We start from the raw sequence: 41,922 nt of genomic DNA, 5'->3' as shown, positions 1-41,922 counted from the left end.
TATAAATTAAAAAGGGCTGAATCTTTACTGATTCAGCCCTTTTTCTATTTTACAAATACTCCTGAAGGAACCCTTCCTATCCAGGATTCATAGGGTGATTCGATCCCAAAAATCTTGGAAATCACTACAGCAGTATTCGTATTTGAATTTGGCATAGTTAGCTTTTTACCTTTTTGGATTTTTGGACCGCGAATCATCCAAGGAACCTCCATCTCCGTAACGGAAGTACCCCCATGACCACTTCCAATTCCTCCATGGTCTGTGAAAAGCAAAATATGGGAATCCTCATAAAGACCTCCTTCTTTCAATTTGCCGACGAACTTTCCGATTTGCACATCCAACTCTTCGATCGCGGTGATATATTCATCTGACATCCATTGAAAACTATGTCCCGCATGGTCCACATGAACAGTATACAGAAAGATTAGACTCGGATCATTTTGATTGGCTTTCAAAAATTCAAAAGCAGCCTGATAGTTCTCTGCATAGCCATCATTCTCAGCAAACTTCACCTCATCCAGATAGTTCTGATTGATCGGCTTAATCAAGTTTGCCCAGTTGTAATAATAGGCCGTCTTCGCACTCGGCATTTCATCCTTTAGAACTTTGAAAATAGAAGGAAAGTATCCCTCCTCGTCCATTTCCTGTGGGTCAAGAGGATGATCATTCTTTTCCCAACCATTAGTGAAAACCCCATGCTGCTCTGGACCCGCACCCGTCAAATGACTGGTCCAATTAGGCATAGTCACGGAAGGAATGACTGTACGGGTATTTAAAGAGATCACTCCATCCGCGAATAAACTATCGATATTCGGATGTTTAGCCTGAAGGTATCCCTCAGTCCCAAAACCGTCAATCCCAATTAGGATAACTCTCTCATTGGTTGGTTCACTTTTCTGACAACTTGTAAAGAGCAATGTCAAGCCGAAAGCTAAAAGAGAAAAGGATAAATATTTCATGGAAGGAGAGTTTTTTTCTTATCAGGAAAATAATTTTCACTAAGATAAAAAAAATCAAAACTCAATCCACTCCTCGCTCTATTATCCTTTTGTTACAAAAACTTGAATTCCAATTAAAATTCTTTTACCCCAAACTCACTATTCACAAACTTGGATCTGTTTTTCCGTCCATTGAGCGTATAGGAAAGATTCAGAATCAACATATCCACTTCTTGGATGTAATTAGTTGTGGTATAAAACTCACCTTCCCTCCAAGTGGTGATCCGCTGCTCATTGGTTTTTAGCAATCCCATATCAATATTCTGCCAGACAAAATTAGCAGTCAAGCGGCCTTCCAACCAGGATTTTTTCACAGTCAAAGAAGGGGTATAGAATCGGCTATCCTCTCCCTGAGCTGTCACTCGGTCTGAAAGGTAATTCAAACTGGCTTGGGCAGACCATTTTGGGGAGATTGTAAAAGTTGAGTTGAAATTGATGGAATGCACCCAAGTCTCGGTATCCACGGGTCTATTGTCAAAGCTTCCCTGAATCGAATAATGATACCAATTCAATCCTGCGAAAAGCTTCAACCATCTCGTTGGATATAATTCCGCCCCAACATCTATCCCTGTTGATCTTCCAGTTCCCACATTAGAGTAAATTCGGTTTAGAATCGTGTCATTGTAAACTGTATTCACCCGGTTGACAAGGTTTTTAACTCTGGAATGATAGACATTCGCATAAATAGAATTATCCTTCCAAGTTTTGATTAAGCCGACTTCCACCTGATTGATAAATTCCGGGGCCAATCTAGGATCTCCCTGCTCCAAAGTCTCGCTATGCTCTCGCTCCGGAAAAGGATTCATTTTGAAAGTAGTGGTTCTCTCCACACGTTGACTAAAATTAGCTTTCAATTGCAATTCTTCCTTGAGCTGATAGGCTAGACTAGCACTTAGAAAAGGTCTTATAAAATCATATTTGTAAAGGGTATCCAAAGTTCCAGCCTTATCTTTTAGACTAAGGTCCCGATCCATGGATTCAACTCTCAGCCCCAATCCATAGGTCCATTTTTGTTTTTCCCCATCCAATTGGACATATCCGGAGTGAATGGTTCGAATCAACTCCACATCACTGGAAAACTCCGGAACTAGCTCCCAAACACCAGTTTCATTGTTTTTTCTTTCATACAAAAAATCTCCCGTGTGATCTAGACTTCGAAATTGATACCCTGTTTGCAACTGGCCAATCGGCAAAGATTTGAATTGATAATCCACATTGATCCGGCTTCCGTGAAGCGGATTATCATTGGTATTGTATTCATCTTGCAAGACTTCCTCCACTTCTGGATATCCCAAATTTCTATTGGTGGTAGGACCTCCCAGCAAAGAGTACTCATACAAAAAGGAGGTCATCAACTTTGATCCATTTTCCATCGAAAATGTATAATCTAGACTCCCCAAAGCAAAATCACCGCGACGGTTTTGATCATTGGCATTGAAGTATTGAAAGGTATCCAATCTTGCTCCGTTTACTTCTCGATGGTTGTCAAAATAGAGAATATCTGCAGTACGCATTTTATCTCTCACTCCTCCAAAAAAGCCTAAACTCACGTTATGTTTTTCATTCGGAGAATAGCCTATCGTGAAGCGACCGGAGTAATTCTTTTCATCGATACTTCTTTCACCAGCTGAAGGAAAATAAGTCGTGGTATCCCCATCAATGGTATACACATTGCCTACTCTTCTTCCAGAAACGTCATTACGCTGATAACTTGCTCCCAAAGAAAGATCCCACTTCCCAGAAACCCAGTTTAGATTGAAATCACCTCCATAGCGCTGCGCTTTATCCTTGTTCCCATAATTCTGAAAAGGCGGTGCTCCCAGTTTTCCATTGAATTGCAGATAGAGGCCATCAGCTGCTCCTCTTTTGGTTGTGATATTGATCAGGCCAGCTTTGCCTTCGGAATCATATTTAGCTGAAGGAGATGAAATCCACTCCACTTTTTCAATGCTATTTGCAGGAAGTTGGGCAAGCAACATCATCGGGTCGGTTTGAACAGGCTTTCCGTTCAGCATAACTACAAAACCTGAACTTCCACGGATAGAAAGTGCACCATCAGCATTTATACTGACTCCAGGCAAATTCTTCAAGACATCGGTAGCCGAACCACCTTGAGCGGCTTCAAAATTGTCTGCAGAATAGCTTTGCTTTTCAGCCCGGAATTCGGAGGTGATTTTCTTTCCCTCAACCTGAACTCCTTCTAACTCTTGCTGATCCGAAAGAATCCTCAACAAGCCTAAGTCTAAAATTTGCCCTTTAGCTAATGAAATATTATTGATCGTTTTGGTATAATACCCAACAAAACTCAGATGCAGGTAATAGCTGCCTGCCATGATAGAGTTTAGCACAAAATTCCCTTCCACATCCGTTATGGTTCCATCTATCAACGCGCTATCCTTTGCAGAATAAAGGGCAACTGATGTAAACTCCATAGGGTAATCGGACCCTTCTTCAAGTACTTTCCCTTTAATTGATTGCGCAAAAGCATTGGGAACAACAACCAGACAAACTATAAAAAATGACAAAAGGGCCTTCATGTTTAAAGAATAAGTTTTGCCAAAAATCTAGCTTATTTGGACTATAACAAAACCACTCTTAAAAAAAGAGAATACTATTGGATCCATTTCTCAGGGACTCAAAGCTTTGAATAACTTTATTAACTGGCTTTTGTTCAAAAAAAACTTCTCTATATTAAAATTTACCTCATAAAACCATTAATGAGCCTTTAAATCAAAAAATCACTCCTCATGTAAAAAGAAAAACCTACCCTATATAGCCCCGTTAGGCTAGGTAGGCTTTTGAAGCGAATTCGGTTAATTACACTTCAAAATCAGAGGTTGCAAATGGTGTCTAGCGAAAGCCATTTGCACCTCTGTTTTTTTTAATACCTCAGCGATTTCAAATAGGCTATACTTTTTGGCAAAGCCTCTATCTCGTGATCACCTTCATCTTCGATAAACATATGCTTGATCCCAATTTTATTGGCGGCTTTTAGGATGGCAGGAAAATCAAGTTCTCCCTGACCTAATGGAACGTCATTTTCGGGACCGGTCAGTCCTGTCATATCTTTTGGAGCTCCTTTTCTGAAATCCTTCAAGTGCAACGAAACCCAACGGTCTCCATATTTTTCTAAAAGTCCTGCTGGATCACCTCCTCCAAAATGAGTCCACATCACATCCATTTGAAGGGAGACATATTCCGGATCGGTATTCTCAACAAGGTAGTCAAATAAGGTTCCTTCTTCATAAGGCTGAAATTCATATCCGTGCACATGGTATTTGAATATGATTCCATTTTCTTTCAGGACTTTCCCTCCTTCATTGAATGCCTTGATTGCTCGATCTGCGTTTTCTTTGGAGAAGGCACCACGGTCATGAGGAATCCATGCACACATGACATAACTCGCCCCCAATGCCTTTGCACGATCAGCCACCGCTTGTGGGTCTGACTCCAATTGCTCAAAACCAGTTCCTGTGGATGGAATACTGATCCCTCGATCATTGAGCATTTTTTTGAATTCCTCTGGACTCACTCCTTGTGGAGCTCCACCTTCAAATTCTTTAAAACCCATTTTCTGAATGATATCCAGCGTCGGTTCTACTCCATTTTCCCAATGGTTCCGGAAAGTGTAAGAAGCTATACCCAAGGGTACTTGAAACAAGGGATCACCTTTCTTTTGTGCCTTACTTTCTTTTGGAAGTAGAAAGAGAAAACTCAGCAAAAAGATCAAACTGAAATATTGCTTGTTCATAGATTCATCTTTTTCAATTCATCAACTGCATAATTAGCTGCTCGAGCAGTCAAGGTCATAAACATTAAAGTAGGGTTTTGGGTACTGGTACTTGTCATGCAGGCTCCATCTGAAACAAAAACATTGGGACAGGCATGCATTTGATTGTACTTATTGAGCAAGGAAGTTTTGGAGTCATGTCCCATTCTAACGCCTCCCATTTCATGAATATCTGATCCTGGAGGGTTTCCGGAATCTCTTACCGAAATATTTTTAAAACCCATTTTCTCAAACATCTCTTGCTGCTGCTCCATGAAATCCTTTGTCATTTTATCATCGTTCTCTTTCCACTCCACAGACATGACAATCTTCGGAATTCCATATTTATCTGTTTCGGTTTCACTAAGCCGCATATGATTATCTTCCTCCAGCACCATCTCACCTTGCATCCAGGCAGACATAGTCCAGACTCCATATTCCTTATTCAGTAAATTGTCTCTTAACTGATGCCCTATCATACTTGTATCAGAACCTAACCTTCGACTTCCAGACATTCCTATCGCATAGCCTCTCAGGAAATCAGTGTCTTGTTTGAAAACATTTCTAAATCTTGGAACATAGGCATGTCCAGGATGCTGTCCCTCCTGTGCCTTGTCGAAAAAACCCTCATAGGTAGCAAATCCACCACCACGATAGTTATGACTTCCTAAATACTTGCCCAAAAGCCCATTGTCATTGCCAAGGCCTGCTGGAAATCTGGTGGATTTAGAGTTTAATAAAATTGCGTTTGAATTGATCGTAGAAGCATTTACAAAAATAATCTTGGAAAAAAACTCCATCGCTTCTTTGGTATGTCTATCAATGATTCGGACTCCAATTGCTTTTCCTTTTTCATCATCATAGATAATGGACTCTACCACAGAATTTGGTCTAATCGTCAGATTCCCTGTTTTCTCAGCCCAAGGTAAAGTAGCTGCATTGGAAGAAAAGTAACCTCCATAAACGCAACCTCTATTGCACATATTTTGATGCTGGCATTGATTTCGACCTTGTTGCTTATGAATATCCTGAGGGTTCGTCAGGTGAGCCATTCTCCCCTGGATCAAATGGCGATTCCCATAATGTATCTTCAATTGGTCGGAGTAATACTTTTCAATACAACTCAATTCAAAGCCAGGCTGAACTACCTGATCTGGAAGTTCTGCCAATCCATCTTGACTTCCACAAAAACCAGCAAAGGTCTCAACATGTCCAAACCAAGGCTCTAAATCTTTGTATCTAATCGGCCAATCTACCGCATAGCCATCTCTTGCAGGACCTTCAAAATCGTAATCGGACCATCTCTGAGTTCCACGGGCCCATAAAAGCGACTTACCTCCGACATGATATCCTCGAAACCAGCGAAACGGTTTTTCTTCAATATAGGGTTGTTCATCATCTGCAATGGCCCAATGCATCGTTTCTTCCCTTCCCCATCTTGCGGCACCGACACCAGATCTTTTTTCAATAGGAACAGTTCCTCTAAACTCAAACTCCCAAGGAGCTTTACTGGCTGTAGGATAATCTTCGATATGCCGAACCATTCGCCCTCTTTCCAGAACAAGTGTTTTCAGCCCCTTTTCACAGAGTTCTTTTGCAGCCCAGCCACCACTTGCACCTGATCCGATCACTATTGCATCATAAGTGGTTTCTTTTTTGGCTTTCAAATTTAGATTTGACATGGTCAGATTGGGTATTATGTTTCAGCAAAGAAAAAATCATATTTGACTGATTTCTACCAGTTAATACCATATAAATGGTAGAAAATCGCTTTGAAATAGATCGAATTAATCTGCTACTTGAGAAATATCCTCATCAAGAAAGAATCTGCAGTCATATACAAAAACCTCTCTTCTGGATCAAAGGCACAGTTGGCAGTTGCTTCCCCGGTTAGTATTGTTCCTAAGTGTTTCCCCTCTGGACTAATCACCAAAACTCCTCCAGGACCTGTGGCAAATATTGTCCCTGAAGAATGAACTGTCAATCCATCAGGCAATCCTTTTTTCTCATCGGATTGAAGATGTGTTACATCTAAAATCATTTTACCGCCAATCACATTCCCATTCCCATCCAGATCAAAGGCATAGTATCTGGCTTTTTCAGTGTCTGATTGCCCTATGTATAGCGTTTTTTGATCAGGACTCAAGCCTATTCCATTGGGACGGGAAAGACTATCAATCAGCAAAATCAACTCTCCGTCTGGATCAACTCTGTAAACACCCTGAAAATCCAACTCCTTTTCATCCCAAGGATCCATTCCGTATGGAGGATCTGTAAAAAACAATTGTCCTTTGGAATTATAAATCAAGTCATTGGGGCTATTGAATTTCTTACCTTCATAGGACTGAGCAATAGGCTCAAACTCAGGTTTAGGATCATTCAATGAGGAAAGCATTTTGGCCACCTGTCTTTCGCCATGCTGACACAAAACCAACTCGCCATTTTCATTTAAAATCAAACCATTTGCTCCAGGCTCATTTTTATCGGTTCTCTCACCCAAATATCCAGATGGCTCCAGAAATAGACTGACCCCATTGAGCTCAGTCCATTTCCAGATTTTGTTTTTGGGAACATCTGTGAAAATCAAAGCTTCTTGATCCGGTAGCCAAAGTGGACCCTCCGCCCAATCAAATCCCGCTGCCAAAACCTCCACTTGAGAGTTTTCAGAAAAAAATGATTCCATTTCTGGATCTAAAATTTCAAGGGAATCATCAGATTCTTTTGGGGAGGCACAGGATAGAAGTATGAGAAAAAAAAGGGATTTTGGGTTAAGTTTCATAGATCAGTTGCTTCTTTCACCCAATTTAACTCAAAGTGAATAAGACCACCACCCTTTCGAATAGAAATTTGATTCTTAGACTTTTAGTCTTTTCCTTATTCTCAACCATCACCTCCTCTTTTGCTCAAAACTCTGACCAACCCAACATCATTTTCATTTTGACCGATGACTTGGGCTATACTGATTTACCAGCTTATGGGAATCCTTTTCAAGAAGCCCCAAACCTTGACTTTTTGGCTGAAAATGGATTAAAATTCACTGACGCCTATTCATCAAGCCCCGTTTGTTCTCCTTCACGCGCAGGAATATTGACAGGAATTCATTCTTCTCGATATCACCTTACCAATTTTATTGCGGGAAATAGAAAAGCTGACAGTTTATCCATCGATCCTGCTAATTGGAACCCATTTCTAGAAGGAAAGCAGGTTACTTTAGCAGAGCTATTCAAAGAGAGAGGCTACCAAACTGCCATGATTGGAAAGTGGCATCTTGGAAACAAAGATGATCAAACTCCCTGGGCTCAAGGATTTGATTTCTCAAGAATGATCGGAAAAAATGGTCTCGATTATTACAACTATGGGATTTTCGAGGACAACTATCAGAATATATTTTTGGACTCTGGCAGTTATTATTTGACTGACAAACTCACTGCATATGCTTTAGATTTTTTGGATAAAAAAGAAAGTCAAAAACCCTTTTTCCTCTACCTGAGTTATTCAGCTCCCCATGTATTTGTCGTTCCGAGAGGAGATAAAGTGAGTAAATACCTTCGGAAATACGAGCAGTTTGAGGGAAAGTACAATCCCTATTATGCCGCAATGATTGAGTCTGTGGATGATGGGATAGGAATGATTCTGGATCAACTTAAATCACAAGGCCTGGACAAGAATACATTGATCATTTTCACCTCTGATAATGGAGGAGTGGGCCTACCGGAACTTGGACCAACCCCTACAAATTTGGACCCGTTAAAAAAATGGAAAGGCCATCCCTATGAGGGCGGAATTCGAGTCCCTTTGATTGCATATTGGCCTGACAAAATAAAGAATGGAGTCACTACTTTCCCTACATCAAATCTGGACTTTGCTCCCACATTTGCTGATTTAGCCAACCTAACCCCGCAAGAAGATTGGGACGGTCAATCCTTGGAATTTATTCTTTTTGGCAGCAGATCTCAGGAAAGAAAGGGAGATTTATTCTGGCATTACCCGCATTTTTCCAATCAATTGGGAATGCCTGCAGCGGCTATCAGATCAGGAGACTGGAAACTGGTTTTACATTATGAAAACCAAAAAACAGAGCTCTACAACTTGAAAAATGACTTATCCGAGGAAATTGATCTGAGCTTAGAAAACCCTGCTAAAGCAAAAGAACTATACAGGAAACTTTATGAATGGCTTGAAGAAACAAAGGCCAACCTACCGATATCCAAATCGACAGGTCAGCCCATTATTTTAAGATCTAGGTTGGATTAAAGCCCTGTTGCTTGGGAATTTTTTCCTCTTTGAGAGATAAGCTTCTCACGAATCTTTTCAGTTCTATAATATTCCAATGGAGATTCTACTCCTCCAGCCTGTATTCTTGCCTCCTTAACCAGCGGCCTCACATCCGTCTGGAATGCATCTTGAAGAATCTCTTGAGCTCCTACTGTATCTCCACCCATTTGACATTGGGTCAATTTGCCTCTGTCCACCAATAATGCTTTCGCATAGGCAATAGCAATAGCTTCCAATGCCTGAATCAAATCTTCCAATGGATCTTTGGTGTTATGACTTGCATCTATCATCCAGGAGATACTTTCCCAAGCTTGAGCTTCATCCTCTGCCCCGCCGATCAATTCACAAAAAATCAAGAATAACTGATAAGGCTTAATGCTTCCTGTGCTTAAGTCGTCATCCCCATATTTGCTATCATTGAAGTGGAAGCCTGCCAACATATCCTGATGCATCAAAGTTGCCACGATCTGCTCAATATTGGTATTGGGAAGATGATGTCCCAAATCCACCAAGACTTTAGCTTGATCTCCCAATTGCTTGCAAAGGAATGAAGAAGTCCCCCAATCAGGGATTACAGTATGATAGAAGTTTGGCTCATAAGGCTTGTACTCCAAAAGCAATTTCCAATCTGATGGTAAATCACTATAAATAGACTGAAGAGATTCGGAAGTCCATTGAAGTGATTTTCTAATACTGGCCTGACCTGGGAAATTACTACCATCAGCCAACCAAACTGTCAGACCTTTGCTTCCCAAGCTTTTTCCTATCTCGATTACTTGCTTATTATGATCTACGGCCTGTTGTCGAATTGCGGAATCAGCATTACTCAAAGAACCCATTTTATAGGTCAAATCCTGCCCATAATCTTGAAATGTATTGGAATTCATCGCATCAAAGCTGATTTCCAAACTCTGAGCTTTTTGTTTTATGGCCTCCACGTCTTCAGGAATATCCCAAGGGATATGAAGCGAAACAGCATCAGTCTTTTTGGTCAACTTGGCAAGTAAGCCAATATCTTCTAGTTTTTCTTCCAGATTTCTTGGCTCTCCTCCAATGGAAAATCTACCGAAACGAGTTCCACCAGCACCTAAGGCCCAGCTAGGAACTGCTATTTGAAAAGCTGAAATATTAGAAAGTATATCTGGAACAGATTTTCCTTTATTTTCCAGAATACTGGAAAGCAATTGAAATTCACTTGAAGGCATAAGAAAGGTATTTTAATCTATTATTAGGCTTTTGAATTTACCCAAAATGGTGCAGAAACAAACCACATGAACATTCCGACTCCCATGTAAACTTTGGCAGAATCTAATTCGACACTACCCAGATAAAACATGATCGAAGGAACGATCGTCAAAGCTAAACCAGCGAAAGAAACGATTTTAGTCAGGATTTTCATGCAATTAATTGTTTCTTAATAGGGTATTGAATTCTGGAAAGCACAACAAATATGGCTACCGCAACAAACCACCCCGGTAGACCTAAAAAGAAGATATCCACTCCATAGGAGAAGTTTAGAAACAAACAGAAAGCCAATGTCAATATCCAGGATAAGAAGGCAGGCATACTAAAATTGGTATGTGAATTCAATGCCTGCTCATCTTGAAAACCGAATTTCTTAGAGAAATAAAAATCTGCAAAAATCACTGCCCCCATAGGCATTAATAGTAAACCATATAGAGCAACAAAATCCAATAATCTCATCACTAGAGCAGGAAAGCAAGCTGCTAAACTTGTGATTCCACCTACAATTGCTGTAATCTTCCAAGATGGAACTTTGGGGAAAATCCCCTGAAGAGCCAGACCGGCTCTATAAATCGTAGGATTGGCAGTGGTCCAACCGGCAACAACAACACAAACCGCACCGGCCAAGCCTAAAGTCTGATAGGCAATGGCTCCGGGAGCAAACTCCTGAGATGCGGCATTTGCTTGAAGGAAAACCGCATATAAAATCCCAGAAGCCAACCAGGCCAGAAAGTGGCCCAAATAAACTCCTGCAAAGGTCAGAAAACCGTACTTCCAAGATTTTGCAAATCTCAATATTGTCAAATCCGACATCCCAATATGCATGGCCATGTTACAAAACCAAGCAAAAAAGATGATATGCCATATAGTGAATTTGGTCATTCCAGTCATTGGAACTCCAGTCCAAATCACCTCATTTGCCGTTGCTATCAAGCTATCAAATGAACCTACACCCAATTGAGCCAGACCGACAATCCCTGCCGCGGCAAATATCAAAATCATCCAAGGAGACATGATGTTTGCAAACTTGGAAACTTGAGAATAGCCTTGAATAGCCACCAAAGTTATAATTGCTCCCATCAACAAAACCGTGATTACCCAACCGGATGTTCTTGGCATCCAATCTGTCAAAGTTGGCATTTCTAGGTTAAAAGGAATCCCCACAGCGGTTGCCGAAACAGCAATCATGGAACCAGCTAAAAAGCAAAACATTAGCGCATTTACCAAATTATACCAATTAACTACACCTTTTCCGGCAATCCGTTCTAATTGATAATAAAGTGTAAATCGTTTTTTAACTGCAATTGGAGCTGTGATCAACCCCCAGCTCAAAACCGCCAGCAGATTGCCCAATAAAAGTCCAATAAACAAGTCTCCTGCAGAAACGCCATGCGCTACAAAGAGAGGCCCGATGACAAACTCGGTTCCTGCTGCATGCTCCCCAGCATACATTCCTAAGAAACCCTTGCTACCCTTTAGTCTGTCACCGGGAACTGAATCTCGTTCAAACTCCTCCCTAGCTACTATCTTTTTAAATAATGTATTCTTCATTGAGTGATTTGCAAACAAGGTCTTAACAAACTCCTAATCAACTATCCTGCTCTGTCTCAATAAAAAGCCGTATTTTCAAGACACCACAGGATACACTTTGGGCATATTTCTTACAAATTCGTATAAGCTAAAATACCAAAATATGACGATGAAAACCCAGAACTTTAAACATGTCTCTTACCTCTGGGACGAAAAAGTTGCCAATGAATTAGAAGGAAAAGAAGTAGATCTTTTGATCTATCGATCCAACATTCTCGGTTCAGATTTACGCATTACAAACTATGGAGGGGGAAATACCTCCTGCAAAACCTATGAAAAGGACCCTTTAACTGGCGAAGAGGTAGAAATCATGTGGGTGAAAGGTTCCGGCGGAGACATAGGAACACTTACAAAGGCAGGATTGGCCGGACTTTATGTAAACAAGCTTCGTTCACTTGAGTCTGTATATAGAGGTTTGGAATTCGAAGATGAAATGGTGGAACTTTTCAACCATTGTATCTACGATTTAAAGTCAAAGGCTCCATCTATTGATACGCCTTTGCACTCATTCTTACCTTTCAAGCATATCGATCACCTTCACCCTGATGCGGCTATCGCAATAGCAGCATCTAAGGATGGCGAAAAGATCACCAAAGATCTTTGGAATGGTAGTATTGCTTGGGTTCCATGGCAAAAGCCGGGATTCGATTTGGGACTTCAGCTTCGAGACGCGCTGAATGCAAATCCTGGAATCCGGGGTATTATGCTTGGAGGACACGGCTTATTCACTTGGGGCGATACTGCCTACGAATGCTATATGAATAGCTTGGATGTAATTGAGACGGCATCTAGATATTTGGAAGATCATTATGGAAAAACCCGTCCAGTTTTCGGCGGAGAGAAAGTTCAATCTTTGGCACCTGAGCAAAGAAAAAGTCAAGCAGCTATTCTTGCTCCGATCCTAAGAGGTTTGGCTTCTTCTGAAAAACTGATGGTTGGAACATTCAATGATTCCGACACAGTATTGCAATTCATCAACAGCCATGATCTCAATAAATTAGCTCCAATGGGCACAAGTTGCCCAGATCACTTTTTGAGAACGAAAATTTCTCCTTTGGTATTGGATTTAGCTCCAGATGCTGATTTATCTGATAGTGTAGCCATCAAACAATCCTTCGAAAAAGCTTTTGAAGATTATCGAGCGATGTATGCTTCCTATTACGAAAATCACAAGCACCCGAACAGCCCAGCAATGAGAGATCCTAATCCGGTCATTATCCTTTGGCCTGGTGTTGGTTTGTTTAGCTACGCAAAAGACAAGCAAACTAGCCGCGTTGCAAGTGAATTTTATATCAATGCAATCAATGTAATGCGTGGAGCAGAGGCCGTTTCTGAGTATGTTTCTCTTCCTCTTCAAGAAGCCTTCAATATTGAATACTGGTTGTTAGAAGAAGCAAAACTTCAAAGAATGCCTAAGGAAAAGCCACTTTCGAGAAAAATCGCTTTGGTGACAGGAAGTGCAGGAGGGATTGGAAAAGGCATCGCCGAAAAATTCGTCCAAGAAGGAGCATGCGTGGTTTTGACAGATATCGATGCAGGTAGGCTCGACTCAGCACTAAACGAGTTCACTGGAAAATATGGAAAAGATATCGTTCACGGAGTTCTTTTGGATGTGACCGACACTGATAGCCTAGCAAAAGCTATCCAATCTACTTGTCTGAAATATGGCGGAGTGGACATCATTGTCAACAATGCGGGAATCAGTATTTCCAGAAAATTTGAAGAGCACAGCGATCAAGATTGGGACAGACTCCACAATATTTTGGTGATGGGTCAATACCATGTATCAAAAGCTGGAGTGGATTTGATGAGAAAACAGGGCACTGGAGGCGATGTAGTGAACATTGTAAGTAAAAACGCTTTGGTAGCCGGTCCAAAAAATGTAGCTTATGGTACAACCAAGGCCGCTCAGCTGCACATGTCAAGACTGATGGCAGCGGAATTGGCAGAAGATAAAATCAAAGTCAATGTTGTCAATCCGGACGCAGTGATTGAAAGCTCCAACATCTGGGAAGGTGGATGGGCAGAAAACCGCGCCAAAGCTTACGGAATTGATGTTAAGGACCTGCCACAATATTATGCCAACAGAACACTTCTTAAAGAAAGTGTCAAGGTAGAGGACATTGCCAACGCGGCATTTGCCTTTGTCGGAGGCCTGCTCTCCAAATCAACTGGAAACATGCTCAATGTGGACGGTGGATTGGCAGCAGCATTTCCGAGATAAAAGTACGAGTACCCAAAAACCCAGAATAACCAATGCTTTTAGACAAATCTGAAATGATACATGTAGATTCCCGTACTCCAAAATATCTACAGGTAGTCAACCTGATTTTGGAGGATATAGAAAAGGGAGAGCTGATGGTCGGGGATAGAATCCCTTCAATTAATGAAACAAGTTTTGATCTTTTATTGTCTAGAGACACCGTAGAAAAAGCCTATAACGAATTGAGAGACAGAGGAATTATCACTTCCGTCCGAGGTAAGGGCTTCTATGTGGCTTCTACCAATATGGCCTCAAAATCAAAGGTACTTTTACTATTCAATAAATTGAGCTCCTATAAAAAGCTTATTTACTATTCGATAGTGGAAAGCCTGGGCGATCAAGCTACAGTAGATTTACAGATTCATCACTATAACAAGCGACTATTCGAGGACTTCTTAGAAAGATATATAGGCAAGTACAATTATTATGTACTTGCCCCTCATTTCTTTGATCAAGAAGGCCATCCTGACACTGCCTACGAATTGATCAAAAGAATACCAAAGGACAAGCTTTTGATCATTGACCGGGCGGTAAAAGATCATGAAAATGAATTCCCAGGAATTTATCAGGATTTCAGCAAGGATATATTTGAAGCACTGGAATCTGGAATTTCACATCTAAAAAAGTATGAGCGATTGATACTGGTTTTCCCCAAAGGGGGAATGTATCCTGAGGAAATCATCGATGGATTCAAAAAATTCTGCTTTTTCCATGACTTCAAAAACCTAGTGATAGATGGAATGGATGATGAAGAACCGCTTGAAAATGGAGAGTGCTACATTGTGCTTTCTGAATCCGATTTGGTAAGTGTAGTCAAAAAATCCCGAGAACAGTCCCTTTGTTTAGGTAAAACCATTGGTTTGATTTCTTACAACGATACTCCTTTAAAAGAGATTTTAGCTGAAGGAATCACTACAGTTTCTACAGACTTTGTCAATATGGGAAAATCAATCGCAGAACAAATCCTAGGAAAAGAAGATAGAATCCCAATCAAAAATCCATTTAGGCTAACCATCCGAAAATCTCTATAGAATTAAGCTTTTACCATGCCCAAAATCCCGGTTACTGCTGTTTTTGACATTGGCAAGACCAACAAAAAATTCTTTCTTTTTGATGAATCATTGAATGAAGTTTGGAACACCTACACTCGTCTGGATTCAATACCTGACGAGGATGGTTTCCCTGCCGAACCGGTACTACCAATGAGGGATTGGATGATTGAGACTTTCAAAAAGGCTCTGGAATCCGACCAATTCGAAATCAAAAAATTAAACTTCTCAGGACATGGTGCCTCCTTTGTTCATGTCAATGAAGAAGGAGAGCCAGTCACTCCTCTGTACGATTACCTGAAGCCTTTCCCAGAGGATTTATTAAAAAGCTTCTATGCCCAAAATGGTGGCAAAATGGATTTCTGCAAGCAGACTTCTTCCCCCCCATTGGCAATGCTAAATTCAGGGCTTCAAATTTATTTCATCAAACACTCCAAGCCGGATCTTTACAAAAAGATCAAATACAGCCTTCATCTGCCTCAATACCTGAGTATGATCTTCACAGGTCAAATGGTCTCTGACTATACCAGTATTGGGTGCCACACAGGTTTGTGGGATTTCGAGAAAATGGACTACCATGCGTGGGTAAAAAATGAAGAAATAGACAAGCTACTTCCTCCTATTTTGCCAGGAAACTCTCTTTTGCAAACCAAGGAGGAGTTTGGAAGCATTCCTTGTGGAATAGGCGTTCATGATTCATCCGGAGCACTTCTTCCCTATTTGAGTCAAGAAAGCAATGAATTCGCATTATTATCAACAGGTACTTGGGCTATCAGCATCAATCCTTTCAACAAATCTAAGTTGACCAAAAAGCAATTGAAGCAGGATTGCCTTCAGTTTTTGAGTATTCAAGGTCAGCCAATCAAGATTTCTAGACTCTTCATCGGAGAGGAACACAAGTATCAGATTGATGAAATGTATAGCTTTTGGGAGCTTCCCCAGGGGACCTATAAAAAATTAAAGTTTGACAATAGCCTTTATGAAAAGGCTAAGAATGAGTCAAATAAACGAATCCATTTTCACTACCTAAAGCCGGAGGATTACGATATTCCACAAGCGGCTTGCTCCGATTGGGCAAGTTTTGAGAATTTTGAGTCTGCATATTATAGTTTTATCCACGAGTTGACAGATCTTCAAGTAGCTTCATTGAGCCTTGTTTTAGAGGAATCCAAGGTCAAAAAACTCTACGTGGATGGAGGATTTAATGCAAATGATATTTTCTTATCCATGCTTCGAATCAAACTACCTGCCCTCGAAATTATCCCAAGTGATTTTCCAAATGGATCCGCATTAGGAGCTGCTATGCTAGTGAATTCGAGTTTTGGAAACTAAATTCGAACCCCATGTCAAATCAAACACCCCATGTTGGCCTTTTTATTCCCTGCTACGTGGATCAATTTTATCCAAACGTAGGGATTGCCAGCTTAGAATTACTTGAGAAATTAGGCTGCAAAGTCAGCTATCCTCAAAGTCAAACCTGTTGCGGTCAGCCACTTGCCAATTCTGGATATGAAAGAGATACCATTGGAAGCAGTGAGCATTTCATCAAGACTTTCGGAGATTTCGATTATGTAGTCGCTCCATCTGGAAGTTGCATCATGCACGTGAAAGAACATTTCCCGCCAGAATTCCATGATCAAAATTCTTACAAAGAGCTTCAGGGAAAAGTATATGAATTGACAGAATTCATTACCGATGTTTTGAAAGCTGAAATCAAGGGGAAATTTCCGCACCGAATCGGATATCATTCTTCCTGCCATGGATTAAGAGGACTTCGATTAGGAGCATCTACCGAGTTGAATATTTCTCCATTTAATAAAGCCAAACAATTACTTCAAGGGTTAGATGGATTAGATTGGGTGGAGCTAACCCGCAAAGATGAGTGCTGTGGTTTTGGTGGAACTTTCGCAGTAAGTGAGGAGGCTCTTTCTGTTCAAATGGGTAAAGACCGATTAGCAGATCATTTGGAAAAGAATGTGGAGATCCTTACCGGGGGAGATATGTCCTGCATCATGCACTTGCAGGGGATTTCCTCAAGAAATAAGCAGCCTCTTAAATTCATGCATATTGCCGAAATTCTAAACCAAGCTATTCAATGAGTCACCCATCGAAAGCAGCGGAATTTTTGAAAGATCAAGCCAAAAGTCATTGGCATGATGAGACACTTTGGTTTGTCAGGGATAAAAGAGATAAAATTTCCAAGTCGATCCCTGAGTGGGAAAACTTGAGAACCTTGGCTTCAGGCTTGAAGGATTATGTCCTCAATAATTTGGACTCACTCCTCTTGGATTTTGAGGCAAATGCCAAAAAGAATGGAATCCATGTTCACTGGGCAGTCGATGCCGAAGAACACAATCAAATCGTCCATTCGATACTCGAGAAACATGATTGCAAAGCAATTGTCAAGAGCAAATCGATCCTAACTGAAGAATGCCACCTCAATCCGTATTTGGAAAAAAGAGGTATTGAGGTAGTAGACACTGATTTAGGAGAGCGGATCGTCCAATTCCTTCAGCAACCCCCAAGTCATATTGTCCTTCCGGCGATTCACTTGAAAAAAGCGGATATCTCGAAGATTTTCCATGAAAAACTCCAAACTGAAAAAGGAAATGAAGACCCAACTTATTTGACCCATGCGGCCAGACTTCATTTGAGGGAGAAATTCCTGAAAGCCAAAGTGGCTATCACTGGTGTCAATTTTGGTGTCGCTGAGACAGGAGAATTTGTAGTCTGTACGAATGAAGGAAATGCAGATATGGGAGTACATCTAGCCGATGTACATATTGCCTGCATGGGGATCGAGAAAATCATTCCTCGAAGAAAAGATTTGGGAGTTTTCCTCCGTCTTTTGGCTAGATCTGCTACCGGTCAACCCATCACCAATTACAACTCACATTTTAGAAGTCCTGAACCTGGAAAAGAAATTCATATTGTCCTACTAGACAATGGAAGAACCCGTCAGCTGGCACGGGATAAATTTAAAAACTCCCTAAAATGTATTCGCTGTGGAGCATGCATGAATACTTGTCCCATCTATAGACGAAGTGGCGGATACAGTTATGGCAGTACCGTCCCAGGCCCAATTGGATCAATTTTGTCACCAGGTATTGATGTCAAAAAGTACAGCACTTTACCTTTCGCATCTACCCTTTGCGGTAGTTGCTCTGATGTTTGCCCTGTGAAAATCAACATTCACGAGCAGCTATATGAATGGCGTCAGGAAATCACCAAAGCCAATCCGGATTTGGCTAAAGGCATGAGTATGAAAATGGCGAGTGGAATTTTCACAAGTCCATTGGCCTATAAAATCTCTGGGAGCTTGATGAGAAAATCCTTGAAAGCACTACCAAAATCCATCATTTACAACCCATTGAACGTTTGGGGCAAAGAGAGAGATCTACCAAATCCTCCGAAAGAATCCTTTAAAGAATGGTATAAAAAGAACAGACCATGAGCAGTAGAGATCAGATCATTCAAGCGATTCAAAAAGTAAAACCGGACAACCAAACTCTTCCTGAAATTCCAGAATTCAGAGTTCCAGAGGACTTACTTGCCACATTTATTTTATCCATTGAAGGCAATAAAGGACAGGTGGTTTCTAAAGAAGATTTCAGCTCTTGGTTGAAAGAAAAAGGTTACTCGAAGATTCTTTCTAATTCAGACAGACTGGAAGTTTCAAATCTTCAAATTCTTCCTTCTGATCCTCATGAATTGGCGGAACTGGAGCTGGCTATTTTGGATGGACAATGGGCGTCAGCAGAAAATGGAGCCATTTGGCTGGATGACACTCAGTTAAGATTGAGAGCTATCCCTTTTATCACGGAGCATTTGGTCATAACTATTCCTGAATCGAATATTCTCGGAAATATGCATCAGGCTTATGATAAAATTGGCGCAGCCCATTCCAGTTTTGGTGTTTTCATCGCAGGCCCATCGAAAACAGCAGATATTGAGCAATCATTAGTCATTGGTGCTCATGGAGCAAAAAGTCTAACCGTGGTAATTGTCTAGTAAGTCTTTCTCTCTAGATAAAACACATTTAGATTATCACCTTGGGTTTCAAATCCCAATTTCATTTCCAGTTTATCAGCAATTTTCTTACAAAGGGGGAGGCCCATGCCTGTCCCTTTTTCTTTATTGGTGCCATAGGATGTCCTCACCTTAAACTCAAAAAGCCCATCCCTCAAACTTAATGGAACGGTCGGCCCTTCATTTATTACTTCCCAGCGAATTGACCCATTATTTGAAATGAAATTCAATTCAATCTGCGCACCGTTAGGCGAAAACTTAATAGCATTATCCAGAAAATTCTTGAGGATTATCTTCACTTCATTTGCTTCTATCAGAGCTTCTTTTATCGCACCATTTTCTTTGGCGACAATTACCTGCCCTTTTTGACTAGCCTGAACTTGCATGGTTTGAACCATTTCCTCATTTAGCTTGGCAAAATCTACCTCTTCCTTTGCTATAACACCTTGATCCAGTTCGGTCAAAACCCAACTTAAAGTATTATTCAAAACATTACTGAGATGAAAACTTTGCTTTTTCAACTCCTGAATTATTGTTTCAAAATCACCTTGCTCCAATCCCCCAAGCTCCACTAATTCGACTGTTTGATTGAGAGTAGATATCGGATTTTTTAAATCATGTGACAACAATGCAATCAGCTCATTTTTCTTAGAATTCAATTCTTCCAGTTCGATATTGGCCTTTTTATTCTCTTCCATCACCTTCGTCAATACTTGGTTTTGGCTTTTATACCCATAGATGAAAAGTTGAATCCCCAAAAAAACGAATAAGCTACACCACAAAATGGTAATCACGTGGTCACCAAAACGGACTGTATTATTTGTGTAATTGGATACGATTCTAACACCTCCCAAAAGGTCGGCATACATCAAAGAGATGAAAAATAAGAATGCAAAAATCAGCCAGAAATACTTATACCAGCCATTAAAAAGGATGGTAATCGTCATGACCAACATAAAAATGGTATATATGGTTGGACCATTAAAACCATCATTGTAATAATAATTGAGCGCGATGATGATCAATGCAAAGACCATCATTCCGCTCAAAACAGTTTGATACCTTCCCCATTTCTTCATTAATAGGTATCCAGTGATAAATGGAATGGCAAAAGCAAATTTGAAAAGTACGATTTCTAATTGAAGTCCCATCAATAGGTCTGAGAAACCTAAAAAAATCATTAATGCACTAGATAAAAGAGCAAAAATACGAGTCGTTTTTTCCTGCAATAATTCCAGGGAAATCAAGGACTCCTCTTTAAATAATCTATTCATTTACTTTAAATATTTCCTTTTTATGCTCTGGAATGGATAGCAATTCGATTCCCTTCCGAATCAAAAAACACTCCCATATATCCAATATCTTCAGCAATTAATCGCTTTGGAATTTGAACTTTCCCACCAGCTGCTTCGACCCTTCCCAACTCAACTTCACAATTTTCTGAAGAGAAATAAATCAAACATCCAGCATGCTCACTGGTGCTATAGAATTGCTCATGATAAACAAGACTACCACCAGCTCCTTTCGAATTTTCATCCATAGGAAACCAAGCCATTTGAAAATCACCCATTACTTGCTTATTCAATTGACAAGCAAATACATTTTCATAAAATCTAATGGCCCGATCCATATCTTTTACTGGGACCTCAAACCATCCAACTGTTACTGAACTCATAATATTTTGGGTTAAAATGTTGAAAAACACTCTGCAAACCCAAATCCTTAGACTCGGGTAAGCTTTATCGGATATGTCTTACCCGCATTCCATTGGCAGACATATATATTTTCATCCTGGTCAATACACACATCATGGCAATGCTTGAAGACAGGCTCATTCTGTACCATCAATTGCAATTCGCCATTTTTATATTCAGGGGCAGTCCCCCCTGGATTTGAAACCACTTTGTTGTTTTTATCCAAAATTGTCACAAAGCCTGAATCCGGCATCTGCTCCAAATATTTCAACCTTGACCAGCAAACTCCTGCATATAGATTTTCTCCGTGAATCACAGGCCGGCATACAAATGCTCCCGGCAAAAACATGGTTTCGATATATTCCCCATCCATGGTAAATCTTTTGAAGGAATTATGTCCACGAGACGTACAAATCAAAGTTGGAGCTGCACCTCCACGCTGATCTACTGTGATTCCATGAGCAGTTTTGAATTGTGTATCACCATGGCCATCTCCTCCGAATTTGCGGATGAAATTGCCATCAGAATCATAATGAAGAAAATATTGGGAGCCATAGCCATCAGCGATATATAAGTCACCATTTGGTGCAACAGTGGTCTCTGTTGGAGTCCACCTCATGTCCTCAGAATAAATCCCAACTTCTTTTGGACTCTTAATTTCAGTAATGATTTTACCATCCAAAGTGGTTTTCAATACTCTTCCTCCATTGTCCACTACCCAAAGGTACTCCGCATCCCCTTCATCCACCAGAGTCAGACCATGAGCAGATTTCAATCCCAAAGTCCAAGTATCCAAAAGCTTTCCTGATTGATCATAGATAATCACATTATTTTTCGCCTCATCCGTCAACATGATCATTCTACCTTTCCGATCCATCACCATTTCATGGCAATTGACAACAGGAACTTTGGTAGGATCCAGATTACCCCACTTCATATCGACTTTGTAAGTAAAGTCGCCATGACCTAGGATTTGATCTTGTTTTTCGAAAAGGCTGAAATCGGGTTTAATGCTCATAGCTAATCCTATTAAGGAGGAATTTTGAATAAATTTTCTTCTAGAGTTCATAAAGATTTTAAGGGTAATCGAATTTTCAGAATAATTCTCAATATGAAAAATAGGAAGAAAAGGAAGAAAAATTATCGTTTTAGCGGTTTATCTTATTGCTGAACACTTCAAATTAATATTGCATTTAAAAAATCGCTAGATTGATTCTTCCCAAAATCAACCTAATCATGAAACTAAAAAGAATCTTTTTTTCACTTCTATTTTGCTTACCATTAAGCTTAACTGCCCAGCAAGTAGCGCTTCAACTTTATTCCTTGAGAAATGAAATGCCAAATGATCCTGCCAAATACCTTCAAGAGGTTTCTTCATGGGGTATTCATGCTTTGGAAGGAGGAGGTGGATATGGACTTTCTGATACCGAATATCTAGAGCTCCTTCAAAAAAACAACTTAAGCATTGTCGGAATAGGTGCTGATTACAATCAATTGACCAAAACACTCCAACCCATCATTGAAGAAGCAAAAAAATATGGCGCCAAATACGTCACTTGCTACTGGATACCGCACGCAGATGGCCCGATTTCATTAGATGAGATCAAGATCTCCACTGCTTTGTTCAACCAAGTTGGTAAGGAATTAAAGGAACATAATCTCACATTTTTATACCACCCTCATGGATATGAATTTGGACCAAATGGCAAAGGTGTAGTGTTGGATTACATGCTGGAGAATGCGGAAGATTTTGCATTCAACATGGATGTTTTTTGGGTCAAAATGGGTGGAGGAGACCCCTTGAAAATCATGAAAAAATACAAGGGCAAATTTCCAATGCTTCATCTCAAAGACAGACTGATTGGTACTCCAGGCTCCAAAAATGGACAAGGAGATGTAGAAACCAATGTGGTTTTGGGTACTGGTGATGTCGAAATCGCCAAGATTATCAAAGAGGCAAAAAAGCAAAAAACCGTCTATTTGGTCATTGAAGATGAAAGCAGCCGCTCAGTAAAACAAATCCCACAATCCGTCGCTTTTATCAAACAGGAATTGAAGAAGTAAAGAATAAAAAAGGCTGAGAAAGTAAATCTCAGCCTTGATTTTTTAAACCCCAAATACTCGAGGCAGCCAAAGTGATATTTCCGGAAATGCCATGATCAAGATCAATGCAACTACCATTGCGAAAAAGAACGGCAACAAAGGCTTGATTACTTTTTGGATACTTGTCTGAGCGACTCCTACCCCAATAAAAAGAATGGATCCAACTGGTGGGGTACACAAGCCAATACAAAGGTTTAAAACCATCATAATCCCAAAGTGTACCGGATCAACTCCCAAAGCTGTCACCACCGGTAAAAAGATTGGGGTAAAGATCAATACTGCAGGAGTCATGTCCATAAACACCCCTACAAACAATAAGATTAAATTGATCATGATCAGAATCACGAAAATATTGTCGCTCAAGGATAACAATGAATTAGAAATGCTTTGAGGAATTTCTTCCGCTGACATCACCCAAGACATCGCCATGGAAGTAGCAATCAATAGCATTACAACCGCTGTAGTCTCAGCAGACTTCAACAAAACAGCTGGTAAGTCTTTTACTTTTAATTCCCTGTATATCAAAGAAAGCCCCAAAGCGTACAAAACAGCAATTGCAGACGCCTCCGTAGCTGTAAACACCCCAGCGATAATACCTCCAATAACAACGATCAAAAGGAATAAACTAGGAATCGCTTTCCAGAATGTGGATAAAACTTGCTTAAATGTCGAGGCTTCTCCTGAAGGAAGCTTTTTGATTTTAACCATTATGGCTGCAGTGATCATGAGCATAACTCCAACCAATAAGCCTGGTAAATAGCCTGCCACAAACAATGCGGCAACTGAAACGCCTCCTGAAGCCAATGAATAGACGATCAAAACATTAGAAGGCGGGATAATCAAGCCTGTTGTAGAGGAAGTAATATTCACTGCGGCTCCCAATTCTTTTGGATAACCTTCTTTCTCCATTCTTTTACCTAAGATCCCTCCCATTGAAGAGGCTGCGGCTACAGCAGATCCAGCAATCGCTCCCATCAGCATAGCTGCAATCACATTCACATGCAATAATCCACCCGGAAGTCTGCCTGTAATTGCTTTTGCAAAGTCTATCAATCGATTGGCTATCCCTCCCCGGTTCATGAGCTCTCCTGCGAGTATGAAAAAGGGAATTGCCAGCAATGAAAAACTATCTAATCCCGTTCCCATACGCTGTGCGATGGTGGTCATTGCAGGTAAAGTCGAAACTGTAACCAACAAAGTCAAAAGACTGGAAAGCCCCAAACTCCAAGCTACGGGAACACCTATTCCCAAAAAGAACAGAAAAGAAATAACTAGAACTAAAATACTTAAGGTCTCCATTTTAACTGTTTTTTAGCTCTTTGTTCAACATAACAATTCTACTGATCTGGTAATAAATCACCAGCAATCCACTGAATGGAATCACCACATACACATAAGCCAAAGGAATCTGCAAGGCAGCGGAATTTTGCCCTAAAATGAATGTGATATACACTAAGTTTATCCCTCCAACTACCATAGCTGCCAAGGCAAACAGCATCACAAAAACATGAATCAGCATTTGAGTTTTGATTCGATTGGTGGGATTCATTTTTGATAAAGCAATATCAATAGCCAAGTGCTCATCTTTGCCAGCTACATAAGCAGCTCCGAGCATCCCTACCCATATCAACATGTACCTAGCAAGCTCATCTGTAAATGAGCTTGGGTCATTCAAAATATACCTTGAGCCTACTTGCCAAGAAACATTGAGCACCATTAATGCCATCAAGAGGATCAAAAACACCTCTATCCAGCGGTCAATTGTATTTTTTATACTGGAAGAAAACATTCCTTTTGGATTTATTATTGTACTTCTCGGATTGCCTGCACGATCTCATAGATTTCAGGCTGCTCAACTTTCAGTTGATCATATACCCCTTCTACAGCCTTTCGGAAAGGTTCTTTGTCCGGATGAGTGATTGTAACACCTGCTTTTTCCAATTCTCGCAAAGATTCCGCAGTGGATTCAGCCCAAAGTTTCTTCTCATGAGCTGCAGACTCATAAGCTGCTTCCTGCACCCATTCTTGCTCCTGTGGGCTCAATAGATTCCAAACCTTCGTGCTAATAATTACCACATCAGGAATTGCTGTATGTTCATCTAGGCTATAAAATTTACATACCTCGTAGTGCTTGGAATTGTAAAAACTAGGTGCATTGTTTTCTGCGGCATCCACTATTCCCTGTTGCAAAGCCGTATAGAGCTCACCATAAGAAACCGGTGTGGGAGAACCTCCCATAGCTTTTACCATGTTGGAAGCAGTCTGGCTTTCCATTACTCGGACTTTCAAGCCTGCCAAATCCGCTGGTGTCTCAACTGGCTTATCCTTGGTATAAAAGCTTCGCTTTCCTGCGTCATAATAACATAAGCCTCTCAACCAATATTCCTCTCCATCCAAAAGGAGTTGTCTTCCAATATCACCGTTGAGAATTTTTTCTTGGTGGTCATCATCTCTAAAAAGATATGGCATTCCAAACACCTGCATGGTAGGAGCAAAACCTTCCAAGGCGGAAGCAGAAACTTTGGTCATTCCCAAACTACCTATCTGAAGAAGTTCCAGAAGTTCTCTTTCTGTTCCTAATTGCTGATTTGGGTAGACCTTGACGATGATTTGTCCATCAGATTTTTTCTCAATTTGCTCCGCCAAATAAAGCATGGCAGCATGCACGGGATGGGAGGTAACTTGGGCATGGCCCATTTTGATAATCTTTTTAGTCTGAGGCCCTTGACAGGCTCCAATCACAACTAAAAGAAAACAAATAAGAAGGTTACGAATTTGGGGTTTATGATGCATAAAAGTTCAACTACTCTTCAACAAGTATAACTTTTTCTGAGCGGAAAAACCCGAAGAATTACGGAAACGATTGTTTTTATTTAATAATAGTCCGAATTGCCTATTGTTGGGTAAAATCAACTGTAGGGAACATCTTTTGATATATTTTTCAAAAATTTCAAAAAAATAAAAGACCTTTAGGGGCTGAACTAAAACCTCAACCCAACCTATTTTGCCAAATATTATATGAGCAAGGAAAGTTTGCAAATACATCCAAGTGACAATGTGTTAGTGGCCCTTAGAGATTTGGACGCAGGGAGTACATTGACTTTTGGAGATTCTCAATTAACATTAAAAGATCACATCGCTGCCAAACATAAACTTTCTCTTCAGGATCTTGAGCCGGGAGATGAAATCATTATGTATGGCATCACAGTAGGCAAAGCTTTGGAAAACATTGAAGCTGGAAGTGCCTTGACTATTGAAAATATCGCCCATAAAACCACTGCCTTCGGAGAAAAGTCTGCAGATCTGGACTGGATCAAGCCAGACATCAGCCGATTCAAGGACAAAACTTTTATGGGATACCATAGAAATGACGGAAGAGTAGGAACTCGTAATTATTGGGTAGTTATTCCTCTAGTTTTTTGTGAAAACAGAAATGTAGGCGTCATCAAAGAAGCATTTTTGGAAGAGTTGGGTTTTGCCAAAACCAACCCTTACAAAAACTTGGTAAGAGAAATGGCTGACCTTTATAAAAAGGGCAACCAATCTGCTATCGAAAGTCTTGCCTCCGGCCCTTCTGATTCCTCTGCCTCCTCAAGAATTTTCGACAATATTGACGGCATTAAATTCCTCACTCACCAACTAGGTTGTGGTGGAACCCGTCAGGATTCTGAAGCCCTTTGTGCTTTGTTGGCGGGCTATATCGCCAATCCAAATGTGGCAGGAGCCACTATTCTTAGCTTGGGCTGTCAAAATGCAGAGGCAGAAACCCTTTTCGAAAAACTGAATCAATTCAGTCCGAATCATGGAAAGCCAACCCTTCTTTTTGTGCAGCAAAATGAAGGAACAGAAGCTCAAATGTTGACCAAGGCTATCAAGAGCACTTTCTTGGAGCTCACCAAAGTCAATGAGCAAAAGAGAAAACCGGCACAATTGAACCATTTGGTGATGGGACTTGAATGTGGTGGATCAGATGGATTCTCTGGAATCTCTGCCAATCCAGCAGTAGGATACGCTTCAGACTTGTTGGTAACACTTGGTGGAAGCACTGTTCTATCTGAATTCCCTGAACTTTGCGGTGTAGAACAAGAATTGATCAACAGATGTGTGGATGATGAAAAGGCTGAAAAATTCGCTCATTTGATGGAATCCTATAATTCTAGAGCCGAAGCTGTAGGATCAGGGTTTGACATGAATCCTTCCCCGGGAAATATCAAAGATGGCTTGATCACAGATGCTATCAAATCTGCAGGAGCAGCCAAAAAAGGTGGTACATCACCAGTTCAAGATGTTTTGGATTATGGAGAATTTGTGAAGAATCCTGGACTTACTTTGCTATGTACTCCTGGAAATGATGTAGAATCTACAACAGCTATGGCAGGTGCCGGATGTAACGTGATCTTGTTTACTACTGGATTGGGAACTCCTACCGGAAACCCTGTCAGCCCGGTTGTGAAAATCTCAAGCAACACTAAATTGGCTACAAAAATGCCTGACATCATCGATATCGATTCAGGAGGAATTATCTCCGGCGAAAAATCCATTCAGGATGTCGGCGAGGAAATTCTGGAATATGTGATCCAAGTAGCAAGCGGTGAAAAACAAACCAAAGCCCAGCAATTGGAGCAAGACGACTTTATCCCTTGGAAAAGAGGAGTTTCCCTTTAATCAATAAAAGGAAACTCAATCGTTTTATTTTGGCGAGAAGATAGGTAGATCCCTCGGATCAATTCTACCGATTTTCTCGCCATTTTTGCGTCTACTTTATTTGGTTTACCTGAATCAAGAGCCTCCAAAAACGTCTTCCACTGGGCCTGATGCAATTGATGCCCAATAGCCATTGGGTCAGCCGCTCCGGAGCCCTCTGCCTCATTTTTAATTTCCAAAGGCCTCTCTCCTTTTATATTCCAGGCAATCAATTTTCCCCCTTCCAAAATCGTGCTTCCTTTACTTCCAAAAACTTCTAGCCTCTCAGGATAACCTGGGTAAAGCGCAGTAGCAGCAGTGATACTTCCCAATGCTCCGGATTTGAATTCCACCATTGCCATGGCCAAATCTTCAGCTTCAATGTCGTGGAATGAAGTTTTCACTTTGGCATTGACAGACTTGACATCCCCGGTAATATTCAACATCAAATCCAATGTATGGATCGCCTGATTGATCAGAGCACCACCTCCATCTCCTTCAATTGTACCCTTGTATTGGCTACCTGCATAGTACTCCTCCGATCGATACCAATTGATATGTGCATTGACCAACAAGAGCTTTCCGAAACTGCCATTTCGGACTCCTTCCACTATTTTTTGATAATCCTCTGAAAATCGGTTTTGGAAAATCACCTCTAGCCTAACATTGTTTTCCTCAGCAACTTTTGCCAACTCATCGGATCGTGACAAAGTCACTTCGATCGGCTTTTCTATGACCAAGTGCTTTCCAGCTTTGGCTGCGGCAATGGAAGGGATCAAGTGATGTCCACTCGGAGAGCAAATGCAAACTATATCCATTCCCGGAGTAGAAAGGAATTGATCCATGTCGGTATCCACTTTCATTTGAAACTTTTCCTCAGCACGCTTTGCAGATTCTGGATTGGGATTAAAAAGTGCCAAAACCTCCGCATTGGTCAAGCCATTTACTGCCTCAATTTGCTTTCCCGTAATTGCACCTGTGCCGACTATTCCTACTCCGTATTTTTTCATGATTCTTTAAATTTTAAAATTTCATTCCAGACTTCCTGATTCACTGGGATTCCAGAGTCTAAATTCATTTGCCTATTTCGAAGGACATTCTCCCCTGGATAAAAAACTTCTTTTCCTTCAAAAACTTGGGAGCTTTTTAGATCCTGAATGATTGATTCAGCTTTGGTTTCTGCCCACTCCTCTAGCTCCAGTTTCTTTGGATCCAAAGCTAAAAACACTTGAGACAAGCCTTTTTCAACCCCAGATTTATCAACCTCATGGGTACTATCACCCCCTGAAAGAATCGAAGCTAATAAATCTAAAACCAAAGACAATCCTGCTCCTTTCCACATTCCTGCAGGCAAAGCCATCTCATTCTCAATAATCACATTGGGATCTTTCGTCAAATTACCATCTGTATCAAAACCTGCTTTATAAGGAGTATTCTTTCCTGCTCGAGCATAATTAGAAAGCTTTCCATAAGCAAATTGAGACATGGCCATATCCAACACAATTGGACCTTTCTTTCTTGGAATGGCCACGATCAAAGGGTTATTCCCGAGCTTTGGTTCACTTCCGCCCCAGGCCGGCATATTGGCTTTGGTGTTGGTGAAGCATATTCCTATTTTCCCTGACTCTATAGCTTGCCAGCCAAAATTTCCTCCTCGCATCCAATGATTGGTTTGCCTCAAAGCCACGCAGCCTATCCCAAAACTCTCAGAGATTTCCAAAGCGCGGGACATTGCGAAACTCGCATTTAAATTTCCCGGCCCCAACTGACCATCCCACCTTTCAAAAACACCAATACTGCTTTCTAAGAATGGTTCCATGTGAGGATTTACATAGCCTTTTTCAATATATTTTAGAAAAACAGGAAACCGATTGATACCATGGGAACGAACACCATCCAGGTCCGTCTTGGCAAACAAATGAGCGCTTTGATTTGCTCTTTCATCAGAAAACCCAAACTGGACCAGGACTTCTTTTATAGTCTGTTGCAATTCATCGTACGAGATCAAAAAATCGCCCATAATTCTTATTTTAAGGAATTTAGAATGAAGCTCAAAGGAAATTTAGATCATCGGAACAGCTCTTTTACAAAGCTGAAGACAAATCCCCCAAGGGTCTCTCAGCATCACCAAATGTGATCCATCTGGCAAAATATCATCAGAAAACTCAGTCGCTCCAGCTTCAATCAACCGTTTTTTATCAGCCGACGGATCTTCAGAAACCAATGCCAGATGAACTGCCAAAGGATGTAATCCTACAAAATCCAAAGTTTCACCTTTGGGATTGCTATAAATCTCCAACATGACCGTCCCGCTATCATCTGCCAAAAAAGTCATAAATGGTGACTCAACCATTTTCTTTTTCACAGTCAAACCCAAATGCTCCTCATACCATAAAGATGTAGCCTGGCTATCAGGTACATTGATAGCAAAATGTTCAAATTTCATTTGTCTTGTTTTAGTCTTTTAAATATTTCACCAATTCCGGCAATTCCCTTTTCAATTCCTCCACTGCTAAATCACTGACCTTAAATGCACCTGTTGGAGAAAGGTGAGTATTGTCTTCTTTTCCTTCGGGGAAAACTGAATAATCTCCCGGTCTATAATGTAAAAACAGCTCTTTGGATTTCTCCTGACCAAATTGTTCAATCAGAGCAATGGTCTTTTTATGGAGTTCTAAAAGTGGGACAGATTTATCTCTTGCCACCTCACGAACCACTACCGAATATTTTCCATGAGTATCTGTCAAAAATCCATTTTGATTAAAACTTCTCCTTGAGATCGGGGTAGCTAACACGGGCTTTCCCCCTTTTTCTCTTACTTCTTTGATAAATCGAGTTAGGTTTTGGCGAAAAGTGGAATCGGCATAGGCGTCTTTATCTTCTTTATTGATTTTCTCGTCATTGTGCCCAAATTCGATAATCACATAGTCTCCGGCTTTCAGCCTATCCATCACTGTATCCCATCTCCCTTCTGCTCTAAAACTTGCTGCGCTTCTCCCATTTTTTGCATGGTTTTCAAAGCGAATTCCTTCTTTGAAATAAAGTGGAAAAACCTGTCCCCATCCTTTCTCAGGATTGCTACCTGCATAAGGTTTATCAGCCATGGTCGAATCTCCAACCATGAAAACAGTGATCTCCTTCTGGGGCTCATCACTTTCGAATATGGTGACAACAAAAAGGGAAAATAAAGAAATCAGGATTACAATTAACTTCATATCAATTCATTTTTACTGCATTTGCAGGAAGTCCGGTTCCTTTTAATATCTGGTCTGGTTTAGAAAAATCTGCTTTATCCAACTCTACTTGATTAGAATTATCCAAAACCCACACTGCAGGCTTTCCGTTTTCTTCGAATTTGAACCCGCTGACAGTTACTCTTTGGCTATTATAAATAGTCAGAGGCACCTCATTGGTTCCTAAAATCTTTATATTGATGAGTTCTAGACCTGAAGCATCAATTGCTTTAATCCCATTTTTAGCATCTAAGACAGCGTTTTCCAATCGCACATTTTCCAATTTCATTTCAGGTAGCCCCATAAAAAATGCCGCAGTTTCTGAATCGGTGACTTGGATGTTTTTCATACTGATATTTCTGAAAACGGGAGTTTCTTCAGTCACTGGAATTATATTTTCCTGTCTTTTTTCATCTTCTTCACTTTGGTCTCCTTCTATGATCGGGCTATTTCCTGTGTAGAACATGTTGAACCCGATTGCTTCAGTCGGAATACCAATCATATCTATATTGGAAATCCAAATATTCTCTACAATGCCACCTCGTCCCCGGGTACTTTTGAATCTCAATCCTATATCTGTACCCATGAAAGTACAATTGGATATATGAATATTTTTCACTCCACTGGACATTTCACTACCCACAGTCACTCCTCCATGTCCGTGATAAACCAAGTTATTTTTGATAATAACATTTTCAGTGGGAATTGCCCGATCCCGACCATCCTTGTCCTTACCAGATTTGATACAGATGGCATCATCTCCTACATCAAAGGTATTATTGTAGATCAAAGCATTTTTACAGGATTCCAAATCTAAACCATCTCCATTTTGGGAATACCAAGGATTTCTAATATTCAGATTTCTGATGATCACATCTTCACTCATCAATGGGTGAATGTTCCATGCCGGTGAATTCTGAAATGTAGGACCATCCAAAAGCACACGCTTACTTTCACGGATACTGACCATCACTGGCCTAAGGAAATCTTTCATCTTCTCAAGTTCTTTTCGGTCCTTGATATCAGGTACATTAAAGCTACTACTGGCATGATACCCATCCAAAAATGACTGAGAAGGGTACCAGTTTGTACCCTCGACGATCCCACCTGATTTCACCAAATTGTTCCATTGATTTTCTGTCATTTTATCTCTCTTCACTGCTCTCCAAGCATCTCCACTTCCGTCTATAGTGCCCTTTCCTGTTATGGCGATATTCTCCACCTGATAGGCATTGATGGGGGAAAGACAGCGTACAGTGTTTAGGCCTTCGAAACTTGTATCCACCAATGGATAATCCTCTTTATCCCTACTAAAAATAATCAAAGCTCCATCTTCCAAATGAAGATTAATATTACTCAAAAGTGTGATTGGACCAGTTAGCCAAATTCCTCTGGGAACAATCACCTTTCCACCTCCATTGTTAGAAACTTCCTCTATGGCCAGTTTAAAAGCATCCGAATTTTTGGTCAGACCATCTCCAACTGCCCCAAACTCCACAATGCTTCTATGGAAATCAGGAAAATTGGTTACTTTGACTTTAGGCATCTCAAACTCCACTACCTTATATATATCTTCCAGGTTTTGCTGGGCTTTGACTAGAGGCTGACTGAGAAGTATTATTATGATTAGTATGGAGCTGGTTAATTTTAATTTCATCACTTTGGGTTGTTATTGGTTGTTAATTGGATAGACTCAAATCTTGATGTATCAGCCAAATCTAAACCTATCCAATTCGGCGATTCCACTTTCAATGGAATAGGCAGTTTTAGTAGCAAAGCGACCCACTTTAGCCTCAATCCCTATTCTGTTTAAGTTAAAGGCTTTATTTTAACATTGTGCAATCACTTCCACAAACAGCACAAAAAATTCAATTAAAATTGATTTCAATTCATTTTGGAATGAGATTAGAATTTAGACTCAATCACCAAATTAGCCGAACTCTAAACAAAGGCTGATCGGGAGTTTATTCAATTTGACCTTATTTCTAGATAAATACTTGATATATAAGCACTCACTCCTCACATATGAAAGAATCAATCAACCAGAAATTTTGGGTTGAAATTGTTTTCCAAAAACCAATTTCAACCTATTGATTTGAAACATCTTATTTATTTTCTTATCCATAATTCCGGGCTCATTTGGTTTATTCTAATTTGCAGGACAGTAGACAAACTAGCATCTACTATATTTCCAAAATAATTCTTCCTGCCAATCCTATTAATCATCAAAATTCATGAAAACACTTTCAAAATCAGAAGTAGATTTCACTTTTAGACCTGTCAAAATCCTCCAATATGGTAATGGTAATTTTTTGAGAGCCTTTGCAGATTGGATGATCCAAAAACTGATCGATCAAAACCTATTTGATGGGGGGATTCATACAGTGCAAATTCATTCTCCCAAAGCGGATCCAAAAATGATTGAGCAGGATTGCTTGTTTCATGTGCTAGAGAAAGGGCTGAAAAATGGGAAGGTATTTGAAGACACAACCTTGATTTCCTGTATCCAATCTTATTCTTCCATTTATGAATCTTACGAGGATTATCTGATACTTGGAGAAAACCCGGATTTAAGATTTATCCTTTCCAACACGACAGAATCTGGAATCCAATTTGATTCTGGAGATGATGATTTCAAAGAAATACCAGCAACTTTCCCCGGCAAATTAACTGCATTGCTTTTTCGGAGATTTCAGTTTTTCGATGGAGACTCATCAAAAGGTCTTCACTTTTTACCCTGTGAATTGATTGAGAAAAATGGCAAAAAACTAAAGGAATGTATCCTTCAATATGTAGATCTATGGAAGCTACCAGAAAGCTTTGCAAAGTGGGTTGAAGAAGACTCTTATTTCTATGATACCTTAGTTGATAGAATTGTCCCCGGTTTCCCTAAAGATGGCAGTGATATTGAATTTGAAGACAAGCTTCAGGTGATGGCTGAGCCTTTTCATTTTTGGGCGATCGAAGGACCTGAGAAGATTCAGGAAGAACTTCCTTTCCCGAAAGCTGGACTGGATGTTTCTTTCGTAGATGATTTGACACCTTACAGAACTAGAAAAGTCAGAATCCTCAATGGAGCGCACACTTGTTTGGTGCCTTATGCATATTTGCAGGGCCTGAAAACTGTCCGGGAGTCGGTGGAGCATCCAGAAATTGGCTCATGGCTCAAAGAGCTCATAGCAACAGAGATCGTCCCAATTTTGGATATGGACAAAGGCGAACTTGAGACTTTTGCGAATGCAGTCTTGGAACGATTTGCCAATCCTTTTATCCGTCACGAATTGAAATCCATCGCTTTGAATAGTATCTCAAAGTTTAAAGTTCGAGTTCTCCCTTCAATTCTCGATTTCTACAATCAAAATGGAGCTTGGCCAGAGAAAATGATTACAGCTTTTGCTGCGACGATCTTGTTTTATAAAGGAGATGTAAATGGCGAGACCATGCCTTTGAATGATGCAGCGGAGGTGATTACTTTTTTCGAAGTGGCATGGAAAAATCCTGACAAGAGCAAAATGATCCACTCTATTCTTCAGAATTCCAGCCTATGGGATCAAGATTTAAGTTTGCTTCCAGGGCTTCAGGAGTCTTTGGTACAATCCCTTGAAAAGTTGGAAGAAAAGATAGCTTAGGCTGATTTTAAGGTAATAGGATCTTGACGAAGGAGTTGGACTAGAATATGGTACAACTCCTTTTTTCTTGCCTTGAAATCCTCAGGTCTTTCAAAGAAATTCTCCAAGGCAACAGCAAAAAACTCATCCTCATCTACAGAACCTCTTTCTCTGAAAAAGTCATCGGTTCCATTATGTATATTTTCTTTTTCAGTTTCCGAATGCTTTAAAAAATCTCTCCAAACTCCTGGATGAAGGAAATTGCTTTCCTGATTGTAATGAATTCGATTTTCAAGTTTCAAAGCATGAGCTACTTCATGAACTCCCAGATTCACTCCATCTTGATTGTCTACAAAGCCATTCACAAAACATGACCACGAAAAAACAATCATCCCAAACCTTGGATTGACCTCGCCACGATGATATTGTTTGGAAATGGTCGAGTAATAGGTATCTGGATAGATCAGAATCTTTTTGAAATGACTTAAAAAGACCTTCCAAAACCCGAATGTCACCTGGACAATGGAGGCTCCAATCATCAGTTTCATTTCCATTGAAACCTCTTTCATTCCACCTCTGGGAATGAATTTCTTTTGGGAAATAATCATTTCCAATTTCTTCCGAAACTCTCTTTGGTGTTGTGGTTTGAGCCTGGAATAATATGGAAAGTGCTTTTCCAAAAGCTGTATATCGGAAGGCTTCAACCGATAATGAAAAAGCAGGAAATAGAGACCTTCGAATGCCTCACCGATTAACTGAAGATAACTGGCTTCTAAAAACATAAAAAAAGCAGCTGGTTTTCCAGCTGCTCTAAAATAGTAGTTTTTCTTATTTTATCTGGCATAATTCACTGCTCTCATTTCGCGAATCACAGTGATTTTGATCTGACCAGGATATTGCATTTCTTTCTCGATCTTCTGAGAGATATCAAATGAAAGTTTACCTGCAGTTTGATCGTCTACGTTCTCAGCATCTACTAAAACTCGTAACTCTCTACCTGCCTGCATTGCAAAGCATTTGTTTACTCCATCAAACCCAAGTGCTAGCTCTTCCAGCTCTTTCAATCTTTTGATATAGCTATCCATGATCTCACGTCTAGCACCAGGTCTAGAACCGGAAATCGCATCAGAAGCCTGAACAATTGGAGAAATCATGGAAGTCATCTCAATCTCATCGTGGTGAGCTCCAATCGCATTGCAAACTTCAGGATGCTCTTTGTATCGCTTAGCCAACTCCATACCCAAGATTGCGTGAGGCAATTCTTGCTCTTCTGGCCATACTTTACCGATATCATGAAGTAAGCCAGCTCTCTTCGCCAACTTGGCATTCAAGCCCATTTCAGCAGCCATGGTTGAGGAGAGTTTCGCTACCTCTCTGGAGTGTTGCAATAGGTTTTGACCATAAGAAGATCTGAATCTCATACGGCCAACCATTTTAATCAACTCAGGATGCAAACCATGTACTCCCAAATCGATACAGGTTCTTTCACCGATTTCAACAATCTCTTCTTCGATGTTCTTCTCAGTCTTAGCAACTACTTCTTCGATTCTTGCAGGGTGGATTCTACCATCCTGGACCAATCTATGAAGTGATAATCTTGCGATCTCTCTTCTTACTGGGTCAAAGCCTGAAATAATGATTGCTTCCGGAGTGTCATCCACCACAATCTCAACACCTGTGGCAGATTCCAAAGCACGGATGTTTCTACCTTCACGTCCGATGATTTTCCCTTTGATATCATCACTATCGATATTGAAAACAGACACGCAGTTTTCAACCGCATGCTCAGTAGCAGTTCTCTGGATGGTATCCAAGACAATCTTTTTCGCCTGCTTGGTAGCAGAAAGTTTTGCTTCGTCCAAGATGTCTTTAATCTGAGAAGACGCCTTGGTTTGAGCCTCTTCGGTCAGCATGGTGATCAATTGATCTCTTGCTTCCTCACGAGTCAACCCTGCGATCTTTTCCAGATCTGCAATTCTCTGATTGGTAACTTTGTCCAATTCGTCTTTTTTGACTTGAACAGCATGAAGCTGTGCGTTTAGGTTTTCCTTTTTGGAATCCAACTCAGCTTCTTTTCTTTTCACTTGTTCAAGCTCTTTAGCTACCTGCTGCTCACGTTGCTTGACTTTGTTTTCATTGGTGATGATGATGTTTTTCTTTTTGGACATTTCATCATCAAACTCCGATTTCAGCTTTAGGTACTTTTCTTTCGCCTCAAGGATTTTATCCTTTTTCATGGACTCTGCAGAAATCTCTGCCTCTCTCAACATAGATTTAACTTTGTCGCGAGTCTCTTCTTCTAGTTGCTTGTGTTTATTTTTAATAAAAACGCCCGCAAGCGCAGCTCCTGCACCAAGGCCAACAAGGCCAGCCAGGATAATATATAGTACGTCTCCCATAGGTTGTTTTGGATATAAATGAACCTGTAGGAATCCTGAAAAATTCGGGAAATCAGTGGGATTTTTTCAACTATACAACTTTAGACAAAATGGAATTTATATTAGCGATACTACTGCGAATATGTTCACTATCCTCGGCTGTTACTTCATTGGTTTCTAGGGATTCCACCATGCAATCAAAAGCCACCATGGCTAATAAATCCTGGTTGTCATCCAAACCAAATTCAGTTTTATATTTTCTCAATTTCTCATTGATCAATTTGCCAGCATGGCGGATTTTTGCTTCATCCTCCACTTTGACTCTCATAGGATATTCTCTATCCCCTATTTTGACTCGTATGGCAAGTGTCTCCATATCACTCGGATAAGTAGGTGATCAAATGATCTATTTCTTGTATATAATTATTGATTAATTCACTCATTTCGGCCGAATCCCCTGGATTCACCGGTCGGTTGTCCACAATGTTACTAATTTTAATCTGTTTTTTAAAATGGTCGATTTCCTGCTCCTTCTGTTCCAAATCTGCTGTCATATCCGCCATCTTTTGCTTCAATAGGCTATTTTCTTCAGAAAGCACCTGAAGCTTTTGCCCAGCCTGATAAGCTAGTTTTTCAAGTTTTTGCAGTTCCTCGTGAATCATATTCTTAGGTTCGAATAACAGCGCCTACCTCATTTTGGAAGGCCTGAATCAATTTACTCATTGTTTTATCAATTACCTTATCGGTCAGAGTATTTTCCTGATCCTGTAGATAAAAACTCAACGCATAGGCTTTCTTACCCGCTTCGATTTTATCTCCTTGATAGACATCGAAAACACCAACTCTTTGAAGCAATCTTCCACCTGCTTTTAATGCTACGGATTTTACTGAATCGTAGTTGATAGTTTTATCAATTACCAAAGACAAGTCTCTTCTTACCTCTGGGAATTTGGAGATTTCCTGATATTTTTTCAATCCTGAAGCTTTTTTGCAGATCAAGTCCCAATCCAACTCAGCGAACCAAACTTCTTGACGAACTTCTGCCAACTTCAACATTTTGTCATCTACCAAACCAATTATTCCCAGGTCTTTCTGGCCAAGCATCAACTTCAATCCGTATGCAAATGGCTGAGTTTCTATCATGGAAACATCTCCAATTTGGACACCCAACTTCTCCAGAATCCTTTCTACAGTGGAATACAAATCCGAGAAACCAAAAGCTCTCGCCGGCTCCAACCAACTCTCAGAAGAACGATTCCCACTGTGGAAAATTGCCAATCTCTTGCCTTCTTGATATCCAGATTCTGCTTTTTGATAAACTGTCCCAAATTCAAAAGCCTTGACATCAGTCTGTCTTCTATTGATATTTCTTGCCAAAACTTCCAACCCGCTGAATAGCAAAGTCTGTCTCATGACTCCCAGATCCTCACTCAATTTATTGTAGATCTCTACATTCAATTGTGGATCCAAATATCCAGACTTTTCAGAATAGGATGGTTTGGTTAAGCTATTGGTGATCATCTCATAATACCCCTGTCCAGACAAAATCTCTGAAAGACGATATTGTAATTTGTTCAGATCCTTAACCGGATGATCCGCTAAGAAATCAGTACTCAAATTATCAGAAAGTAATACCTGATGGAAGCCATGAATTCTCAAAACTTCTTCAATGATATCAGCTTCTCTCGTGACATCTACTCTGTAAGGCTTCACAATTGCCTTGAAACCAGCTTCAGTTTCATCAACAACTTGGATATCCAAAGACTCCAGAATAGTCTTCACCTCAAGAGGATCAATTTTCTTTCCGATGAGACGGTTGATGTGACCATATTCTATATCGATCTCAAAATCCGCTACAGGATTAGGGTACAAATCGATGATTTCAGAACTCACTTTTCCTCCTGCAATTTCCTGCAACAATTTCACTGCTTGCTTCAAAGCATAAACAGGCATATTTGGATCTGTTCCTCTTTCAAAACGGAAAGATGCATCTGTTTTCAGACCATGGAACTGAGCGCCTTTACGGATCACATCGGGTGAGAAATAAGCAGACTCCAAGAAAATAGAAGTTGTCTCGTCCGTCACACCAGAACCAATCCCCCCAAAGATCCCGGCGATACACATTCCTCCATTTGGATCACAGATCATCAATTCTTCCCCGGAAAGCTTGCGCTCTTTTTCATCCAAAGTGATGAATTTGGTGTCTTTCGGAAGCTTTTTAACGATGACTTTCCCTTCTGAGATTTTATCCGCATCAAAAGCGTGAAGTGGCTGTCCCAAATCATGTAAAATGAAATTGGTAATATCCACAACATTATTGATCGGCTCTAAATCCAAGGCTTTCAAGAAATCCTGCAACCATTGCGGAGAAGGGGCCACTTTCAAATCAGAAACAACGATTCCAGCATATCTCGGACAGTCATCAGCATTTTCTACCTTAACAGAAATCTTCGGGCCTTCAGCTTCAATTTTGATTTCAGGATCAGCATCTATCACCAAGTCTTTTCCCAAAAGAGCTTTCAAGTCTCTTGAAACTCCCAAATGAGAAGCTGCATCGGCACGGTTTGGAGTCAAACCGATTTCCAAAACCTGATCATGGGTTACCGAAATCAATTCAGATGCAGGAGTACCATTAGGCAAGTCGGTATCCAATACCATAATTCCGTCATGGCTTGTTCCAATTCCTAATTCATCCTCAGCACAGATCATTCCTTGGGAAACTTGTCCTCTGATTTTTGCTTTCTTGATGGTAAATGGATCTCCCTCCGTTGGATACAAAGTTGCACCAACTGTAGCTACCAAAACTTTTTGGCCTTGAGCAACATTGGGAGCACCACAAACGATTTGAGAAGGCTCTTCCTCTCCAATATCGACCGTAGTCAGGCTAAGTTTATCGGCATCGGGATGTTTCACACAAGTCAAAACTTCTCCAATTACAATCCCCTCCAGTCCACCTGGAATGGAAATAAATTCTTCTATCCCTTCTACCTCCAATCCAGATTGGGTCAGCAATGCGCCGATTTCCTCAGGACTTTCAGTTAGTGGGATATATTTTTTTAATCGATTGATAGAAATTTTCATGGAATAATTGGGTTTGGCCAGAAAAAGCTCCGGCCGCATAAACAAAAAGGGTTCGAGAACCCCATTTTACCTTGAAATGCTCACAAATTTAACAGATTTGGAACAGCCTTTCAGGCTAATCTTTGTAATTTTTCTCTCCTGCCTTTACAGAAATGTTCAATAAATTCTCTTTTGGAGGCAAAGGACAGGCGTAATCCGGATTGTATGCGCAATATGGATTGTATGCGAGATTAAAATCTATCGTAATGGAAGTCTTTCCATCTTGTCTCACATTGATATAGCGACCACCGCCATATGTCTCCCGACCGCTGGTCTCGTCAGCAAAGGCCAAGAAGAAATTCCGCATATCTTTTTCATCCACTGACTGAAGGAGCAAAAGACGGTTTGTCTTCCCATTTAATTCAAATTCAGCATAGGAATGCTCAATGTATTTTTCTACTGAGCCATCTGTCATAGGAACTTCACGCATCCGCTTTTCCTCATTAGAAATCAATCGAGCTTTCACTTTATAAAGCGGGTCAACTGGATAGAATTCTAGCTCTTTGAAATTCTGTTTTTGCTCATCAGAAAGTGGCGAATCGATATTGTATCGGATAAACTTGTACTGTCTTTCTCTTTCTGCTTCAATTTTTTCTAAATAAACCTCAGGGTCCTCAGCACTGGTCAACATATAGCCAACTGCGGCAAGGACGACTACTGAAACAAAAATGATTAGGATGGTATTGCTCTTCATAATTTATAGTTCGCCTTCATCGGCGAAGCTAAAATAACCAGTATCTGCAAAAATCACATGATCAAGGACTGGCAAATCCAAAGTACGACCGATTTCCACCAGTCGTTTGGTCAATCTTTTGTCCTGTTCAGAGGGAGTCAAAGAGCCACTGGGGTGATTATGAACCAAAATCATGGACTGAGCCAGATGCTCCAAACCCACTTTAAATACCACTTTTGGATCGACCACTGTACCTGCAGTACCGCCCCGGGAAACCAAATGCTTTTTCATCACTTGGTTAGACCGAGAAAGAAGAACCAGATAAAACATTTCCACTTGCTCATCCATCATTTCAGGCTTCATCAGATTGTAAACATCCGCAGAACTGGTGATTTTCACTTTTTTCTGGGGCTCAGAATCCTTTCTTCTTCGTCCTAATTCCAATGCACTGACTATCGAGATGGCTTTAGCCTCGCCAATCCCTTTGAATTTCTTCAAATCCTGAATACTTAAGCGGGCAAGTAATGCTAAATCATTTTCCACCGACCCCAAAATACTTCGCGAAAGATCAACGGCACTTAAAGAGGCCGTCCCTGAACCTATTAGAATAGCAATCAATTCGGCATCAGAAAGTGCTGATTTGCCTTTTAAAAGTAATTTTTCTCTAGGTCGGTCTTCTTCAGCAAGCTGGCTGATTTTCAAAGAGGAATAAGTCTCCATAGCTTTCAATTAAAAAATTAATCAACTAAAAATACCTAAAATTTAGATATAAAAAAAAACCCCGCAGAGCAGGGTTTTCAATGAAATTTCGTCTCAAGGATTAACCAATAGCGTTAACGAACTTAGCCAATCTTGATTTTTTGTTATTAGCGTTGTTCTTGTGAATCACATTCTTCTTCGCCAATTTATCCAACATAGAAGACACTTTCTTGTACAACTCCATTGCTTCTACTTTATCAGTAGCAGCCTTAAGTCTTTTGATGAAAGTTCTTGTGGTCTTGGCCTGATATCTGTTTCTCAAACGCTTCGCTTCGTTAGCACGAATTCTCTTAAGAGCTGATTTGTGATTTGCCATATCTTGATTTAAATAAAGTTCTTTACGTTCCCCTATACCGAATTGGAGTGCAAAGTTATTGTAAATAATTAATACTGCAAAAGGAATCATGAACATTCCTTAGCAAGTCGAGAATTTTTAAGATGAAAAAACACACC

Annotated in this window: 37 protein-coding genes; 10 read left to right on the top strand and 27 right to left on the bottom strand. The window is 40.4% G+C overall.

Annotation, left to right across the window (positions count from 1 at the left end):
- Positions 1-44: 44 nt before the first annotated feature.
- The 5 genes from O0V13_RS15070 to O0V13_RS15050 all read right to left on the bottom strand — a co-directional run bounded on the left by O0V13_RS15070 (position 45) and on the right by O0V13_RS15050 (position 7,450).
- Positions 45-959 carry an alkaline phosphatase family protein gene (locus O0V13_RS15070; protein ID WP_268035794.1) on the bottom strand — a complete coding sequence of 305 codons (915 nt, stop codon included), beginning with the start codon at positions 957-959 and terminating at the stop codon, positions 45-47.
- Positions 960-1,072: 113 nt separating this feature from the next.
- The gene (locus O0V13_RS15065; protein ID WP_268035793.1) at positions 1,073-3,535 is read right to left on the bottom strand and encodes a TonB-dependent receptor domain-containing protein; all 2,463 of its coding nucleotides are present in this window, start codon (positions 3,533-3,535) and stop codon (positions 1,073-1,075) included.
- Positions 3,536-3,879: 344 nt separating this feature from the next.
- The gene (locus tag O0V13_RS15060) at positions 3,880-4,749 is read right to left on the bottom strand and encodes a sugar phosphate isomerase/epimerase family protein (RefSeq protein WP_268035792.1); all 870 of its coding nucleotides are present in this window, start codon (positions 4,747-4,749) and stop codon (positions 3,880-3,882) included.
- On the bottom strand, positions 4,746-6,449 hold the full coding sequence (locus O0V13_RS15055) for a GMC oxidoreductase (RefSeq protein ID WP_268035791.1): 1,704 nt from the start codon (positions 6,447-6,449) through the stop codon (positions 4,746-4,748). Before O0V13_RS15055 ends, O0V13_RS15060 begins: the two co-directional genes overlap by 4 nt.
- Positions 6,450-6,562: 113 nt before the next feature.
- The gene (locus tag O0V13_RS15050) at positions 6,563-7,450 is read right to left on the bottom strand and encodes an SMP-30/gluconolactonase/LRE family protein (protein WP_268035790.1); all 888 of its coding nucleotides are present in this window, start codon (positions 7,448-7,450) and stop codon (positions 6,563-6,565) included.
- Between the two features lie 131 nt (positions 7,451-7,581).
- On the opposite strand from O0V13_RS15050, the gene O0V13_RS15045 reads away from it, so the two are divergent.
- Positions 7,582-9,021, top strand: coding sequence for a sulfatase (locus O0V13_RS15045; protein ID WP_268035789.1), 1,440 nt, complete (start codon positions 7,582-7,584; stop codon positions 9,019-9,021).
- On the opposite strand, the gene O0V13_RS15040 is transcribed toward O0V13_RS15045, so the two are convergent.
- Genes O0V13_RS15040 through O0V13_RS15030 form a run of 3 tightly spaced genes read right to left on the bottom strand, consistent with a single transcriptional unit; the run spans position 9,018 to position 11,838 of the window.
- Positions 9,018-10,247 (bottom strand): TIM barrel protein, encoded by a 1,230-nt coding sequence (locus tag O0V13_RS15040; RefSeq protein WP_268035788.1) that lies wholly within the window; start codon positions 10,245-10,247, stop codon positions 9,018-9,020. The two genes, O0V13_RS15045 and O0V13_RS15040, sit on opposite strands and share 4 nt — an antisense overlap.
- 23 nt (positions 10,248-10,270) lie before the next feature.
- The gene (locus tag O0V13_RS15035) at positions 10,271-10,441 is read right to left on the bottom strand and encodes a hypothetical protein (RefSeq protein WP_268035787.1); all 171 of its coding nucleotides are present in this window, start codon (positions 10,439-10,441) and stop codon (positions 10,271-10,273) included.
- Positions 10,438-11,838 (bottom strand): purine-cytosine permease family protein, encoded by a 1,401-nt coding sequence (locus O0V13_RS15030; protein WP_268035786.1) that lies wholly within the window; start codon positions 11,836-11,838, stop codon positions 10,438-10,440. Before O0V13_RS15030 ends, O0V13_RS15035 begins: the two co-directional genes overlap by 4 nt.
- A gap of 142 nt (positions 11,839-11,980) precedes the next feature.
- Between O0V13_RS15030 and O0V13_RS15025 the strand changes: the two genes are divergently transcribed.
- From O0V13_RS15025 to O0V13_RS15000, 6 genes are read left to right on the top strand one after another with little or no spacing between them, the layout of a single operon-like run.
- Positions 11,981-14,101 carry a bifunctional aldolase/short-chain dehydrogenase gene (locus O0V13_RS15025; protein WP_268035785.1) on the top strand — a complete coding sequence of 707 codons (2,121 nt, stop codon included), beginning with the start codon at positions 11,981-11,983 and terminating at the stop codon, positions 14,099-14,101.
- 32 nt (positions 14,102-14,133) lie between these two features.
- Positions 14,134-15,171 carry a GntR family transcriptional regulator gene (locus O0V13_RS15020; protein WP_268035784.1) on the top strand — a complete coding sequence of 346 codons (1,038 nt, stop codon included), beginning with the start codon at positions 14,134-14,136 and terminating at the stop codon, positions 15,169-15,171.
- A gap of 15 nt (positions 15,172-15,186) precedes the next feature.
- Entirely contained in the window at positions 15,187-16,521 is a 1,335-nt protein-coding gene (locus O0V13_RS15015) for an FGGY-family carbohydrate kinase (RefSeq protein WP_268035783.1), read from the top strand.
- An 11-nt stretch (positions 16,522-16,532) separates the two neighbouring features.
- Positions 16,533-17,288: a (Fe-S)-binding protein gene (locus O0V13_RS15010; RefSeq protein ID WP_268035782.1), complete on the top strand. Its 756-nt coding sequence runs from the start codon at positions 16,533-16,535 to the stop codon at positions 17,286-17,288.
- Positions 17,285-18,643, top strand: coding sequence for a lactate utilization protein B (locus O0V13_RS15005; protein ID WP_268035781.1), 1,359 nt, complete (start codon positions 17,285-17,287; stop codon positions 18,641-18,643). The genes O0V13_RS15010 and O0V13_RS15005 overlap by 4 nt, the downstream gene beginning before the upstream one ends.
- Positions 18,640-19,200, top strand: a complete 561-nt coding sequence (locus O0V13_RS15000) for a LutC/YkgG family protein (RefSeq protein WP_268035780.1) — start codon at positions 18,640-18,642, stop codon at positions 19,198-19,200. The genes O0V13_RS15005 and O0V13_RS15000 overlap by 4 nt, the downstream gene beginning before the upstream one ends.
- On the opposite strand, the gene O0V13_RS14995 is transcribed toward O0V13_RS15000, so the two are convergent.
- From O0V13_RS14995 to O0V13_RS14985, 3 genes are read right to left on the bottom strand one after another with little or no spacing between them, the layout of a single operon-like run.
- On the bottom strand, positions 19,197-20,492 hold the full coding sequence (locus tag O0V13_RS14995) for an ATP-binding protein (RefSeq protein WP_268035779.1): 1,296 nt from the start codon (positions 20,490-20,492) through the stop codon (positions 19,197-19,199). The two genes, O0V13_RS15000 and O0V13_RS14995, sit on opposite strands and share 4 nt — an antisense overlap.
- 20 nt (positions 20,493-20,512) lie before the next feature.
- The gene (locus tag O0V13_RS14990; RefSeq protein WP_268035778.1) at positions 20,513-20,893 is read right to left on the bottom strand and encodes a VOC family protein; all 381 of its coding nucleotides are present in this window, start codon (positions 20,891-20,893) and stop codon (positions 20,513-20,515) included.
- Positions 20,894-20,940: 47 nt separating this feature from the next.
- Entirely contained in the window at positions 20,941-21,930 is a 990-nt protein-coding gene (locus tag O0V13_RS14985; protein ID WP_268035777.1) for a 6-bladed beta-propeller, read from the bottom strand.
- A gap of 218 nt (positions 21,931-22,148) precedes the next feature.
- Here O0V13_RS14985 and O0V13_RS14980 point away from each other — a divergent pair, with 218 nt between their 5' ends.
- Positions 22,149-22,976 (top strand): sugar phosphate isomerase/epimerase family protein, encoded by an 828-nt coding sequence (locus O0V13_RS14980; protein WP_268035776.1) that lies wholly within the window; start codon positions 22,149-22,151, stop codon positions 22,974-22,976.
- 42 nt (positions 22,977-23,018) lie between these two features.
- On the opposite strand, the gene O0V13_RS14975 is transcribed toward O0V13_RS14980, so the two are convergent.
- From O0V13_RS14975 to O0V13_RS14965, 3 genes are read right to left on the bottom strand one after another with little or no spacing between them, the layout of a single operon-like run.
- Positions 23,019-24,314, bottom strand: coding sequence for a TRAP transporter large permease (locus O0V13_RS14975; RefSeq protein WP_268035775.1), 1,296 nt, complete (start codon positions 24,312-24,314; stop codon positions 23,019-23,021).
- Position 24,315: 1 nt separating this feature from the next.
- Positions 24,316-24,804: a TRAP transporter small permease gene (locus O0V13_RS14970; RefSeq protein WP_268035774.1), complete on the bottom strand. Its 489-nt coding sequence runs from the start codon at positions 24,802-24,804 to the stop codon at positions 24,316-24,318.
- 14 nt (positions 24,805-24,818) lie between these two features.
- Positions 24,819-25,712 (bottom strand): TRAP transporter substrate-binding protein, encoded by an 894-nt coding sequence (locus O0V13_RS14965; RefSeq protein WP_326492735.1) that lies wholly within the window; start codon positions 25,710-25,712, stop codon positions 24,819-24,821.
- A 321-nt stretch (positions 25,713-26,033) separates the two neighbouring features.
- On the opposite strand from O0V13_RS14965, the gene O0V13_RS14960 reads away from it, so the two are divergent.
- Entirely contained in the window at positions 26,034-27,680 is a 1,647-nt protein-coding gene (locus tag O0V13_RS14960) for a UxaA family hydrolase (protein ID WP_268035772.1), read from the top strand.
- Here O0V13_RS14960 and O0V13_RS14955 read toward each other — a convergent pair.
- Genes O0V13_RS14955 through O0V13_RS14935 form a run of 5 tightly spaced genes read right to left on the bottom strand, consistent with a single transcriptional unit; the run spans position 27,677 to position 32,588 of the window.
- Positions 27,677-28,708 carry a Gfo/Idh/MocA family protein gene (locus tag O0V13_RS14955; RefSeq protein ID WP_268035771.1) on the bottom strand — a complete coding sequence of 344 codons (1,032 nt, stop codon included), beginning with the start codon at positions 28,706-28,708 and terminating at the stop codon, positions 27,677-27,679. The two genes, O0V13_RS14960 and O0V13_RS14955, sit on opposite strands and share 4 nt — an antisense overlap.
- Complete coding sequence (gene yiaK, locus O0V13_RS14950) at positions 28,705-29,718, bottom strand: 3-dehydro-L-gulonate 2-dehydrogenase (protein ID WP_268035770.1); 1,014 nt, start codon at positions 29,716-29,718, stop codon at positions 28,705-28,707. Before yiaK ends, O0V13_RS14955 begins: the two co-directional genes overlap by 4 nt.
- Before the next feature lie 42 nt (positions 29,719-29,760).
- The gene (locus O0V13_RS14945) at positions 29,761-30,144 is read right to left on the bottom strand and encodes a VOC family protein (protein WP_268035769.1); all 384 of its coding nucleotides are present in this window, start codon (positions 30,142-30,144) and stop codon (positions 29,761-29,763) included.
- Positions 30,145-30,154: 10 nt separating this feature from the next.
- Positions 30,155-30,913, bottom strand: a complete 759-nt coding sequence (locus tag O0V13_RS14940; RefSeq protein ID WP_268035768.1) for a rhamnogalacturonan acetylesterase — start codon at positions 30,911-30,913, stop codon at positions 30,155-30,157.
- Position 30,914: 1 nt separating this feature from the next.
- Positions 30,915-32,588, bottom strand: coding sequence for a glycoside hydrolase family 28 protein (locus O0V13_RS14935; protein WP_268035767.1), 1,674 nt, complete (start codon positions 32,586-32,588; stop codon positions 30,915-30,917).
- 577 nt (positions 32,589-33,165) lie between these two features.
- Between O0V13_RS14935 and O0V13_RS14930 the strand changes: the two genes are divergently transcribed.
- Positions 33,166-34,560 carry a tagaturonate reductase gene (locus O0V13_RS14930; protein ID WP_268035766.1) on the top strand — a complete coding sequence of 465 codons (1,395 nt, stop codon included), beginning with the start codon at positions 33,166-33,168 and terminating at the stop codon, positions 34,558-34,560.
- Here O0V13_RS14930 and O0V13_RS14925 read toward each other — a convergent pair.
- From O0V13_RS14925 to rpsT, 8 genes are all read right to left on the bottom strand, one after another.
- Positions 34,557-35,321: a zinc-dependent peptidase gene (locus tag O0V13_RS14925; RefSeq protein ID WP_268035765.1), complete on the bottom strand. Its 765-nt coding sequence runs from the start codon at positions 35,319-35,321 to the stop codon at positions 34,557-34,559. The genes O0V13_RS14930 and O0V13_RS14925 overlap by 4 nt on opposite strands.
- Before the next feature lie 51 nt (positions 35,322-35,372).
- The gene (rny, locus tag O0V13_RS14920; protein WP_268035764.1) at positions 35,373-36,938 is read right to left on the bottom strand and encodes a ribonuclease Y; all 1,566 of its coding nucleotides are present in this window, start codon (positions 36,936-36,938) and stop codon (positions 35,373-35,375) included.
- Between the two features lie 70 nt (positions 36,939-37,008).
- Positions 37,009-37,293, bottom strand: coding sequence for a cell division protein ZapA (locus tag O0V13_RS14915; RefSeq protein WP_268035763.1), 285 nt, complete (start codon positions 37,291-37,293; stop codon positions 37,009-37,011).
- A 1-nt stretch (position 37,294) separates the two neighbouring features.
- A complete protein-coding gene (locus tag O0V13_RS14910; protein ID WP_268035762.1) occupies positions 37,295-37,579 on the bottom strand; it encodes a hypothetical protein in 285 nt (94 codons plus the stop codon).
- A gap of 4 nt (positions 37,580-37,583) precedes the next feature.
- The gene (pheT, locus tag O0V13_RS14905) at positions 37,584-39,998 is read right to left on the bottom strand and encodes a phenylalanine--tRNA ligase subunit beta (protein ID WP_268035761.1); all 2,415 of its coding nucleotides are present in this window, start codon (positions 39,996-39,998) and stop codon (positions 37,584-37,586) included.
- A gap of 115 nt (positions 39,999-40,113) precedes the next feature.
- A complete protein-coding gene (locus tag O0V13_RS14900; protein ID WP_268035760.1) occupies positions 40,114-40,731 on the bottom strand; it encodes a DUF1684 domain-containing protein in 618 nt (205 codons plus the stop codon).
- Between the two features lie 3 nt (positions 40,732-40,734).
- The gene (radC, locus tag O0V13_RS14895; RefSeq protein ID WP_268035759.1) at positions 40,735-41,430 is read right to left on the bottom strand and encodes a RadC family protein; all 696 of its coding nucleotides are present in this window, start codon (positions 41,428-41,430) and stop codon (positions 40,735-40,737) included.
- Between the two features lie 100 nt (positions 41,431-41,530).
- The gene (gene rpsT / locus O0V13_RS14890; RefSeq protein ID WP_268035758.1) at positions 41,531-41,785 is read right to left on the bottom strand and encodes a 30S ribosomal protein S20; all 255 of its coding nucleotides are present in this window, start codon (positions 41,783-41,785) and stop codon (positions 41,531-41,533) included.
- Positions 41,786-41,922: the final 137 nt, after the last annotated feature.

The sequence above is a fragment of the Algoriphagus sp. PAP.12 genome (assembly GCF_026652115.1).
Classification (GTDB): Bacteria; Bacteroidota; Bacteroidia; order Cytophagales; family Cyclobacteriaceae; genus Algoriphagus.
This window is presented reverse-complemented; position numbering and strand designations above follow the sequence as displayed.

What these genes read in the sequence shown, in the direction of transcription:
- O0V13_RS14970 (WP_268035774.1), bottom strand. Translation starts at nt 24,804, where the DNA reads ATGTTTTCTTCCAGTATAAAAAATACAATTGACCGCTGGATAGAGGTG.
- O0V13_RS14915 (WP_268035763.1), bottom strand. Translation starts at nt 37,293, where the DNA reads ATGGAGACACTTGCCATACGAGTCAAAATAGGGGATAGAGAATATCCT.
- O0V13_RS15005 (WP_268035781.1), top strand. Translation starts at nt 17,285, where the DNA reads ATGAGTCACCCATCGAAAGCAGCGGAATTTTTGAAAGATCAAGCCAAA.
- O0V13_RS15070 (WP_268035794.1), bottom strand. Translation starts at nt 959, where the DNA reads ATGAAATATTTATCCTTTTCTCTTTTAGCTTTCGGCTTGACATTGCTC.
- rny (WP_268035764.1), bottom strand. Translation starts at nt 36,938, where the DNA reads ATGGGAGACGTACTATATATTATCCTGGCTGGCCTTGTTGGCCTTGGT.
- O0V13_RS14985 (WP_268035777.1), bottom strand. Translation starts at nt 21,930, where the DNA reads ATGAGCATTAAACCCGATTTCAGCCTTTTCGAAAAACAAGATCAAATC.
- O0V13_RS15050 (WP_268035790.1), bottom strand. Translation starts at nt 7,450, where the DNA reads ATGGAATCATTTTTTTCTGAAAACTCTCAAGTGGAGGTTTTGGCAGCG.
- O0V13_RS14940 (WP_268035768.1), bottom strand. Translation starts at nt 30,913, where the DNA reads ATGAAGTTAATTGTAATCCTGATTTCTTTATTTTCCCTTTTTGTTGTC.
- O0V13_RS14960 (WP_268035772.1), top strand. Translation starts at nt 26,034, where the DNA reads ATGAGCAAGGAAAGTTTGCAAATACATCCAAGTGACAATGTGTTAGTG.
- O0V13_RS15015 (WP_268035783.1), top strand. Translation starts at nt 15,187, where the DNA reads ATGCCCAAAATCCCGGTTACTGCTGTTTTTGACATTGGCAAGACCAAC.
- yiaK (WP_268035770.1), bottom strand. Translation starts at nt 29,718, where the DNA reads ATGGGCGATTTTTTGATCTCGTACGATGAATTGCAACAGACTATAAAA.
- O0V13_RS15000 (WP_268035780.1), top strand. Translation starts at nt 18,640, where the DNA reads ATGAGCAGTAGAGATCAGATCATTCAAGCGATTCAAAAAGTAAAACCG.
- O0V13_RS14995 (WP_268035779.1), bottom strand. Translation starts at nt 20,492, where the DNA reads ATGAATAGATTATTTAAAGAGGAGTCCTTGATTTCCCTGGAATTATTG.
- O0V13_RS14925 (WP_268035765.1), bottom strand. Translation starts at nt 35,321, where the DNA reads ATGTTTTTAGAAGCCAGTTATCTTCAGTTAATCGGTGAGGCATTCGAA.
- O0V13_RS15055 (WP_268035791.1), bottom strand. Translation starts at nt 6,449, where the DNA reads ATGTCAAATCTAAATTTGAAAGCCAAAAAAGAAACCACTTATGATGCA.
- O0V13_RS14965 (WP_326492735.1), bottom strand. Translation starts at nt 25,712, where the DNA reads ATGGGCCATGCCCAAGTTACCTCCCATCCCGTGCATGCTGCCATGCTT.
- O0V13_RS14990 (WP_268035778.1), bottom strand. Translation starts at nt 20,893, where the DNA reads ATGAGTTCAGTAACAGTTGGATGGTTTGAGGTCCCAGTAAAAGATATG.
- O0V13_RS15010 (WP_268035782.1), top strand. Translation starts at nt 16,533, where the DNA reads ATGTCAAATCAAACACCCCATGTTGGCCTTTTTATTCCCTGCTACGTG.
- O0V13_RS14910 (WP_268035762.1), bottom strand. Translation starts at nt 37,579, where the DNA reads ATGATTCACGAGGAACTGCAAAAACTTGAAAAACTAGCTTATCAGGCT.
- radC (WP_268035759.1), bottom strand. Translation starts at nt 41,430, where the DNA reads ATGGAGACTTATTCCTCTTTGAAAATCAGCCAGCTTGCTGAAGAAGAC.
- O0V13_RS15020 (WP_268035784.1), top strand. Translation starts at nt 14,134, where the DNA reads ATGCTTTTAGACAAATCTGAAATGATACATGTAGATTCCCGTACTCCA.
- rpsT (WP_268035758.1), bottom strand. Translation starts at nt 41,785, where the DNA reads ATGGCAAATCACAAATCAGCTCTTAAGAGAATTCGTGCTAACGAAGCG.
- O0V13_RS15035 (WP_268035787.1), bottom strand. Translation starts at nt 10,441, where the DNA reads ATGAAAATCCTGACTAAAATCGTTTCTTTCGCTGGTTTAGCTTTGACG.
- O0V13_RS14980 (WP_268035776.1), top strand. Translation starts at nt 22,149, where the DNA reads ATGAAACTAAAAAGAATCTTTTTTTCACTTCTATTTTGCTTACCATTA.
- O0V13_RS14935 (WP_268035767.1), bottom strand. Translation starts at nt 32,588, where the DNA reads ATGAAATTAAAATTAACCAGCTCCATACTAATCATAATAATACTTCTC.
- O0V13_RS15030 (WP_268035786.1), bottom strand. Translation starts at nt 11,838, where the DNA reads ATGAAGAATACATTATTTAAAAAGATAGTAGCTAGGGAGGAGTTTGAA.
- O0V13_RS14975 (WP_268035775.1), bottom strand. Translation starts at nt 24,314, where the DNA reads ATGGAGACCTTAAGTATTTTAGTTCTAGTTATTTCTTTTCTGTTCTTT.
- O0V13_RS14900 (WP_268035760.1), bottom strand. Translation starts at nt 40,731, where the DNA reads ATGAAGAGCAATACCATCCTAATCATTTTTGTTTCAGTAGTCGTCCTT.
- O0V13_RS14955 (WP_268035771.1), bottom strand. Translation starts at nt 28,708, where the DNA reads ATGAAAAAATACGGAGTAGGAATAGTCGGCACAGGTGCAATTACGGGA.
- O0V13_RS14930 (WP_268035766.1), top strand. Translation starts at nt 33,166, where the DNA reads ATGAAAACACTTTCAAAATCAGAAGTAGATTTCACTTTTAGACCTGTC.
- O0V13_RS15025 (WP_268035785.1), top strand. Translation starts at nt 11,981, where the DNA reads ATGACGATGAAAACCCAGAACTTTAAACATGTCTCTTACCTCTGGGAC.
- O0V13_RS15060 (WP_268035792.1), bottom strand. Translation starts at nt 4,749, where the DNA reads ATGAACAAGCAATATTTCAGTTTGATCTTTTTGCTGAGTTTTCTCTTT.
- O0V13_RS15040 (WP_268035788.1), bottom strand. Translation starts at nt 10,247, where the DNA reads ATGCCTTCAAGTGAATTTCAATTGCTTTCCAGTATTCTGGAAAATAAA.
- pheT (WP_268035761.1), bottom strand. Translation starts at nt 39,998, where the DNA reads ATGAAAATTTCTATCAATCGATTAAAAAAATATATCCCACTAACTGAA.
- O0V13_RS14945 (WP_268035769.1), bottom strand. Translation starts at nt 30,144, where the DNA reads ATGAAATTTGAACATTTTGCTATCAATGTACCTGATAGCCAGGCTACA.
- O0V13_RS15065 (WP_268035793.1), bottom strand. Translation starts at nt 3,535, where the DNA reads ATGAAGGCCCTTTTGTCATTTTTTATAGTTTGTCTGGTTGTTGTTCCC.